The 56339-nt window shown below is 74.5% G+C and carries 54 protein-coding genes and 1 tRNA gene (2 of these 55 running past the window's edge); 30 read left to right on the top strand and 25 right to left on the bottom strand.

Annotated features, from left to right (window positions below; genetic code table 11):
• The 7 genes from LPU61_RS14530 to LPU61_RS14500 all read left to right on the top strand — a co-directional run.
• A protein-coding gene (locus tag LPU61_RS14530) for an extracellular solute-binding protein (protein WP_043966949.1) crosses the window boundary here: on the top strand, positions 1–84 show its 3' end. It extends 963 nt beyond the left edge of the window; only the last 84 of its 1047 coding nucleotides appear in the window; its start codon lies off the left edge, out of view; it ends in the stop codon at positions 82–84.
• A gap of 70 nt (positions 85–154) precedes the next feature.
• Positions 155–1228, top strand: coding sequence for an ABC transporter ATP-binding protein (locus LPU61_RS14525; RefSeq protein WP_043966951.1), 1074 nt, complete (start codon positions 155–157; stop codon positions 1226–1228).
• Positions 1225–3018: an iron ABC transporter permease gene (locus LPU61_RS14520; RefSeq protein WP_229405167.1), complete on the top strand. Its 1794-nt coding sequence runs from the start codon at positions 1225–1227 to the stop codon at positions 3016–3018. Before LPU61_RS14525 ends, LPU61_RS14520 begins: the two co-directional genes overlap by 4 nt.
• Positions 3006–3944 (top strand): creatininase family protein, encoded by a 939-nt coding sequence (locus tag LPU61_RS14515; RefSeq protein WP_229405166.1) that lies wholly within the window; start codon positions 3006–3008, stop codon positions 3942–3944. Before LPU61_RS14520 ends, LPU61_RS14515 begins: the two co-directional genes overlap by 13 nt.
• Positions 3941–4903 (top strand): amidohydrolase family protein, encoded by a 963-nt coding sequence (locus LPU61_RS14510; RefSeq protein WP_077938861.1) that lies wholly within the window; start codon positions 3941–3943, stop codon positions 4901–4903. The genes LPU61_RS14515 and LPU61_RS14510 overlap by 4 nt, the downstream gene beginning before the upstream one ends.
• A gap of 73 nt (positions 4904–4976) precedes the next feature.
• Positions 4977–6434, top strand: coding sequence for an argininosuccinate lyase (locus tag LPU61_RS14505; protein ID WP_229405165.1), 1458 nt, complete (start codon positions 4977–4979; stop codon positions 6432–6434).
• Positions 6435–6468: 34 nt separating this feature from the next.
• The gene (locus LPU61_RS14500; protein WP_229405164.1) at positions 6469–7434 is read left to right on the top strand and encodes an ROK family protein; all 966 of its coding nucleotides are present in this window, start codon (positions 6469–6471) and stop codon (positions 7432–7434) included.
• Here LPU61_RS14500 and LPU61_RS14495 read toward each other — a convergent pair.
• From LPU61_RS14495 to LPU61_RS14485, 3 genes are all read right to left on the bottom strand, one after another.
• Positions 7427–8053 carry a lipoprotein gene (locus tag LPU61_RS14495; protein WP_229405163.1) on the bottom strand — a complete coding sequence of 209 codons (627 nt, stop codon included), beginning with the start codon at positions 8051–8053 and terminating at the stop codon, positions 7427–7429. The genes LPU61_RS14500 and LPU61_RS14495 overlap by 8 nt on opposite strands.
• Positions 8054–8194: 141 nt before the next feature.
• Positions 8195–8911, bottom strand: a complete 717-nt coding sequence (locus LPU61_RS14490) for a bifunctional 2-polyprenyl-6-hydroxyphenol methylase/3-demethylubiquinol 3-O-methyltransferase UbiG (RefSeq protein WP_229405162.1) — start codon at positions 8909–8911, stop codon at positions 8195–8197.
• A gap of 593 nt (positions 8912–9504) precedes the next feature.
• Positions 9505–9822, bottom strand: coding sequence for a hypothetical protein (locus LPU61_RS14485; RefSeq protein ID WP_052503884.1), 318 nt, complete (start codon positions 9820–9822; stop codon positions 9505–9507).
• Between the two features lie 207 nt (positions 9823–10029).
• Here LPU61_RS14485 and LPU61_RS14480 point away from each other — a divergent pair, with 207 nt between their 5' ends.
• The 3 genes from LPU61_RS14480 (at position 10030) to LPU61_RS14470 (ending at position 11324) form a co-directional block, all read left to right on the top strand.
• The gene (locus tag LPU61_RS14480; protein WP_229405161.1) at positions 10030–10803 is read left to right on the top strand and encodes a helix-turn-helix transcriptional regulator; all 774 of its coding nucleotides are present in this window, start codon (positions 10030–10032) and stop codon (positions 10801–10803) included.
• Positions 10800–10991, top strand: coding sequence for a DUF397 domain-containing protein (locus LPU61_RS14475; protein ID WP_043966964.1), 192 nt, complete (start codon positions 10800–10802; stop codon positions 10989–10991). Before LPU61_RS14480 ends, LPU61_RS14475 begins: the two co-directional genes overlap by 4 nt.
• Before the next feature lie 114 nt (positions 10992–11105).
• On the top strand, positions 11106–11324 hold the full coding sequence (locus tag LPU61_RS14470; protein WP_077938872.1) for a hypothetical protein: 219 nt from the start codon (positions 11106–11108) through the stop codon (positions 11322–11324).
• 75 nt (positions 11325–11399) lie between these two features.
• On the opposite strand, the gene LPU61_RS14465 is transcribed toward LPU61_RS14470, so the two are convergent.
• The 8 genes from LPU61_RS14465 to LPU61_RS14430 all read right to left on the bottom strand — a co-directional run bounded on the left by LPU61_RS14465 (position 11400) and on the right by LPU61_RS14430 (position 20495).
• Positions 11400–12968 (bottom strand): amidohydrolase family protein, encoded by a 1569-nt coding sequence (locus tag LPU61_RS14465; RefSeq protein ID WP_229405160.1) that lies wholly within the window; start codon positions 12966–12968, stop codon positions 11400–11402.
• A gap of 470 nt (positions 12969–13438) precedes the next feature.
• Positions 13439–14665, bottom strand: a complete 1227-nt coding sequence (gene fabF, locus LPU61_RS14460; RefSeq protein WP_043966965.1) for a beta-ketoacyl-ACP synthase II — start codon at positions 14663–14665, stop codon at positions 13439–13441.
• Position 14666: 1 nt separating this feature from the next.
• Complete coding sequence (locus tag LPU61_RS14455) at positions 14667–14906, bottom strand: acyl carrier protein (protein ID WP_007072348.1); 240 nt, start codon at positions 14904–14906, stop codon at positions 14667–14669.
• An 86-nt stretch (positions 14907–14992) separates the two neighbouring features.
• On the bottom strand, positions 14993–15937 hold the full coding sequence (locus tag LPU61_RS14450; RefSeq protein WP_043966966.1) for a beta-ketoacyl-ACP synthase III: 945 nt from the start codon (positions 15935–15937) through the stop codon (positions 14993–14995).
• On the bottom strand, positions 15934–17100 hold the full coding sequence (locus LPU61_RS14445) for an acyltransferase domain-containing protein (protein WP_229405159.1): 1167 nt from the start codon (positions 17098–17100) through the stop codon (positions 15934–15936). Before LPU61_RS14445 ends, LPU61_RS14450 begins: the two co-directional genes overlap by 4 nt.
• 101 nt (positions 17101–17201) lie before the next feature.
• Positions 17202–18437 (bottom strand): CdaR family transcriptional regulator, encoded by a 1236-nt coding sequence (locus LPU61_RS14440; protein ID WP_043966968.1) that lies wholly within the window; start codon positions 18435–18437, stop codon positions 17202–17204.
• A gap of 64 nt (positions 18438–18501) precedes the next feature.
• Positions 18502–19179 (bottom strand): response regulator transcription factor, encoded by a 678-nt coding sequence (locus LPU61_RS14435; protein ID WP_229405297.1) that lies wholly within the window; start codon positions 19177–19179, stop codon positions 18502–18504.
• An 89-nt stretch (positions 19180–19268) separates the two neighbouring features.
• Positions 19269–20495, bottom strand: a complete 1227-nt coding sequence (locus LPU61_RS14430) for a sensor histidine kinase (protein ID WP_229405158.1) — start codon at positions 20493–20495, stop codon at positions 19269–19271.
• 180 nt (positions 20496–20675) lie between these two features.
• On the opposite strand from LPU61_RS14430, the gene LPU61_RS14425 reads away from it, so the two are divergent.
• The gene (locus LPU61_RS14425) at positions 20676–21215 is read left to right on the top strand and encodes a hypothetical protein (RefSeq protein WP_229405157.1); all 540 of its coding nucleotides are present in this window, start codon (positions 20676–20678) and stop codon (positions 21213–21215) included.
• Positions 21216–21320: 105 nt separating this feature from the next.
• A complete protein-coding gene (locus LPU61_RS14420; RefSeq protein ID WP_229405156.1) occupies positions 21321–21671 on the top strand; it encodes a hypothetical protein in 351 nt (116 codons plus the stop codon).
• A gap of 83 nt (positions 21672–21754) precedes the next feature.
• Here the strand turns inward: LPU61_RS14420 and LPU61_RS14415 are convergent, their stop codons facing one another.
• The gene (locus LPU61_RS14415; RefSeq protein WP_043966973.1) at positions 21755–22510 is read right to left on the bottom strand and encodes a hypothetical protein; all 756 of its coding nucleotides are present in this window, start codon (positions 22508–22510) and stop codon (positions 21755–21757) included.
• Positions 22511–22758: 248 nt separating this feature from the next.
• Between LPU61_RS14415 and LPU61_RS14410 the strand changes: the two genes are divergently transcribed.
• A complete protein-coding gene (locus LPU61_RS14410) occupies positions 22759–23373 on the top strand; it encodes a copper resistance CopC family protein (RefSeq protein ID WP_229405155.1) in 615 nt (204 codons plus the stop codon).
• Between the two features lie 90 nt (positions 23374–23463).
• Here LPU61_RS14410 and gltX read toward each other — a convergent pair whose 3' ends face one another.
• From gltX to LPU61_RS14395, 3 genes are read right to left on the bottom strand one after another with little or no spacing between them, the layout of a single operon-like run.
• Positions 23464–24873, bottom strand: coding sequence for a glutamate--tRNA ligase (gene gltX, locus LPU61_RS14405; RefSeq protein ID WP_255700104.1), 1410 nt, complete (start codon positions 24871–24873; stop codon positions 23464–23466).
• Between the two features lie 59 nt (positions 24874–24932).
• Positions 24933–26210: an MFS transporter gene (locus tag LPU61_RS14400; protein WP_229405154.1), complete on the bottom strand. Its 1278-nt coding sequence runs from the start codon at positions 26208–26210 to the stop codon at positions 24933–24935.
• A gap of 4 nt (positions 26211–26214) precedes the next feature.
• The gene (locus tag LPU61_RS14395; RefSeq protein ID WP_229405153.1) at positions 26215–27630 is read right to left on the bottom strand and encodes a GH1 family beta-glucosidase; all 1416 of its coding nucleotides are present in this window, start codon (positions 27628–27630) and stop codon (positions 26215–26217) included.
• 252 nt (positions 27631–27882) lie between these two features.
• On the opposite strand from LPU61_RS14395, the gene LPU61_RS14390 reads away from it, so the two are divergent.
• The gene (locus LPU61_RS14390) at positions 27883–28329 is read left to right on the top strand and encodes an SRPBCC family protein (protein WP_043966977.1); all 447 of its coding nucleotides are present in this window, start codon (positions 27883–27885) and stop codon (positions 28327–28329) included.
• Positions 28330–28673: 344 nt separating this feature from the next.
• Here LPU61_RS14390 and aceE read toward each other — a convergent pair whose 3' ends face one another.
• A complete protein-coding gene (aceE, locus tag LPU61_RS14385) occupies positions 28674–31418 on the bottom strand; it encodes a pyruvate dehydrogenase (acetyl-transferring), homodimeric type (RefSeq protein ID WP_043966978.1) in 2745 nt (914 codons plus the stop codon).
• Between the two features lie 157 nt (positions 31419–31575).
• On the opposite strand from aceE, the gene LPU61_RS14380 reads away from it, so the two are divergent.
• Positions 31576–31896, top strand: a complete 321-nt coding sequence (locus tag LPU61_RS14380) for a hypothetical protein (RefSeq protein WP_199486231.1) — start codon at positions 31576–31578, stop codon at positions 31894–31896.
• A 92-nt stretch (positions 31897–31988) separates the two neighbouring features.
• Positions 31989–32393: a secondary thiamine-phosphate synthase enzyme YjbQ gene (locus LPU61_RS14375; RefSeq protein ID WP_176734070.1), complete on the top strand. Its 405-nt coding sequence runs from the start codon at positions 31989–31991 to the stop codon at positions 32391–32393.
• Positions 32394–32440: 47 nt separating this feature from the next.
• On the opposite strand, the gene LPU61_RS14370 is transcribed toward LPU61_RS14375, so the two are convergent.
• Positions 32441–34093 (bottom strand): alkaline phosphatase, encoded by a 1653-nt coding sequence (locus LPU61_RS14370; RefSeq protein ID WP_229405152.1) that lies wholly within the window; start codon positions 34091–34093, stop codon positions 32441–32443.
• A 223-nt stretch (positions 34094–34316) separates the two neighbouring features.
• On the opposite strand from LPU61_RS14370, the gene LPU61_RS14365 reads away from it, so the two are divergent.
• The 5 genes from LPU61_RS14365 (at position 34317) to LPU61_RS14345 (ending at position 38709) form a co-directional block, all read left to right on the top strand.
• Positions 34317–34799 carry a MarR family winged helix-turn-helix transcriptional regulator gene (locus tag LPU61_RS14365; protein ID WP_043966981.1) on the top strand — a complete coding sequence of 161 codons (483 nt, stop codon included), beginning with the start codon at positions 34317–34319 and terminating at the stop codon, positions 34797–34799.
• 79 nt (positions 34800–34878) lie between these two features.
• Positions 34879–37437: a transketolase C-terminal domain-containing protein gene (locus LPU61_RS14360; RefSeq protein ID WP_229405151.1), complete on the top strand. Its 2559-nt coding sequence runs from the start codon at positions 34879–34881 to the stop codon at positions 37435–37437.
• A gap of 112 nt (positions 37438–37549) precedes the next feature.
• Positions 37550–37987, top strand: coding sequence for a DUF3052 domain-containing protein (locus LPU61_RS14355; RefSeq protein ID WP_043966983.1), 438 nt, complete (start codon positions 37550–37552; stop codon positions 37985–37987).
• Positions 37988–38087: 100 nt separating this feature from the next.
• Positions 38088–38555, top strand: coding sequence for a peroxiredoxin (locus LPU61_RS14350; RefSeq protein ID WP_007072327.1), 468 nt, complete (start codon positions 38088–38090; stop codon positions 38553–38555).
• Between the two features lie 82 nt (positions 38556–38637).
• Positions 38638–38709 (top strand) — tRNA-Val (locus tag LPU61_RS14345).
• Positions 38710–38860: 151 nt separating this feature from the next.
• Here LPU61_RS14345 and LPU61_RS14340 read toward each other — a convergent pair.
• The 4 genes from LPU61_RS14340 to LPU61_RS14325 all read right to left on the bottom strand — a co-directional run bounded on the left by LPU61_RS14340 (position 38861) and on the right by LPU61_RS14325 (position 42524).
• Positions 38861–40060 (bottom strand): pectate lyase, encoded by a 1200-nt coding sequence (locus tag LPU61_RS14340; RefSeq protein ID WP_229405150.1) that lies wholly within the window; start codon positions 40058–40060, stop codon positions 38861–38863.
• A gap of 574 nt (positions 40061–40634) precedes the next feature.
• A complete protein-coding gene (locus LPU61_RS14335; protein ID WP_229405149.1) occupies positions 40635–41090 on the bottom strand; it encodes a hypothetical protein in 456 nt (151 codons plus the stop codon).
• Positions 41091–41172: 82 nt separating this feature from the next.
• A complete protein-coding gene (locus LPU61_RS14330) occupies positions 41173–41505 on the bottom strand; it encodes a DUF6204 family protein (protein WP_077938892.1) in 333 nt (110 codons plus the stop codon).
• A 146-nt stretch (positions 41506–41651) separates the two neighbouring features.
• A complete protein-coding gene (locus LPU61_RS14325) occupies positions 41652–42524 on the bottom strand; it encodes a hypothetical protein (RefSeq protein ID WP_229405148.1) in 873 nt (290 codons plus the stop codon).
• Positions 42525–42711: 187 nt separating this feature from the next.
• On the opposite strand from LPU61_RS14325, the gene LPU61_RS14320 reads away from it, so the two are divergent.
• Entirely contained in the window at positions 42712–43509 is a 798-nt protein-coding gene (locus tag LPU61_RS14320; RefSeq protein ID WP_043966992.1) for an alpha/beta fold hydrolase, read from the top strand.
• Here LPU61_RS14320 and LPU61_RS14315 read toward each other — a convergent pair.
• Positions 43481–44149 (bottom strand): dihydrofolate reductase family protein, encoded by a 669-nt coding sequence (locus LPU61_RS14315; protein ID WP_229405147.1) that lies wholly within the window; start codon positions 44147–44149, stop codon positions 43481–43483. The genes LPU61_RS14320 and LPU61_RS14315 overlap by 29 nt on opposite strands.
• A gap of 66 nt (positions 44150–44215) precedes the next feature.
• Here LPU61_RS14315 and LPU61_RS31595 point away from each other — a divergent pair, with 66 nt between their 5' ends.
• From LPU61_RS31595 to LPU61_RS14295, 3 genes are all read left to right on the top strand, one after another.
• Positions 44216–44815, top strand: a complete 600-nt coding sequence (locus LPU61_RS31595; RefSeq protein ID WP_043969270.1) for a TetR/AcrR family transcriptional regulator — start codon at positions 44216–44218, stop codon at positions 44813–44815.
• A 32-nt stretch (positions 44816–44847) separates the two neighbouring features.
• Positions 44848–45336, top strand: a complete 489-nt coding sequence (locus tag LPU61_RS14300) for a GNAT family N-acetyltransferase (RefSeq protein WP_229405146.1) — start codon at positions 44848–44850, stop codon at positions 45334–45336.
• 151 nt (positions 45337–45487) lie between these two features.
• Complete coding sequence (locus LPU61_RS14295) at positions 45488–46639, top strand: polysaccharide pyruvyl transferase family protein (protein ID WP_043966996.1); 1152 nt, start codon at positions 45488–45490, stop codon at positions 46637–46639.
• Between the two features lie 69 nt (positions 46640–46708).
• Here LPU61_RS14295 and LPU61_RS14290 read toward each other — a convergent pair whose 3' ends face one another.
• Positions 46709–46915 (bottom strand): hypothetical protein, encoded by a 207-nt coding sequence (locus LPU61_RS14290; protein WP_043966998.1) that lies wholly within the window; start codon positions 46913–46915, stop codon positions 46709–46711.
• 159 nt (positions 46916–47074) lie between these two features.
• On the opposite strand from LPU61_RS14290, the gene LPU61_RS14285 reads away from it, so the two are divergent.
• On the top strand, positions 47075–47596 hold the full coding sequence (locus tag LPU61_RS14285) for a DinB family protein (RefSeq protein WP_043967000.1): 522 nt from the start codon (positions 47075–47077) through the stop codon (positions 47594–47596).
• Between the two features lie 145 nt (positions 47597–47741).
• On the opposite strand, the gene LPU61_RS14280 is transcribed toward LPU61_RS14285, so the two are convergent.
• Positions 47742–48614, bottom strand: a complete 873-nt coding sequence (locus tag LPU61_RS14280; protein ID WP_229405145.1) for a carbohydrate kinase family protein — start codon at positions 48612–48614, stop codon at positions 47742–47744.
• Positions 48615–48704: 90 nt separating this feature from the next.
• On the opposite strand from LPU61_RS14280, the gene LPU61_RS14275 reads away from it, so the two are divergent.
• Together LPU61_RS14275 and LPU61_RS14270 are read left to right on the top strand one after the other, a co-directional pair.
• Positions 48705–52004 (top strand): DEAD/DEAH box helicase, encoded by a 3300-nt coding sequence (locus LPU61_RS14275; RefSeq protein WP_229405144.1) that lies wholly within the window; start codon positions 48705–48707, stop codon positions 52002–52004.
• Entirely contained in the window at positions 52001–53038 is a 1038-nt protein-coding gene (locus LPU61_RS14270; protein ID WP_082106524.1) for an SWIM zinc finger family protein, read from the top strand. The genes LPU61_RS14275 and LPU61_RS14270 overlap by 4 nt, the downstream gene beginning before the upstream one ends.
• On the opposite strand, the gene LPU61_RS14265 is transcribed toward LPU61_RS14270, so the two are convergent.
• Entirely contained in the window at positions 53007–53264 is a 258-nt protein-coding gene (locus LPU61_RS14265; protein WP_043967006.1) for a DUF3040 domain-containing protein, read from the bottom strand. The genes LPU61_RS14270 and LPU61_RS14265 overlap by 32 nt on opposite strands.
• Before the next feature lie 438 nt (positions 53265–53702).
• Between LPU61_RS14265 and LPU61_RS14260 the strand changes: the two genes are divergently transcribed.
• Both LPU61_RS14260 and LPU61_RS14255 read left to right on the top strand, forming a co-directional pair.
• Positions 53703–55817: a DUF1800 family protein gene (locus LPU61_RS14260; protein WP_229405143.1), complete on the top strand. Its 2115-nt coding sequence runs from the start codon at positions 53703–53705 to the stop codon at positions 55815–55817.
• 32 nt (positions 55818–55849) lie between these two features.
• Positions 55850–56339 carry the 5' end (the start) of a DUF1501 domain-containing protein gene (locus LPU61_RS14255; protein ID WP_229405142.1) on the top strand. 890 nt of this gene lie beyond the right edge of the window, so 490 of the gene's 1380 nt are visible here — the first part of the coding sequence; the start codon lies at positions 55850–55852; the stop codon falls past the right edge of the window.

Genomic DNA, 56339 nt, shown 5'->3' with positions numbered 1-56339 from the left:
CTGGACGTCAACTGGGACGTGATCGGCAAGAACGAGACCGAGTGGATCAACCACTGGAACAGCCAGATCAAGAACAAGGGCTGACCACGGCGGCACCCGGGGCGGGCGCGGCGCGCCCGCCCCGGATTCCATCAGCCAAACAGGAGAGGACGCCATGATCGATGTCACGCTGGAGTCGGTGAGCAAGCGCTTCGCGCGCGGCGGCGACACCGCCGCCGTGGCCGACGTCGACATCACCATCGCCGCCGGGGAGTTCTTCACCCTGCTCGGCCCGAGCGGCTGCGGCAAGACCACCACCCTGCGCATGGTGGCCGGGTTCTACTTCCCCACCTCCGGCCGGATCCGGTTCGGCACGGAGGACGTCACCCGGCGTCCGCCGAACAAGCGCGACACCGGCATGGTGTTCCAGAACTACGCGCTCTTCCCGCACCTGTCCGTCGCGCAGAACGTGGCGTACGGGCTGAAGATCCGCAAGGTCGGCCGCGTCGAGTCGAAGCGGCGCGTCGAGGAGGCCCTCGGCCAGGTGCACCTCGCCGGGTACGGCGACCGGCGCATCGACGAGCTCTCCGGCGGCCAGCAGCAGCGGGTGGCCCTGGCCCGCGCCCTGGTGATCCGGCCGAAGACGCTGCTGCTCGACGAGCCGCTGTCCAACCTCGACGCGAAGCTGCGCGAGGAGACCCGCACGGAGATCCGCCGCATCCAGCAGGAGGCCGGCACCACCGGCATCTACGTCACCCACGACCAGGCCGAGGCGATGGCCATGTCGGACCGGATCGCGGTCATGCAGGCGGGCCGGGTGCAGCAGATCGGCGCGCCGCAGGAGATCTACCACCGCCCGGCGACGAGCTTCGTGGCCCGGTTCATCGGGCGTAGCAACGTGCTCACCCTGCCCGTACAGGGCGCCACGGAACGGACCGTGACGGTGGGGCTGCCCGGCGGCGGCGAGATCGACGTGCCGGCCCCGGCCGACCACGGCCTGCGCCAGGGCGAGACCGCCCAGGTGTCGGTGCGCCCCGAGCACATCGGCCTCACCTCCACCACCGAGGCGGGCGCGCTGCCCGGCCGCGTCGCCGAGCTGGAGTTCACCGGGATGGCCACCAACCTGGTCGTCGACACCGCCGGGGAGCGCATGCAGGTGGCCGCCGTCGACGTGCCGGCCGGCATCGCCGTCGGCGACCAGGTGGGGCTGCGGCTCAACCGGGACCGGATGTGGGTGGTGCGTCCGTGACCACCATCCCCGCCACCCCGAGCCCGGCCACCGTCGCCCCGGTCACGAAGGAGCCGACGCCGCCGCCGGGCCCGCGCCGCCGGCTGGCCGCCCGGTTCGCCGGGGGCACCGGTTCCCGCTGGTTCCCGTACGTGCTGGTCTTCCCGCTCGCGCTGGTCCTCTTCGGGTACGTCGTGCAGCCCATGTTCGCCACCTTCGCCGAGAGCGTCGGCGTGGACGGGGTGGAGAACTACGGCAGCTTCCTCACCGGCGGCGGGGTGGCCCGGTCGTCGCTGGTCACCTCTCTGATCATCTCGGCGGCCAGCGTGCTGCTCTGCGGGATCGTCGGCGTGGCGATGGCGTTCCTGCTCAAGCGCTTCTCGTTCCCCGGCCGCAAGCTGATCGAGGCGATCATCCTGGTGCCGGCGGCCCTGCCGCCGCTGATCGGGGCGATCTCGTTCCAGCTCCTCTACAGCGAGACCGGCATCCTGCCGCGCGGCCTGCAGCAGCTCTTCGGCGCGGAGAACCCGGTGCTGCCGTTCAGCGGCATCGCCGGGGTGCTGGTGGTGCACACGTTCACCATGTACCCGTACTTCTACCTGTCCGCCTCCGCCGCCCTCGGCGGGATGGACCCGTCGGTGGAGGAGGCCGCGTACAACCTGGGGGCGTCCCGGGTGCGGGTGTGGCGCACGGTGCTGCTGCCGATGCTCACCCCGGCGCTGGTGTCGGCGTCGCTGCTGGTGTTCATGACGTCGCTGGCGTCGTACACCGCCCCGCTGTTGTTCGGGGTGGACCAGACGATGACCATGCAGATCTACATCAACCGCACCAACGGCGACCTGCCGATGGCGTCGACGTACGCCTCCGTGCTCGGCGTCGTCTCGGTGCTGTTCCTGCTCGGCATGCGCTGGTACGAGGGGCGGCGCAGCTACCGCTCCCAGTCCAAGGGCGTCGCCGCCCACCGGCGGGAGATCACCAACCCGCTCGGCCGGTGGCTCGCCCTGGCCGCGTCCCTGCTGGCCACGGCCGTGCTGCTCGCGCCGGTGGCGACGATCGCCCTGGTGGCGTTCTCCCGGGACGGCTCGTGGACCACCGAGGTGATCCCGGCGCAGTACACGACGCAGAACTTCGTCACGATCTTCGCGGAGCCGAGGGCGTTCCAGCCGATCCTCAACTCGCTCAAGATGAGCCTCATCGCCACCGTGGCCTGCGTCGTGGTCGGCGTGCTCATCGCGTACGCGGTGCGCCGGCTGGACTTCCGCGGCCGGGGCCTGCTGGACGTGGCGGTCATGCTGGCCTGGGCGCTGCCCGGCACGGTGGTGGCGATCAACCTCATCTCGGCGTTCAGCACCGGCAACGCGTTCAGCTTCGGGCAGGTGCTCATCGGCACCTTCTGGATCATGCCGCTGGCGTACTTCGTGCGGTTCCTGCCGCTGGTGTTCCGCTCCAGCTCGGCCGCCCTGGCGCAGCTCGACCCGGCGCTGGAGGAGGCCGCCCGCAACCTCGGGGCGTCCTGGTGGCGGGCGTTCGGCACGGTCACCCTGCGGCTGATGCTGCCGGGCGTGCTGGCCGGCGCGCTGCTCGCCTTCGTGCACGGGGTCGGCGAGTTCGTCGCCTCGGTGCTCATCTACACCTCGGAGACCGCGCCCATCTCCGTGGAGATCAACAACCGGATGTACTCGTTCGAGGTCGGCACCGCCGCCGCGTACGGCATGCTCCAGGTGGTTTTGATCTTCGTGGTGATGGTGGTCTCCGGCCGCCTGGAGGGCGGCCGACGCTCGACCCGGGAGGCGGCGCGATGGACGGCGTGACGACACCGGCCGGCGACCACGTGGCCGCCTGGCTCGCCCACGGCGGGCTGGTCCCGGTCGCCCGGGTCCCCGGCGGGGAGCTGGCGGCGGTCGCCGCCGCGGCCGACTTCGCGGTGCTGCCGGTCGGCGCGGTCGAGTGGCACGGCCCGCACCTGCCGCTGGGCACCGACCTGATCCTCGCCGAGGGCTTCGCCACCGAGAGCGCGCAGGCCTCCGCAGACGGCGCGGCCTCGTCCGGCGGCGGGACCCCGGACGAGGCCGCGCCCCCGGCGACGGGCCCGCGCGGGGTGCTCTTCCCCGCCGTGGCGTACGCCGCCTGCCCCGGCCAGACCCGGCCGTGGCCCGGCACCGTGGCGATCCGGCCGGAGATCGCCGTCGGCTACCTCGCCGACGTCATCGAGGGCATCGTGGCGGCCGGCTTCCCCCGGCTGCTGATCGTCAACGGGCACGACGCCAACATGTCCACCGTCCGGGCCGCCATGGAGTGGGTGTCCGGGCGGCGCACGGCGAGCCTGCTGCTGGTCAACTGGTTCCAGCTCGTCACCCCCGCCGAGACCACCGAGCTGTACGGGCCGCAGGTCTCCCGCGGCCACGGCGGCGCGTACGAGACGTCCGGGGTGCTCGGGTTCGACCCCGGCGCGGTCCGGCTCGGCGCGGTCGACGACCTCCCGCCGAAGCCGAAGCTGCCGGTGACCCACCCGTACGTGCTGGTGGAGTCCCGGCCCGACCCGTGGCAGGGCTGGTCCGGGCACGTGTCGCTGGCCGACGAGCCCGCCGGCCGGCGGGTGCGCGAGTTGGCCGGGGCGCGGCTGCGCGAGGTCGTCGCCGCCTGGGTGGCCGCCGCCCCGCCCGCCCCGCCCACCGCCGACCCGCTGCCGGACCCGCCGCCCGGCGTCGACCCGCTGCCGGCCGGGGAGGGATCGTGACCGTCGACCGGGGACTCGACATCGTCGACTTCCACCTGCACTTCCGCATCGCCGCCGACCCGACGATCCAGGCGTGCGAGCACGCCGCCGGAATGCACCCCGGCGGGGAGCACGAGCGGGCCGTCCGCGCCGCCGGCTCCGCCCCGTACGCGGCGAAGTGGCGGCGGGCGTGGGCCTTCGCCGACCCGGAGCCCCCGGCGCAGCGCTGGGAGGACGAGGCGGACCGGTGGGCCGAGGAGCTGCGCCGGGTCAACGTGCGGCGGGCCGTGTTCGTGACCGGCGGCGGCAACGACACCGTCGCCGACGTCGTCGACCGCCACCCCGACCTGCTGCTCGGCCTCGCCCACCACGACCCGTACTCTCCGGGGGCCGCCGCCGAGCTGGAACGCGCCGTCACCGAACGCGGCCTGCGCGGGCTGAAGCTGTTCGCCCCGCTGCTGCGCGGCCCCCTCGACCACGCCGACCTCGACCCGCTGTGGGCCACCGCCCAGCGCCTCGGCGTGCCCGTGCTGATCCACATCGGGCACTACGGCAGCGCGGGCGGGCTGAGCTTCGGCCGGCACGGCGGCCCCGACGAGCTGGCCCGGATGGCTCGGCGCTTCCCCGAGCTGGCCGTCGTGGTGCCGCACTTCGGCGTCCAGCACGTGCAGGACCTGCTCTTCGCCGCCTGGGGCTGCCCGAACATCCACGTCGACACGTCCGGCTCCAACCAGTGGGTGCGCTGGATGCCCTACAAGCTGACGCTGGAGGACCTGTTCCGGCGCTGCTACGAGACCATCGGCCCGCACCGCATCGTCTACGGCAGCGACTCGTCGTGGTTCCCGCGCGGCTACGTCACCCGCTACCTCGACGACCAGCTCCGCGTCTGCCACGAGCTGGGCCTGCCCGACGACCACCTGCGTGCGATCTTCGCCGGCAACGCCGAGCGCCTGCTCGGCCTGGACACCACGACCGGCTGACGTCCCGGGCGCGACGAGCGGCGTCGCGCCCGACCCACGTCCCGCCCGGCCCCGGAAGGAAGCAGAGACCCTGATGAGCACACCCGCGCTGACCACCTACCAGCGGCACCACCTGCGGCCCACGTACGACCACCACGTCGGGCGGCTCTTCCCGGCGATGGTGCGGGCCAGCCAGGCGCACGTGGTGATGCTGACCGAGCAGGGGCTGATCCCCGCCGAGCGGGGCGCCCGGCTGCTGCGCGGGCTGGCGGAGCTGCGCGCCGACACCGACCCCGCGCCGCCGTTCGACGGCACCTTCGAGGACACGTACTACCTGCTGGAGAAGCGGCTGGCCGCCGCGTGCGGCGTGCCGGCGTCCGAGCTGGACGTGCAGATGGCCCGCAGCCGCAACGACCTCGACGCCGGGGTGTTCCGGATGCTGCTGCGCGACCAGCTCGTCGGCGTCCTCGACCGGGTGCTCGCCACCGGGGCCACCGCCCTGGCCGCCGCCGACCGGTACGCCGACGTGGTGATCACCGGCTACACCCACCGCCGGCCCGCCCAGCCCACCACCATCGGCCATGCCCTCGCCGGGTACGCCGAGGCCCTCGCGGGCGAGGCCGTCGCCTACGCCGACCTGATCGACGCGCTCAACGTCTCGCCGCTGGGCTCCTGCGCGTTCGCCGGCACCGACCTGGACATCGACCCGGCCCGGGTGGCGGAGCTGCTCGGCTTCGCCGGCCTGGTCACCAACTCGTACGAGGCGGTGGCCGGCGCGGACCACCTGGTCCGGGTCGGCACGCTCAACGCCCAGGCCCTCGCCACCGGGGCGCGGCTGGCCCGCACCCTGATGGACTGGCTGAGCTGGCGCTGGGTGACCACCCCCGGCGACTTCACCCAGGGCAGCAGCATCATGCCGCAGAAGCGCAACCCGGTGGTGCTGGAGCACCTCGTCTCGTACGCCGGCGCGACCGCCGCCGACGCCGCGAGCGTGCTCAACAACGTCGGCGCGGCCTGGTGGGAGGACTCCAACAACGCCACCACCGACGTGCAGGTGCGGCTCTGGGAGAGCAACGACCGCACCGACCGGTTCTTCGCCCTGCTCGGCGGCTTCCTCGCCGAGATCGAGCCGCTGGAGCCGCCGTCGGCCGGGGAGATCGTCGCCTCCGGGGCCACCACCACCGCCGCCGCGGACGCGCTGACCCGGCACGGCGTGCCGTTCCGGGCCGCCCACTCGGTGGTCGGCCGGCTGGTCCGCGCCGGTGCCCCCGACACGTGGACCGCCGAGGGCGTCCGCGCGGCGGCGCAGGGCGTCACCGACCGGCTCGACGACGACGCGATCGCCGACCTGCTCGCCGCCGCCGTCCGCCCCGAGCTGGTGCTCGACCGGGCGCAGGTCGACGGCCCCGGCCGGTGCGCCGTCCGCAACCAGGTGGCGGCGCTGCGCGGCCACTTCGACACCGTCGCCGGCCGGCTCGCCGCCGTACGGGCCCGGCTCGCCGCCGCCGACGCGGCACTCGACGCCGTCGCCGCCGAACGGGCCGCCCGGTGAGCGCGCGCGCCACCACGACCGAGGGGACCGGCCCGTGAACCTGCGGCTCGACGGTCCCGCCACCCCATCTTCCCCGCTGACCGGCGACGCGGAGGTGACCGGCGATGCGCAGGTGACCGGCGACGACGGCGTGCTGCTCGGCATCGACTTCGGCGGCACCAAGATGGCCGTCGGGGTCGCCGACGCGGCGGGCCGGCTGCTGGCCCGCGAGCGGGTGCCCACGTACGCCGAACGGGGTGCCCCGCAGGCCCTGGACCGCGCCCTGGAGCTGGCCGCGAAGCTGGTGGGGCAGGCCGGCGGGCCGCTCGCGGCGGCGGGCGTCGCCTCGCCCGGGGTGGTCCGGCCCGACGGCATCGACCTGGCCCCGAACGTGCCCGGCTGGGACCGGCTGCGGCTGGCCGACGCGGTGCGCGACCGGCTCGGCGCGCCCGTCGTCGCCGTCGACAACGACCTCAACGCCGCCGCCCTGGCCGAGCTGCGGCTCGGCGCGCTCCGCGACGCCGACCCCGGCCTGGTCGTCGGCATCGGCACCGGCGTCGCGGCGGCGCTCACCGTGCGCGGTGCCGTGCTGCCCGGCCACCACGGGGCGGCCGGCGAGATCGGGTACGCCGTGGCCGGCGGCCCCTGGCCCGGCACCATGCTGGAGCTGGACTTCTCCGGCCGGGCGCTGGACCGGCTCGCCGCCGACCTCGGCGTGCCCGGGGCCGCCGCCGGGCTGGCCGCCGCCGCCGCCTCGCCCGGCCCGGCCCGGGACGCGCTGACCGCCCGCGTCGACGAGCTGGCCCGCCACCTGGTCACCTGCTGCCTGCTGGTCGACCCGCAGCGGGTGGTGCTGGTCGGCGGGGTGGCCGGCAGCGACCTGATCCGTGGCCTGCTCGTCGAGCGGCTCGCCGCCGTGCTGCCGTACCGGCCGGAGGTGGTGCTCTCCGGCTTCGCCGACGACGCCGCGCTGCTCGGCGCGGTCCTGCTGGCCGGGGAGGCGGTCCCGGCGGTCAGTTGACCTGGAACGTCCGCGTCGCGAGCTGGTAGGCCGGGAACATGTCCTCGAACTCGTCGGTGTCCATCCCGCCGAGGGTCAGCAGCACCGGCCCGCCGGCCGGGGTGTCCGCCACCAGCGCCCGCTGCCGGTTCGGGCCGCTGAACTCGCTGCGCTGCAGGAACGTCGCCTCGACCAGGTCCAGCGGGCCGCGCCGCACCCGCCGGTACTCGATCTCGCTGACCCGGCCGTAGTCGGCGAGGAACCCCTCCAGCGTGGCGCGGCCGTCCCCGGTGGACCCGTCGGCCGCCCACACCCGCAGGAAGCCCACGCTGCCGGCGGGCTTGGCGTCGACCTCGCAGCGCAGCCGGGCCCCGCCCAGCGTGATCGTGGCCTCCTCCGCCACCGCCTCGGGCGTCCACCCGGTCGGCAGCGAGAACGTGACCGGCAGCTCGCAGGGGCTGCCCGGCACGCCGACGGTGAGGGCGGCCTCGGCGGGGGCCACCTCGTCGTACCAGGGCGGGCCCGTCACCACCGGGGACGGGCCGGGGCTTGTTGCCGCCCGCGTCCCCTCGTCGGCGCAGCCCGCCGCCGACACCGTGCAGAGGACGGCCAGCAGGGCCGCCCCGATCCGTCGCAACACCGCTCGCACATCCCCCGTGGTCGTCCACACCGCCCGGTCCACCCCGGACGGGCCGATGGATGGTAACGGTGGGTGGCCAGGTTGGTCGGTGGCGGGGCGGTGCGCGTGACGGTCAGTCGTCGGCGGGGCCCGGCGGAGCGGTCAGTCGGTGGCGGGTCGGTGGGCGCGCAGCATCAGCGACACCCCCGGCAGCGCCCGCACCGGCAGGTGCCGCTCGGCGGTGACGACGGCGCGCAGCCCGAGGTTGACCAGCGGGTTCAGCTCGTCCAGGTCGCTGCCGGTGGACCTGCGCCGCCGCCAGGCCGCGACCGGCCGCAGCAGCACGTTCCAGCTCCACAGCTCGTCGACCACCAGCCCGGCCTTCTCCACCACGGCCCGCAGCGACGCCCGGTCGTAGCGGCGGACGTGACCGACCGCAACGTCGTGCGCCGACCACAGCGCCATGTCGGCCGGCACGGCGATCAGCGCCACGCCCCCGGGGCGCAGCGTGCGGCGGATCTCGGCGGCGGCCAGGTGGTCCTCGTCGAAGTGCTCCAGGATGTCGAACGCGGTGACCAGGCCCAGGCTCGCCGACGGCAGCGGCAGGTGCCGGGCGTCGGCCCGGATCACGTCGAGGCCGCGTTCCCGGGCGACCCCGGCGCCCTCCGCGCTGTATTCCAGCGCCACGGGCTGCCAGCCGTGCGCCCGCAGCACCCGGGTGTTGCCGCCGCCGGCCGCGCCGACGTCGAGCGCCCGCCCGGGGACGTGGCCGGCGGCGGCCAGCCGGCGCAGCGCCCGGGCCAGCAGGACCCGCCGCTCCCGGTACCACCAGTGGGTGTCCTCCAGCGCGGCGAGCTTGCGGATCTCGGTCGCTTCCACGGCATGCTCCTAGCGCGATCTCGGCGAACCTCACCCTAGACGAGTACTCCCGAACCCAGCAGCCAACGCCCCGCCCTGCCCCGGCGCTGCCCCGCCCTCCCGCCCCGGCGGTTCTGGCCCGGCTCAACCGCCTCGCCGCGCGGCTGCCCGTACACCTGGGGTTCGCCGACGCGACGACGCCGCAGTTCGTCCCGGAGCGTGGCGGCATCGACGCCGTGCTGGCCGGGCTGCTTGGCGTGCTGGCCGGGCTGCTTGGCGTGCTGGCCGGGCTGCTGCCGTGCTGGCCGGGCTGCTCGGCGTGCTGGCTGTCGCGGCACGCGACGGCACCCGGGGCCGGCGGAAGATGCCACGTCGACCACGCGCACCTGACCGAGCCGAAGGCGGGGATTCCATAGATCTTGGAGAGTTTTGGCCCCTGGAGGGGCCATTTCGCTCCAAGATCTCCCATTCTCGCCCGCGATCTTGCAGTTGCGGCCCCCCGGCAGGGCGCATTGTTCCTTTTTCGGGCCGTGACTGCTAAGCGCGCCGACCGGCATCGCCTCAACCACGCTCTACACGCCATCACCACTCATCACCGAACCCCTTGGCAACCCTCACTCGCGGATCGGCGCGACCGGGGTGGGCGGCGCGGGGGTGGGGGTGGGACGGCGGGCCCAGCGGAGGAAGCGGCGGAACAGCTCGCTGGGCCGCGGCGGGTCGTCCGGGTGCAGCGCCCGGAGGTCCTCGTTGGCGTCGAACATCCGCCAGGCCAGGAACAGGCACAGCCCGACGCGGTCGCCGGCGTAGGCGGCCAGCAGGTCGTCGCGGGCCTGTGGGCAGGGCCACGGGGCCAGGCACGCCCGGCACAGCCACAGCGGGCGCAGGGGTGGGTGCGGCCGGCGTCGGTCGCCGTCGCGTCGGTGCTCTGCCACGCGCCTGCCTCCTCGTCGGTTGTGGGGGAGGGCCGCCCCGCAAGGGGGGTGCGGGGCGGCCCGCGCTGGCCCGGCCGCCGGGCATCGCCTCCACCAGCCGGACCGCGTGGTTCCACCCTGGACCGGGGCGGGCCGGACAAACAGGACCATCGGGGGTACGGTGCACAGCGTGATCGATGCGGAACCATCAGTGAGGAGTGGTGAGGAGTGAGCGCGTATCTCGCTCTCGTGCTGAAGCACGAGCGGGGCAAGCGGGGGCTGACCCAGGACCAGGTCGCCGAGGCGGTGCACGTCTCCGGCTCGTTGATCGCGATGTTCGAGACGGGGCGGCGCGTCCCGCAGCCCGACACGGCCCGCCGGCTCGACGAGCTGCTGGGCACCGGCGACCTGATCGCCCGGATGGCCGTCGAGGCACGCCGGGACGCCCAGCCCGGCTGGTTCCGCCCGTGGGCGGAGGTGGAGCGGGAGGCCACCTCGCTGCGCTGCTTCCAGGCGACGATCGTGCCGGGGCTGCTCCAGACCGAGGCGTACGCCCGCGCGGCCCTCGCCAGCGGCCTGTTCGTGCCCGAGAAGGTGGAGGAGCACGTCGCCTTCCGGATGGAGCGGCAGGCGCTGCTCGACCGCAAGGAGCCGCCGCTGACCACGTTCGTCATCGACGAGGCGGCGCTGCACCGGGGCGAGCCGGCGGTGCTCAAGGAGCAGCTCCTGCACCTCGCCGAGGTCGGGCTGCGGCCCCGGGTGCTGGTGCACGTCGTGCCCTGCGACGCCGGTCCCTACCTCGGCCAGTCCGGCCCGTTCACGCTCGCCGAGGCGGCCGGCGGCGAGCACCTGGCGTTCCTGGAGGATCAGTTGGAGGGGCGGGTGCTGGCCGACCCGAAGCGGGTTTCCACGCTGGCGCGGGCGTGGGAAGCTGTCCGTGCGGTCGCCCTGCCGCGCGACCGGTCGAGAGACCTGATCCTGAAGCAGGTGAACGAGCTGTGAGCACCCACCACCCCCGCTGGCGCACCGCCACCCGCAGCAACACCAACGGCGGCGAGTGCGTCGAGGTCGCCGACAACCTGCCGGGCGTCGTGCTGGTGCGCGACTCCAAGGCCCGCGACGCCGGCACCCTCGCCTTCGCCCCGTCGGCCTGGCGGGCCTTCGTCGCCGACCTCCGCACCCCCGCCTAGCCGCACCCGATTCCCCTTCCTCCGGCAGTGCCGCCCGGGCGCGACGCGTGCACCGCCGTTGCCGTAGCCGAATTCGGATGCGCGGTGGCGGCGAGGGGTGCGAGGGTGCCGGGCGTGGCAGAGGCGCAGGGATTCGCGTACGCCGAACGGGCGGACGGCACGGTGGTGATCACGCACCATGGGCGGGTCGCCGGGACGCTGCGGGGCGGCCGGGCGGCGCAGTTCCTCGCCGAGGTCGACGACGACCCGCAACTGGTGATGGCCAGGTGGACGGGCAACTACCGCCGGGGCAACGAACGGCAGGCGCGCCGACACCCCCGCAACCGCACCTAGCGCTCCCGACCGCGCCCGGATGTGGAGCCGGTGCCGCCGTGCACCCGGTTGCGGTCGGGTGCACGGCGGCGGGGGTCAGAACCGGGGCGGGGTGGGGCTGGCCGGGGTGAGGACGCCGCCGGCCCGCGTACGGACGGCGTGCGCCGCAGCCGCCGCGTTGCGCACGATCGTGCCGGCGTCGTGGCTGACCATCTCCCGGTTCCGCTTGACGATCCGGCCGTCGATCAGCACGGTGTCGATGTTGGCCGGGGTGGCCGACCGCACCACGGTCGACTCCAGGTCGCCGATCGGGGCGATGTTCAGGTCGTCCGCCCGGATCAGGACGATGTCGGCCCGCTTGCCGGGGGTGATCGACCCGGTCACCGTCTGCAGGCCGAGCGCCTTCGCGCCGTTGATCGTGGCCATCTCGATCGCCTGCCGGAACACCACCGGCGGCAGCGCTGCGGTGTCCGTGCCCACCCACGGGATGCCCAGGTTCCAGGCCACGTTCATCGACTCGAACATGTTGATCGGGGCGAGCGAGCTGGCGTCGAACGACAGCGAGACGGTGACCCCCGCGGCCAGCATCCGCAGCAACTGCCCGTGGAACCCGCCGGCCGTGCCGAGGCGCAGTTCCGAGTGGACGGAGAAGCTGACCGGCGCGTTCGTCCGCACCATCGCCTGCCGGTCCGCCTCGTCGAACGGCAGCGCGTGGCAGAGCAGGAAGTCCGGCCCGAGGAAGCCCATCTTCTCCAGGTCGGCGGCGTGCACCGCCGTGGTCGGCCCCTGCCCGGAGTGCACCGAGATCGGCAGCTTCCGCTTGCTGACCTCCGCCATCTCCGCCAGGAACGTCGGCAGCTGGCCGGGCCCGCGCAGGTTCACCCCGAGGTGCACCAGGCCGTCGAACGGCGACTTCTTGCCGAACCACGTGGCCGCGACCCGGTCGATGTCCGCGAAGTCGATCGGCTGGGTGGCCGGCTGGCCGTCCCGGTGGCCGTACGAGTAGCGCGCCCGCACGAGGCCGTCGGCGTGGGCGTGCAGCTCCGCGTCGGCGTACTCCGGCCCGCGTACGTTGTGCGACCAGTTGTTGACGGTGGTGATGCCCGCGCTCGCGCACTCGACGAGGCCGAGCAGCACGCTGTGGTAGAAATCGTCCGGCTGATACGCGGCGACGGTGGCCGACTTCGCCGCGAAGTACTCGAATCCGGTGGAGACGAAATTGCGGCCGAGAGCGCTCCACATGTGATAGTGGGTCTCCACGAAGCCGGGCATCGCAATCATTTTCGACGCGTCGATGACCCGCGCGCCGCGCGCCTTCAGGTTCGGGCCGACCTGGACGATGCGCCCGTCGCGCACCTCGATGTCGGCCTTGGCCTGGTTGCCGATGGTCGGGTCGACGGAGACCAGCGCCGCGCCCTTGATCAGGTAATGTCCGCGTTCCGGGCGTCGGCCGGGCTTCCCGCTGGGGGTGTGTGGGCCGGGGGAGGAGGCGGCGGCCGGAGCGCCGAACGCGAGCGGGGCGATGGCGGCGGCACCAGCGGCGGCGAGCAGCGCGCGGCGGCCGACCGAATGCGCGGGAACGGGCCGTCCGCAGTCGTCGACAATTGTCGCTGTGTGGTCGTCGCCGCTTTCCGGCGTCGACAGTGGATCAGCTGTGGGGGGCATGCGGGAAAGCTAGGGAGCACCGATTTCCCGCACATTGCCGACTGGCTAGCATCGCGTGAACCCGCTGGTCGCGACCGCATGCCGGGAAGACCGCCGCCGACCGGCACGCAGCGGCGCGACGCTGCTGCCGACCGTCACGCCGCGGGTGGGCCTGGGTGCCGCCGGTGCGGGCGTGGGCACCGGTGTGGGCGCCGGTGTGGGCGCCGGTGTGGTGCGAGCGTGGTGCGGGCGTGGGCGCGGGTGCCCAGCCGGATCCGGGAGGTCACCGTGGCGGCCATGATCGACTTCATGTCGGCGACATGGCGGTGTCACGGTGGCTCGGATGCCGCCATGTCGCCGACATGAAGTCGATCTTGCCACCTCGAAACGCTGCGGGCCGCCGCCAGGCCCGCCACGTCAAGACGGGTGCGGGCGTTAAGAAGGGCCCCCTGCTATGCGGAACGCGTTGACAGGGGGCCCTTCCTTGCGCCTCAGGGGCGGGTGAAGACCAGTGCCACGTTGTGGCCGCCGAAGCCGAACGCGTTGTTCAGCGCGGCGGGGATCTCCAGGTGCCGTGCCTTGTGCGCGGCCACGTCCATGTCCAGCCCGGCGTCCGGGTCGTCCAGGTTGATCGTCGGCGGCACGACGCCGTCGCGGATCGACAGGATGGTGGCGATGGACTCCAGCGCGCCGGCCGCGCCGAGCAGGTGACCGGTCATCGACTTGGTGGCGGTGAGCACCGGGTGGTCGCCGAGCGCGGCGCGCAGCGCGCCGATCTCCAGCATGTCGCCGACCGGCGTCGAGGTGGCGTGCGCGTTGACGTGCACGATGTCCTCACGGGCGATGTCGGCGTCCGCGATGGCCTTCTTGATCGCGCGGATCGCGCCCTCGCCCTCCGCGTGCGGCTGCACGATGTCGTACGCGTCGGAGGTGATCCCCGCGCCGGCCAGCCGCGCGTACACCCGGGCGCCCCGGGCGGCGGCGTGCTCGGCGCGTTCCAGGACCAGCACGCCCGCGCCCTCGCCGAGGACGAAGCCGTCGCGGCCGGTGTCCCACGGGCGGGAGGCCCGCTCGGGCTCGTCGTTGCGGGTGGACATGGCCCGCATCGAGGCGAACCCGGCGATCGGCAGCGCGTGGATGACCGCCTCGGTGCCGCCGGCCACCACCACGTCGGCCCGGCCGGAGCGGATGATGTCCAGCCCGAGGGCGATGGCCTCCGCGCCGGTGGCGCAGGCGCTCGCCACCGTGTGCACGCCGGCCTTCGCGCCCAGCTCCAGCCCCACCCAGGCGGCGGGGCCGTTCGGCATCAGCATCGGGATGGTGTGCGGGGACACCCGGCGGGGGCCGGACGCCTCCAGGATGTCGTCCTGGGCGAGCAGGGTGGTGGCCCCGCCGATGCCGGAGCCGACGCTGACGGCCAGCCGCTCCCCATCCAGCCCGGAGTCGGCGAGGCCCGCGTCCGCCCACGCCTGCCGGGCGGCGATGATCGCGATGGCCTCGGAGCGGTCGAGCCGGCGCATCTTCACCCTGTCCAGCACCTCGGACGGGTCGACGGCGAGCTGCGCGGCGATGCGCACCGGGAGCTGCGCCGCCCACTCCTGGGTGAGCGGACCCACCCCGGAGCGGCCGGCGAGCATGGCGTCCCAGGTCGACGCGACGTCCCCGCCCAACGGGGTGGTCGCGCCGAGCCCTGTGACGACGACGTCGGAACGACTCATGTCAGGACTGCGCCTCGATGTAGCTGACGGCGTCGCCCACGGTCTTCAGGTTCTGCACCTCGTTGTCGGGGATCTTGACGCCGAACTTCTCCTCGGCGGCGACCACGACCTCCACCATCGAGAGCGAGTCGACGTCGAGGTCGTCGGTGAAGGACTTGCCCTCGGCCACGTCGTCCGGGTTCACCCCGGCAACCTCTTCGAGGATCTCGGCGAGGCCGGCGGTGATCTCGTCACGGGTCATGGTTGGTGCGTTCCTCTCCTGGGTGTGGAATCGCCGGCGGCGCGCGCCGCGCGGCGTGCGAACGGCCCCGCTGGGGGCCGGACGTCTCAGGGGCAGCGGACGACCTGACCGGCGTAGGTCAGGCCGCCGCCGAAGCCGAAGAGCAGCACCGGGGCGCCCGAGGGCACCTCCCGCCGCTCGATGAGCTTGGACAGGGCCAGCGGCACGCTCGCCGCCGAGGTGTTGCCGGACTCGACGATGTCCTTCGCGATGATCGCGTCGGGAATGCCGAGCCGCTTGGCGATGCCGTCGATGATCCGGGAGTTGGCCTGGTGCGGCACGAACGCGGCCAGCTCGGACGGGGCGACCCCGGCCCGCTCGCAGGCCTGCAGGGCCAGCGGGGCCAGCGCCGTGGTGGCCCAGCGGAAGACCGTCTGGCCCTCCTGCTTCACGTACGGCCGCCAGCCCTCGATGCGTACGGCGTCGCTCTTGTCCGGCACCGAGCCCCAGACGACCGGGCCGACCCCGGCCGGCTCGCCCTCGGCGGTGGCGGTGACCACCGCGGCACCGGCGCCGTCGCCGAAGATGATGCAGGTGGAGCGGTCGGTCCAGTCGGTGAAGTCGGAGAGCTTCTCCGCGCCGATGACGATCGCGTTGCGCGACGCCCCGGCCCGGATCGCGTGGTCGACGGTGCCCAGCGCGTACGCGAAGCCCGAGCACGCGGTGTTGATGTCGTACGCGCCGGGCGCGGTGATGCCGAGCTTGGCGGCGACCCGGCAGGCGACGTTCGGGCTGCGGTCGATGGAGGTGCAGGTGGCGACGACGACGAGGTCGATGTCGGCGGCGGTGAGGCCGGAGTTGGCCAGCGCCTTTCCGGCGGCGGCCGCCGCCATGTCGGACACCGTCTCGTCGCCGGCGATGCGGCGGCTGGCGATGCCGACGCGGTCCCTGATCCACTCGTCGTTGGTCTCGACGAACTGCGCGATGTCGTCGTTGGTGACGATCCGGGAGGGCTGGTAGTGCCCCAGGGCGAGAATCCGGCTACCTGTCATGAGTGACCCCCGATCCGGGCGAGCGGTTGACCCGGGGCGACCGGGGCGTCGTGGTGGGCGAGCCACTCGGTGAGCGGGCCGCCGTCGTGCGCGGTCACCTCGACCGGGCCCCGCCCGGTGACGACGTGGCCGATGACCTGGCCGATCTTCAGCGCCTGGCCCTCGGTCAGGCCCTGGGCGGGCTGGAAGACGCCCGGCGCGGGGGCCGTCACGACCCGGAACCGGGCGGTCGGCGCGGGGCGGGCGGCCGAGCCGTGCCGGGCGATCAGGTCGCGGGCGGCGGGCAGGTCGTCCGGCGTCTTCAGGGTGACGATCTCGGGCAGCGAGTCGGCGAGCTCCCGCTTGATCAGGCCGGCGAGGGTGCCGGCCGGCGGCAGCTCGACCACCCCGGTCACGCCGAGGTCGGCCAGAGTGCGCATGCACAGGTCCCACCGCACCGGCGAGGTGACCTGGCGGACCAGCCGCTGCACCAGCTCCCGGCCGTGGTCGACGGCGGTGCCGTCGAGGTTGGACAGCAGGATCCGGGCCGGGCGGGCCGGGGTGATCCCGGCGGCCACGCCGGCCAGGGCGGCCTCGGCGGGGGCCATGTAGGGGGTGTGGAACGCGCCGGCCACCTTCAGCCGGACGACCCGGGCCTTCGTGGGCGGCTCGGCGACGAGAGCGTCGATGCCGGTGGTCGACCCGGCGGCCACGATCTGGCCGGCGCCGTTGCGGTTGGCCGCGTGCAGCCCGTGCCTGTCGAGGGCGGCGAGCACCTCGTCGGTGTCGCCGCCGAGCACGGCGGCCATGCCGGTCGGCTCGATCGCGCAGGCGGCGGCCATCTCCCGGCCGCGCACCCCGGCGAGGGTGATCGCGGTCTCGGCCGGCAGGACCCCGGCCAGCGCCGCCGCGCCCAGCTCGCCGACGCTGTGCCCGGCCGTGAGGGTGACGTCGTGCATCGGCAGGTGCTCGGCGGCGAGCAGGGCCGCGGCGACCAGCAGCGGCTGGGTCCGGGCGGTGTCCTGGATCTCCTCCGCGCCGGCCGTGGTGCCCAGGTGGACTAGGTCGACGCCGGCCAGCGCCGACCACCAGCGCAGCCGTGCCTCGGCGCCGGTCAGGTCGAGCCACGGTGTCAGGAAGCCGGGTTTCTGGGAACCCTGTCCCGGTGAGAGTACGGCGAGCACGCCTATGACTCTTCCGGATACTCGCCAGTCACGGTGTTACCGGCCGCAACCAAACCGCACTAGAACCTTTGGAGGAACCCTACAGAAATAGGTGACCGTGATCATCTCTTTGCGGAGGTTTGCCGGTTTGGTGGCGTTATGGGCGGAGGTGTCACGACGGGCACCACCGGGTCGAGCCGCCCCACGGTCAGCGCCACCTGCAACGCGAACGCGTCCCGGGGGGTCAGCGGCGACAGCCCCGTCACGTCGGCGATCCGCCGCAGCCGGTAGCGCACCGTGTTGGGGTGCACGAACAGCGCCCGCGCCGCGCTCTCCAGCGTGCCGCCGGCCGCGAAGAAGGCGTCCAGGGTCTCCAGCAACTCGCCGCCCGCCCGGGCCAGCGTCGCGTACACGTCGTGGCGCAGCCGGCGGCGGGCCTCGGCGTCCCCGGCGAGGGCCCGCTCGGGCAGCAGGTCACCGGCCGGCACCGGGCGCGGCGCGGTCGGCCAGGCGGGAGCCGCCCGGTAGCCGGCGAGCGCGGCCCGGGCCGAGTCGGTCGCCTCGTCGAGGCTCGGCACCGCCGGCCCGACCACCACCGGCCCCTCCCCGAACGCGGGCAGCAGCTTCCCCGTCGCCGCCATCGGGTCGGCCGCGCCGCCGAGCACGATCACCAGCCGGTCGCCGTGCACCCCGCCGATCACCTCGACGCCGACGCGCCGGGCCAGCCGGTGGACGGTGTGCAGCACGGCGGCCACCTCGCCGCCCGGGGACCGGCCCACCGCCACCGCCACCGGCGGCGCGTCCGACCAGCCCAGCGCCGCGCCCCGGCTGGCCAGCACGTCCGGGGAGTCACCGCGCAGCAGCGCGTCGACCAGCAGGGCCTGCAGCCGGGCGTCCCAGGAGCCGCGCGACTCGGCGGCCCGCGCGTAGACCCGGGCGGCGGCGAAGGCGATCTCGCGGGAGAAGCGCAGCACCGCCTCCCGCAGCTGCTGCTCCTCGCCCTCGGCGGCGAGGGTGCCCACCTGCTCCTCGACCACGTCGATCGTCACCTTGATCAACGCCACGGTCTGCTGGAGGCTGATCGAGCGGGCCAGGGCCAGCGGGGCGGTGGCGAAGACCTCGTCGGAGACCTCCTGGGTGCTGTCCGCCGTGCCGCCGCCGTCGCGCAGCCACTGCACCAGCGACCGCGCGCCGGCCTGGGCCACCAGCATCACCCAGGACCGCTGGTCGGCCGGCAGCGCCCGGAACCAGGGCAGCGTCTCGTCCATCCGGGCCACGCTGGCGGTGGCCAGGGCCCCCGCCGCCCGCTCGATGCGGCGCAGCGTGGCCGACAGCTCGATCCCGCCCGGCTCGCTCACCCCACCAGCCTTGCAGAGAAGGTGGGGCCCCCTGTCGACGCCCCCGCGGAGAGGGGCACCCCGCTCACCCCGCACCGCCCGACGGCGGCAGCGGGGGCGGCGCGGGCAGGGACAGCTCCTGGGCCACGATCGCGGCCTGCACGCGGCTGCGCAGGTCGAGCTTCGCCAGCACCCGGCTGACGTGGGTCTTCGCGGTGCTCTCCGCCATCGCCAGCCGGTCGGCGAGCTGCTGGTTGGACAGGCCCAGCCCGAGACAGGCCAGCACGTCGCGTTCCCGCGCGGTGAGCGTGGCGACCGCGGCCCGCGTGGCGGCGGGCGCCACCGGCGCGGTGGCGGCGAACGCGCTGATCAGCCGCCGGGTCACCGCCGGGGCGATGATCCCCTCGCCCCGGGCCACCGTGCGCACGGCGGCGACCAGGGCGTCGGCGTCGGTGTCCTTGAGCAGGAAGCCGGCCGCCCCGGCGCGCAGCGCGCCGAAGACGTACTCGTCGAGGTCGAAGGTGGTCAGCACGAGCACGTCGGCGAGCCGGCCGGCGACGATCTCCCGGGTGGCCGAGATGCCGTCGAGCCGGGGCATCCGGACGTCCAGCACGGCGACGTCCGGGCGCAGTTCGGCGCAGAGCCGCACCGCCGCCTCGCCGTCGGCGCCCTCGCCGACCACCTCGACGCCGGGCGCGGCGGCCAGGATCAGCGCCAGTCCGGCCCGCACTGCCGGCTGGTCGTCGGCGAGCACCACCCGCACCGGCCCCGCCGCGTCGCCCCGCCCGTCGGCACCCACCGGCCCCGCCGGGTCCGTCCCGTCCGCGGCCCGCCCGGGGGCGGCCCGGCCGGTCACGCCGGCTCCCCGGTGGGCAGCCGCGCCCGGACCCGCCACCGCCCGTCCGCCGGGCCCGCCGTGAAGCCGCCGCCCAGCAGCACCGCGCGCTCGCGCATCCCGACCAGCCCGGCGCCCGCGCCGGGCGCCGCCGCGCCGCCCGCCCGCAGCGGGTTCGCCACGGTCACCACCACCTCCGTCGGCCCGTACGTCACGACCAGCTCCGCCTCGCCCGCGCCGTGCTTGAGCGCGTTGGTCAGCGACTCCTGCACGATCCGGTACGCCGCCAGGTCCACCCCCACCGGCAGCGGACGCGCCCCGCCGGTCACCTCGGTCCGCACGGCCAGCCCGGCGGCGCGCATCCGGCCCACGAGGCGGTCCAGCTCGGCGAGGCGTACCCGGGTCGCCTCCTCGGCCGGATCCACGGCGTCGCCCGGCGCGGGCCCGACGCCCGCCGTGGGTTCCCGCAGCAGCCCGATGAGCTGCCGCATCTCCGCCAGGCCCTGCACGCTGTTCTCCCGGATGACCCGCAGCGACGAGGCCACCTGCTCCCGGTCCAGCCCGGGGACGGAGAGCGCGGCGGTGGCGTGGATGGCCACCGCGCCGAGGTGGTTGGCGACCACGTCGTGCAGCTCCCGGGCCATCCGGGAGCGCTCGGCGCGGACCGCCTCGCGCCGGTCCAACTCGGCCAGCCGGGCGGTCTGCTCGGCCCGGGCCCGTTCCTCGGCGGCCCGCGCCCGCTCGGCCGCCGCCTGGTCCCGGTACTGCCGCACGCTGATCCCGGTCAGCACCGGCACGACGCCGACCAGCACCACCGGCACGCCCAGCGCGACCCCGCGCCAGTGGCCGAACACCAGCACCCCGCCGACGGCGGCGAGCAGGCTCAGCGCCACGGTGCCCCGCAGCAGCCAGCGCCACAGCCGGGGCGGGCCGTACACGCAGGAGTCGTAGAGCACCTGGGTGTAGATCAGCGCGGTGCCGAGGGTGGTGCCGAGCGCGACGTCGACGCCGAGCGCCACCGTGCCGAGGGCCAGCCCCGTGCGGGTGGCCACCCGCCGCAGGGCCACCGCCGCCGACACGGCCACCAGCGACGGCAGGAAGGCCGCCGTGGGCACGCCGGGTCGCGGGGTGATCGCCAGGTGCGTGCCGAGGCCGAGCAGCGCCAGCCCGCCCGCGAGGGCCACGCCGGCCAGCGCCACGTCCCGGCCCGCGGTGCCGGGCCGGGGCCAGGGCGGCAGTCGCATCCTCCGATCCCACCACACCCGCCGCCGCGCCGGCTCCGACCAGGGCACGAGGCCGCGTCCCCCGAAGGAGGTACGCCCCGACGCGGTCCATCGTTCGGCGTACCCGGATCTCGTCGCCCGGGTCGAGGGCGGGGCGCACGGCGGGCGGCACGCTGGACCCACGGACAGGGGGAGGTCGTCGTGCTGGTCGCGGTCATCGTCGGATGCGAGATCGGGTTCTGGATGCTGCTCGTGGCGGGGCTCGTGGCCCGTTACCCGCTGCGCCGCCCCCGCCTCGGCGCAGCACTGCTGGTCTGCGTACCCCTGGTCGACCTGGTGCTGCTCGCGGCGGCCGCGCTGGACCTGCGGCGCGGGGCCACCGCGGACGCCACCCACGGCCTGGCCGCCGCCTACCTCGGGTTCTCGGTGGCCTTCGGCCACTCGCTGATCCGCTGGGCCGACCAGCGCTTCGCCCACCGGTTCGCCGGCGGCCCGCCGCCGGTCCGGCCGCCGCGCTACGGCTGGGCCCGCGCCCGTCACGAGTGGCGGGAGTGGGTCAAGGGCCTGCTCGGCTGGGCCGTGGCCTGCGCGTTGCTCGTGGCGGCGATCGCCTTCGTCGGTGACGCCGAACGCACCCGGGCCCTGTGGGACTTCGCCCGCACCCTCACCATCGCCCTCGTGATCTGGCTCGTCGCGTTCCCGGTCTGGGAGACGATCTTCCCGCGCCGCCCCCGCCGCTGAGGTGGGGTACGCGCCGCACGGCGCGTCCGCCCGCCCCAGTACGGTGACAGGGCACGCGGGCCAGGGGCCGGCCGGCGGGCGAGGAAGAGCGTGAGGAGACCGCCGATGGCGCACGGGGAGGCCGAGCCGGGCTGCGCCCAGGGGGAGTCCTGCCGGCCGGGCCACCACGAGCCGGCGGCGAAGCATCCCCGCCGGCTCACCGGGACGACCCATCCTGCCGAGCCGACCTGCGGCCGGGCCGCGGAGCCGACCTGCGGCCGGGGCGCCGCGCCGGCCGACGAGGACGCCCCGGTGCCCCGCCAGCGCGCCGCCGAGCCGCCCGCCGACGACGAGTCCGGCCGGGCCGCTGCCTGCCGCAGCGACCTGCCCGGCTGGGCCGGCGCGCACCGGCACGGCCCGGTCCGCCCCCGGCACCGGGCCCTACGCCGGGAGCGCCCGCCGCGCCGCTGGTGCTGAAGCCGCGCCGCCGGTGCTTGAGGCCGTGCCGCTGGTGCTGAGCGCACGGGGGCCCCGCGCCGAGCGGCACGGGGCCGGGCCCGTCAGCGGGTACGGCGGCGGATCAGCAGCGCGATCCCGGCCAGCCCGAGGGTGATCACCAGCATCACCCCGACGTTGAGCAGCAGCAGCCGCTGCAACTCGTCGAGCGCCTCGTCGATGTCGCCGGCCGGGTTCAGCGAATCGTCGGGCAGCACCCGCTCGCCGCCCCCGACGCCGCCGCTGACCGTGTCGACCTGCCGCTCCAGCGGCACCCCGACCGTCCGCAGCGTCTCGGACATGCTGAGCCGGCCGAGGAACCAGCCGGCCTTCTCCTTGCGGGCCGGGTCCGGCTGCTTTGCCGGCCGGTAGACCCGGGGGCCGCCCTTGGCCAGCGGGTAGAGGTCGTACGTCTGGGTGGCGATCTCCCCGACCAGCACCACCACCGTGTACTTCGGACCCAGGTCGGCAGGCTTCGGCCCGCTGGCCGCCCCGGTGGGGCCCAGCCAGCTCACCTGGTCGACGACCGCGACCACCTCGACGGGGTGGGCGGTGGCCCGCAGCCGCAGCGGCTCGGCCAGCCCCTCGCCGGTGATGTCCACCCCGGCCGGGAGGGTCTTCTTCGGCACCTTGCGGGCCAGCGCCGCGCTGGCGGCGGCGGCCGCGTCGGCCAGCGCCGCGCCCGTCGTCGCCGGACCCGTCGTCGCCGGACCCGTGGCCGTGCCGGCCGCCCGGACCGGCCCCGCCAGCGCCGTCGCCAGCGCCGTCGCCAGCAGCGCTCCCGCTGCCGCCCGGCTCAGCCGCCTCACCTGTCGGACCATCGCCGCCTCCTCGCCCCGTTCGATTTGGATGGCTTCGCTGCAGGTCACGCGTTGGTCGGTCGCTGGCGGTGACCATGCCCACAGGGCGGGGCGCCCACCTGAAAGACTGCGCAGAACGTCGATCGGTTGCAGCTGTTGGATCGGGAATTGGAACTATCTGCGATCTCAGCTCGACTAACCAATCGGCCGTAGATCAGCGGGCGGATAGTACCTTTACGGAGGTGTACATGGGGGGCAGGTTCCCACGCGTGGCGCGTACCTGGTTGGCCGTGCTCGGCGTGGCGCTCGGTGTGTCGCTCGTGCTCCCGGCCGCGCCGGCCGCCGCGCACAACTCACTGAGCGGCAGCAACCCGGCCAACGGCGCGCGGATCGCCACCGCGCCGGAGCTGATCGAGCTCCGGTTCCTGGCGAAACCGAACCCGGGTACGACGAAGATCACAGTCACCGGGCCGGACAATGTGGCCGCCCTCGACGGGGAGCCGACCTTCTCCGGAACGCGGGTGCGGATCCCGTTCGCGCCCGGCAAGGCCGGCCTATACATCGTCGGCTACCAGCTCGGATCCGCCGACGGCCACCCGATCAAGGGCGAGGTGCGGTTCACCCTCACCACCGGCACCCCGGCCGAGTCCCCGTCGCCGTCGGCCGCCGCGCCGGAGCCCGTCCCGCCGTCGGATGCCCCGTCCGCCGCCGCGCCGTCGTCGGCCGCCGCGACCCCGGAGGGTGCCGGCAGCGCCGTGCCGGCCGCCAGCGAGTCGACCGACGGGGGCCCGCCCGGCTGGCTCTGGGCGCTGGGCGGCGGCGTGCTGCTGGTGGCCGCCGCTGCCGGCGGGTTCGCCGTGCGCCGCCGCCGCGCCGGCACCTGACCGACCCCAGGCAGGACGCGTAGGGGCCCGCCGGTCCACCGGCGGGCCCCTACGTTCGCGTACCCGATCAGGCAGGCGTCGCGTACCCGATCAGGGCAGGCGCAGGCGGGCGGCGCGCAACCGGGCGAGGGTGCGCTCGCGGCCCAGCACCTCCAGCGACTCGAACAGCGGCAGCCCGACGGTGCGGCCGGTGACCGCCACCCGGACGGGCGCCTGGGCCTTGCCGAGCTTGAGGCCGCGCTCCGCGCCGACCGCCTCCAGCGTCGCCTTCAGCGACTCGGCGTCCCACGACGCGAGCCCCTCGTACGCGGCGACCGTCGCGTCGAGCAGCTCGGCCGCGCCCTCCTTCATCGCCTTCGCCCACGCGGCCTCCTCGATGCTCGGCGAGGCCAGGAAGAGGAAGTCGACGTTGGGCACGATCTCGCTGAGCACCGCGATGCGGGTCTGCGCCAGCGGGGCCACGGCGGCGAACGCGGCCTCGTCGAACTCCTCCGGCTGCCACGGCGGCGGCGCGATGGTGTCGGTGCCGGTCAGCCACGGCCGGCACGCGGCCACGAACTCGTCGACCGGCAGCGCCCGGATGTAGTCGCCGTTGAACGCGCGCAGCTTCTTCTCGTCGAAGAACGCGGGGGAGGGGTTGACCTCCTCCAGCCGGAACTCGTCCTCGATCACCGACCAGGGCACGATCTCCCGGTCGCCCGACGGGGCCCAGCCCAGCAGCATCAGGTAGTTGCGCATCGCGTCGGCGAGGTAGCCCTCGTCCCGGTACGCCTCCAGGGCGACCTTGTCCCGCCGCTTGGACAGCTTCTGCCGCTTCTCGTTGACCACCACGGGCACGTGCGCCCAGACCGGCGGCTTGACGCCCAGCGCGTCCCACAGGAGCTGCTGCTTCGGCGTGTTGGGCAGGTGCTCCTCGGCCCGGATCACGTGGGTGATCCCCATGGTCATGTCGTCGACCACGTTGGCCAGCAGGAACACCGGCGACCCGTCGCCCCGGGCGATGACGAAGTCCTCGATCAGCTTGTTCTCGAACGTCGGCTCGCCCCGGATCAGGTCGACGACCACGGTCGCGCCGGTGTCCGGGGTGCGGAACCGCAGCGCGCGCCCCTCGCCGGCCGCCAGGCCCCGGTCGCGGCAGAAGCCGTCGTAGCCGGAGTACTGCGAGCCGGTGCGCGCCTGCACGGCCTCGCGGGTGCAGTCGCAGTAGTACGCCCGGCCGCTCTCGTGCAGCCGCTGCGCGGCGGCCCGGTGCTCGGCGGCGTACGAGGACTGGAAGTAGGGGCCCTCGTAGCTGCCCCGGGCGATGCCGATCCAGTCCAGCGCCGACAGGATGCCCTCGGTCCACTCCGGCCTGTTGCGGGCCGCGTCGGTGTCCTCGACGCGGAGCACGAACACCCCGCCCTGCTGCCTGGCGAAGATCCAGTTCTGCAGGGCCGAGCGGGCGCCGCCGACGTGGAACATTCCGGTCGGGGAGGGGGCGAAGCGTACACGTACCGTCACGTCTCCCAGCCTACGGCCGCCGGCCAGCGGTTAACGGAGGGGCCCCTTGATCTCCACCGTCACGCCACGCCACGGATCTTGACGACGAGCGCGCTGCCGAGCAGGGTGACCGCCGCGGTGGCCGCGTACAGGGTGGGGTAGCCGCCCAGGTGCACCACGATCGGGGCGGACAGCGCCGGGCCGAGCACCTGCGGCGCGGAGTTCGCGATGTTGATCACCCCGAGGTCCTTGGCCCGGTCGGTGGCCGCCGGCAGCACCTCGGTGATCAGCGCCGCGTCCACCGACAGGTAGACGCCGTAGCCCGCGCCGAGCAGCACCGCCGCGACCATCGCCATCGGCCAGACCGGCGCGACGGCCAGCAGCAGCGCGGCCACGGCCATCACCAGCCCGGAGGTGATCACGAAGACCTTGCGCCGGCCCGAGCGGTCGGAGAGCCGGCCGGAGACCACGGCGGTGAGGATCATCCCGAGCGTGTAGAGCAGGATCAGCACCAGCAGCCCGCCCTCGGGGTCGGGATAGCGCACCCCGTCGGCGAGGAAGTACAGCAGGTACAGCGTGCCCAGCGCGTTGCCGAGCTGCACCAGGAACCGGGTGAGCCAGGCCCAGGCGAAGTCCGGGTGCCGGCGCGGGCTGATCCACATCGAGGCGAGCAGCGCGCCCACCCGCAGCGGCGGCCGGTGCGCCCGGGGCAGCGGGTCGTCGGCGGTGAGCAGCGCGAACGGCAGCGACAGCAGCAGCACGGCCAGCGCGATCGTGGCGTACCCGGCGGCGTTGCCGGTCACCACCGCCGTCACCAGCACCGCGCCGAGCACCAGGCCCAGCGACTGCGGGATGCCCACCCAGCCGGAGGCGCCGCCGCGCTGCAGCACCGGCACCCGGTCGGGGATGCCGGCGGTGAGGCTGGCCAGCATCGCGTTGAAGCAGACCTGGGCGGCCACCCAGCCGACCGCGACCCCGGCGATGGTGTCCTGCCGGGCCAGCAGCACCAGGGCGAGCGCGCCGAGCACCGCGCCGCCGGCCGTCCAGACGTGCCGGCGGCCCAGCTCCCGGCCGCCCACCCGCAGGCAGGTGCGGTCCGACAGCGCCCCGGCGAGCGGGTTGGCCAGCACCGCGGCGAGCGCGCCGAGGCCGGTGACCACGGCGAACATGGCCTCCTTGTCGCCCGGGGCGATCCGCTCGATCTGCTGGGGCAGCAGCACCTGGATCGGGGTGAAGAAGGCCATCCACACCCCGAGGTTCGCCGCGAAGATCAGCGCGATCCAGCTCCGCCGCACCGGGACGGTCGGCTCGGCGAGCGCGGCGGGCAGCGACGCCGGTGTCGGGTCGACGGTGGTCACGGCGCTACTCCGCGTCGGATGTGACGCGGCGGGAGGCGGGCGCGGCGGCGCCGGGTGCCGTGGAGGCCGCGCCGGGCGCCGCGTCCGCGCCGGGCCGCGTCACGGCGTCGCGCAGCCAGGCGTACGACGACTTGGGCGTGCGCGCCCCGGTGCCGAAGTCGACGTGCACGAGGCCGAAGCGCTTGGTGAAGCCCTCCGCCCACTCCCAGTTGTCCAGCAGCGACCAGACGAAGTAGCCCGTGACGTCCACGCCGTCGTCGATCGCGGCCCGCAGGGCGCGCAGGTGGGCGTCGAGGTAGGCGATCCGGTCCGGGTCGTGGACCCGGCCCTCGGCATCGGGTACGTCGTCGTAGGCGCAGCCGTTCTCGGTGACCTGGATCGGGGGCAGCCGGTCGCCGTAGCGGTCGCGTAGGCCGGTGAGCAGCTCGCGCAGCCCGTCGGGGGCCACCGGCCAGCCGAACGCCGTGCGCGGGTACCCGGCGAGTTCCACCAGCTCGAACGGCAGCGGCGAGCCGGGCTCGGGCGCGCGTACCCCCGAGGGGTTGTAGTAGTTGACGCCGAGCACGTCGAGCGGCGTGGCGATCACGGCCAGGTCGTCGCCGCGCACGAGCCCCGGGTCGAGGTCGAGCAGGTCGGGGTAGCCGAGGCCGAGCAGCGGGTCGGTGAACAGCCGGTTGTGCAGCGCGTCGTACGCCGCGGCGGCGGCCCGGTCGGCGTCGGTGTCGCCGGCCGGGCGCACGGGCGAGTAGTTGTTGGCGATGGCGACCGGGCTGCCGGTGCGGGCGCGCAGCGCGGCGACGGCCAGCCCGTGCCCGAGGAGCTGGTGGTGGGCCGCCGGGAACGCGTCGAACAGCAGCGTCTGGCCGGGGGCGTGCTCGCCGGTGCCGTAGCCGAGGCTCATGTGGATGAACGGCTCGTTGAGGGTGATCCACAGCTTCACCCGGTCGCCGAGCCGGGCGGCGACCAGGTCGGCGTACTCGGCGAACCGGGCGGCGGTGTCCCGGTGCAGCCAGCCGCCGGCGTCCTGGAGGGGCTGCGGCAGGTCCCAGTGGTAGAGCGTGGCGACCGGGTCGATCCCGGCGGCGGCCAGGTCGTCGACGAGCCGGTCGTAGAAGTCGAGGCCGGCGGCGTTGGCGGGACCGGTGCCGCCCGGCTGGACCCGGGGCCAGGCCACCGAGAACCGGTACGCCGACACCCCGAGCCCGGCCATCAGCGCGACGTCCTCGGCGTGCCGGTGCCAGTGGTCGCAGGCGACGTCGCCGGTGCTGCCGTCGGCGATCAGCCCGGGGGTGTGCGCGAACGTGTCCCAGATGGAGGGCCCCCGGCCGGCGGCGGTCGCCCCGCCCTCGATCTGGTACGCGGAGGTGGAGACTCCCCAGCGGAATCCGGCCGGGAACTCGGGCAGCGGCTCGGTGGTCATGCGCTCTCCAGGCGGCAGGGGCCGGCGCGTCCGCGGGCGCGGGACGCGCGACGTCCCACGATGCCGGCCGGGCAGCCGGCGAACGTGAAACGTGTTCGGACTCTAGGCCGCGGCGGGAGTTTGCGCCATAGGCCGCCGGCGATCGGGGCGCAAGGGTTTTCGGCGTGTCTTTTCCAAAGTTGTCCGGTTGCGTCCGATTTAGCGCATAGAGTGCCGAATATCGCGGATGTCCTCAGTGGGGGAAAGAACAGAATGATCCTCGTGGAACGCAGTGCGCACGTGATGGCGCCGGTGGAAGCGGTCTGGGAAGTCGTGCAGCGGGCCGAGCAGTTGCCGGCCTGGCTGGCGGGAGTTCGCGCGGCGGAGGTCCTCTCGGGGGAGGGCTTCGGCCGGCGACAACTGGTCCAGGCCGGGCGCGGGTCGGCGCACGAGGCCGAGGTGATCGCCTTCCAGGAGCCGACCCTGATCGGCTGGCGGGAGCGCGCCAAGGGCGCCGGTGCCCGGGCCGAGGCCCGCACCGAGATCTACGTCCAGCTCACCGCAGACGAGGAGGAGGGCGGGACCATCGTGCGGCTCATCGTCGTACGCTGGCCCGCCGGCCCGGTCAAGGCCGCCCTCCTCCGGCTCGGGCTGCGGCGGGTCGGCGCCGACCTGGAGGACTCGCTGGCCCGGCTGACCGACCTGGCCGCCGTCGGCTGAGCGGGGCACGTCTCACAGCGCCATCCGCGACGGCGGTGGCCCGGCGCGTCCCCACCAGGAACGCCCCGGACCACCGCCGTCACACTGCCCACCCACCCTCTCCCCACCCCGCTCCGTCCTGCCCCGCCCCGCCCCGCCCCCGCCCCCGCCCGGTCCCGCCCCCCGCCCCCGCCCCGGTGATCAAGAGAAAAGTGTCAAAGTTGATCTTCCCGGTGACGCAAACCTCTTGATCACCGAGGCGAGGGCGGGGCGAGGGCGGGGCGAGGGCGGTGGGGTGGGGTGGGGGTTGGTGTGGCGAGGGGCCCGGCGCGGTTGCGCGCCGGGCCCCTCCGTCGTGCCTGTGGCTAGCTGTCGCCGCCCGTCTCGCCGACCGGGGCCGCGTTGACGTCGTCGATGGCGTACTTCTTCGCCGCCTCGGCCGGCACCTGCGCCGGCACCGCGCCACGCAGGGCGAGCTGCCGCAGCGTCGCGACCGTCACCGACTCGGCGTCGACGTGGAAGTGCCGGCGCAGCGCGTGCCGGGTGTCGGACATGCCGAACCCGTCGGTGCCGAGCGAGGTGTAGTCGCCCGGTACCCAGCGGGCGATCAGGTCCGGTACGGCGCGCATCCAGTCGCTGACCGCGACCTTCGGCCCGTCGGCGTCGGCCAGCTTCTGCTGGATGTACGGCACCCGCTGCTCCGCGCCCGGGTGGAGCAGGTTGTGCTCCTCGCACTCCACCGCGTCGCGGCGCAGCTCCGTCCAGGAGGTCACCGACCACACGTCGGCGGCCACCCCCCAGTCCTGGGCGAGCAGCTGCTGCGCCTTGAGCGCCCACTGCATGCCCGTGCCGGAGGCCAGGATGTTGGCCCGCGGGCCGTCGCCGTCGACCTTCGGGGCGGGGGAGTAGCGGTAGATGCCCTTGAGCAGCCCCTCGACGTCCACGTCGGCCGGCTCGGCCGGCTGGTGGATCGGCTCGTTGTAGACGGTCAGGTAGTAGAAGATGTTCTCCGGCTGCTCGCCGTACATCCGGTGCAGGCCGTTCTCCATGATGTGCGCCAGCTCGAACGCGAACGCCGCGTCGTAGGCCACCACCGCCGGGTTGGTGGCGGCGAGCAGCAGCGAGTGGCCGTCCTCGTGCTGGAGGCCCTCGCCGTTGAGCGTGGTGCGGCCGGCGGTCGCGCCGAGCACGAAGCCCCGCGCCATCTGGTCGGCCGCCGCCCAGAACCCGTCGCCGGTGCGCTGGAAGCCGAACATCGAGTAGAAGATGTACAGCGGGATCATCGGCTCGCCGTGCGTGGCGTACGCGGTGCCGGCGGCGGTGAACGAGGCCACCGAGCCCGCCTCGTTGATCCCCTCGTGCAGGATCTGCCCGGTCGTCGACTCCTTGTACGACAGGAACAGCTCCCGGTCGACCGAGGTGTAGCGCTGGCCGTGCGGCGAGTAGATCTTCTGCGTCGGGAACAGCGAGTCCATGCCGAAGGTGCGGGCCTCGTCCGGGATGATCGGCACCCAGCGCTTGCCGAACTCCTTGTCCTTCATGATGTCCTTGAGCAGGCGGACGAAGGCCATCGTGGTGGCCACCTTCTGCTTGCCCGAGCCCCGCTTGACGTCGGAGAACCGCTCGCTGCCCGGGATCGCCAGCGTCCGGCCGGCGGTCCGCCGCGACGGGAGGTAGCCGCCGAGCTGCTCCCGGCGCTCCCGCAGGTAGGCGATCTCCTCGGACTTCTCGCCCGGGGTGAAGTACGGCGGGAGGTAGGGGTTCTCCTCCAGCGTCTTGTCCGAGATGTCCAGGTAGAGCCGGTCGCGGAAGAGCTTCAGGTCGTCCAGCGTCAGCTTCTTCATCTGGTGCGTGGCGTTGCGGCCCTCGAAGTGCGAGCCGAGCGTCCAGCCCTTGATCGTCTTGGCCAGGATGACCGTCGGCTGGCCGGTGTGCTCCATCGCCGCCTTGTAGGCCGCGTAGAGCTTGCGGTAGTCGTGCCCGCCCCGCTTGAGGTTCCAGATCTCGTCGTCGGTGAGCCCCTCGACCATCTTGCGGGTGCGCGCGTCGCGGCCGAAGAAGTGCTCCCGCACGTACGCCCCGGACTCCGCCTTGTAGGTCTGGTAGTCACCGTCGGGCGTGCTGTTCATCAGGTTGACCAGCGCGCCGTCGGTGTCGGCGGCGAGCAGCGGGTCCCACTCGCGGCCCCAGACCACCTTGATGACGTTCCAGCCGGCGCCCCGGAAGAACGCCTCCAGCTCCTGCATGATCTTGCCGTTGCCCCGGACCGGCCCGTCGAGCCGCTGCAGGTTGCAGTTGATCACGAAGGTGAGGTTGTCCAGCTCCTCGCGGGCGGCCACGCCGATCGCGCCGAGCGACTCGACCTCGTCCATCTCGCCGTCGCCGAGGAACGCCCACACGTGCTGCTGCGAGGTGTCCTTGATGCCCCGGTGGTGCAGGTACCGGTTGAACCGGGCCTGGTAGATCGCGTTCAGCGGGCCGAGGCCCATCGAGACGGTCGGGAACTCCCAGAAGTCCGGCATCAGCCGCGGGTGCGGGTACGACGGCAGCCCGCCGCCCGGGTGGGACAGCTCCTGGCGGAACCCGTCGAGCTGGTTCTCGCTCAGCCGCCCCTCCAGGAACGCCCGCGCGTACATGCCCGGCGAGGCGTGACCCTGGTAGAAGATGTGGTCGCCGCCGCCCGGGTGGTCCTTGCCCCGGAAGAAGTGGTTGAAGCCCACCTCGTAGAGCGACGCGGAGCTGGCGAACGTCGAGATGTGCCCGCCGACGCCGATCTCGGGGCGCTGCGCGCGGTGCACCAGCATCGCCGCGTTCCACCGGATGTACGCCCGGATCCGCCGCTCGATGTGCTCGTCACCCGGGAACCACGGCTCGCGCTCCGGCGGGATGGTGTTGATGTAGTCGGTGGTGGTCAGCGACGGCACCCCGACCTGGCGCTCCCGCGCGCGCTCCAGCAGGCGCAGCATCACGTACCGGGCGCGTTTGGTTCCGCGCTCGTCGATGACACCGTCCAGCGACTCGACCCATTCGCCGGTCTCTTCGGGGTCGATGTCCGGAAGCTGGCTCGGCAGACCGGCGGTGATCACCGGGCGCTTGCGTTCCGTGGCCACAGGCGTTCCCTCGGTTGTGTGTGGGATAGGTCTCTAGACGTTCATCCTGCCTTCTACCGACGGTTTTCGTCACGTCTGCCTCCCCCAGACGCGACGCTCAACACAGGTACCCGCCGGTAACTTATGGCTGCTTGCGGCCGTCTCCTACCGTCGACCCATGACGATGCTGCGAGCCGTGGCGAGCGCACTCGTGCTGGCCGGAGCGCTCACCCTGCTGCTGTCGGTGCTCGGCCTCGCCGGCGGCCGACTCGACACCGCCCCCGTGGGGCTGCTCGGCCTGGCCCTGCTCGCCGCGGGCCTGGTGCTGCTCAACCGCACCGGCGGCCGGAGCGCCCGCTACGGCTACGCCACCACCACCGGCGACCCCGCCGCCTCGTACGGCTCCGGCGCGTACGGCGCGGGCGCGGGCCAGCCCGGTGCCGACTTCCACGCCGGCGACGCCGGCACCGGCTGGTCCGGCGACCCGGGTCCCGGCTGAGGCAGGTCCGGCCGGCTCCCGGCTGACGGAAGCCCGGCCGCGACCCGGGTCCCGGCTGACAGGCCCCGGGTTCCGGCGGCAGAATGCGCCGTATGCGCACCGAGGTGATCACCGTCCAGACCGGCTCCCGACCGACCGTCCGGGACATCACCGCCGAGGCGGAACGGTTCGTCTCCGGCGCCGGCGACGGCCTGCTGCACGTCTTCGTGCCGCACGCCACCGCCGGCCTCGCCGTCATCGAGACCGGTGCCGGCTCCGACGACGACCTGCTCCGGGCGCTGGACGACCTGCTGCCCACCGACGACCGCTGGCGGCACCGGCACGGCTCGCCCGGCCACGGGCGCGACCACGTGCTGCCCGGCCTCGTCCCCCCGTACGCGACCCTGCCGGTGATCGACGGGCGGCTCGCGCTCGGCACCTGGCAGTCCATCTGCCTGGTCGACACCAACGGCGACAACCCCACCCGCAAGGTCCGCTTCTCGTTCCTGCCCGGCTGACCGCCCGCCGGCCGCTGACCGCCCGCCGGCCCGCGCCGGCCGCCCGGTCAGGGCCGCAGGGTCTCCGCCTCCACCGTCTGCCGGCCCAGGTCCGCCCCGGCCCCGGGGGCGGTGCGCGCGGCCGGTGCCGGCGGCCGGTCGTACGTCTGGTGCAGGCCCGGCACCCGGTCCTCGATCACGAACGTCGCCCGGGTGTACGCCGGGGCGTCCGGCCGGCTCACGTACGGCACCACGTCGAAGTCGGCCGCCAGCTGCGCCGGGGTGATCGTCGTGCGGACGTACCCCCGGAGGTTGTTCTGGAAGCGCAGGTGCGGGTTGAACGCGAACCACGGGTGGGAGCCCGTCGGCGAGTCCGCGCCGTCGCCGGTCGACGTGACCGAGGAGCAGACCAGCTCGCTGCCGACCGTGCGCGACGTGGGGTCGGCGTAGTCGAGCTTCAGGTCGCTGGCCCAGTGGGCGTGCACGTCGCCGGTGAGCACCACCGGGTTGCGCACCCCGGCGGCCAGCCAGCCCCGGGTGATCCGGTCGCGGGAGGCCACGTACCCGTCCCAGGCGTCCATGCTGGTGACCGTGAGCGGCCCCGAGTTGTTGTCCCGCTGCGCGAAGAAGACCTGCTGGCCCAGAATGTCCCAGCGCGCGTCGGAGCGGCGGAACCCGTCGAGCAGCCACGCCTCCTGCTCCGCCCCCGTGATCGACCGGGCGGGGTCGGCCGCCGCGGCGCACTCCTTGTATCCGTCGCCGCACGCCTGGTCGTCGCGGTACTGCCGGGTGTCGAGCATGTGGAACGTGGCCAGTCGGCCCCAGCGCACCCGCCGGTACAACTGCATGTCGATGCCGCGCGGCAGCGAGGTGCGCCGCAGCGGCATGTTCTCGTAGTACGCCTGGAACGCCGCCGCCCGCCGGGCGAGGAAGTCCGGGTCCGGGGCCTCCGGCACCTCGTCGGCCCAGTTGTTCTCCACCTCGTGGTCGTCGAAGACCACCACCCAGGGGGCCACCGCGTGCGCCGCCTGCAGGTCGGTGTCGGTCTTGTACTGGGCGTGCCGCTGCCGGTAGTTCGCCAGCGTCCGGGTCTCCGGGCCCTCGTGGTCGCGCGGGTTCCCGCCCGGCACCGTGTACGTGCCCTTCTCGTACTCGTACTGGTAGTCGCCCAGGTGCAGGATCAGCTCCGGCTCGGTCTCGGCCAGCCGCCGGTACGCGGTGAAGTACCCGTGCTCGTACTGCGAGCAGGAGACGAAGCCCATGGCCAGGGCCGACGGCAGGGTTCCCGGCGCCGGCGCGGTGCGGGTGCGCCCGACCGGGGACGCGTACCCCTCGGCCCGGAACCGGTAGAAGTACTCCCGGCCCGGCAGCAGCCCGCCCAGCTCCACGTGCACGCTGTGCGCCGCCTCGGGTCGGGCCTGCGCCACCCCGCGCCGCACCACGTGCCGCAGCCCCTCGTCGGCGGCGACCTCCCAGGTCACCGCCACCGGCCGCGCCGGCATGCCGCCCAGGCCGTCCTCCGCGAGGGGCTGCGGGGCCAGCCGCGTCCACAGCACGAAACCCTCGTGGTCCGGGTCGCCGGAGGCCACCCCGAGGGTGAACGGGTCCTGCCGCAGCGGGCGGGCCGCCGCCGCGCCGGCCGCCACGGGCAGCCCGGCCACCGCGCCGGCCGCGCCGACCGCCGCGCCGGAGAGCAGGATCGTACGTCGGGACAGTGTCACGGTTTCCTCCCCAGAGTCCGTGTTGTTCGACTCCGGGGAGCGTTGCGCCCGCCGATGGCCGTCAGGTGAAAGGAAGGGCCCCTTGCCATCGCCTTTTGTCGAACAAGGGACCCCTGCAAACACCCGCCGGGCGGCCGGGCGGCTAGGCGGGTGGACGGGTGGTCGGTCGGGCGGCCAAACTGATGGAGGTGTTCAACAGTTGCGCTGGGCGTACGATTGCGGCATGGCGCAGCGCATCCCCACCGAGGCGGGGCCTTCCGCGGGTGGCCGCGCCGACCTGGCCGGTGCCGCCGTACGCCGGATCATGCACGTGGCCTCGGCCATCCGGCACCGGCAGGAGGCCGGGGTGGCCGGGCTGGGCCTGACCCCGGCCGTCGCCCGGGCGCTGCACGTGCTGGACCCGGACCGCCCGCTGCCGGCCCGCACCCTGGCCGACCAGTTGCGCTGCGACCGTTCCAACGTCACCACCCTGGTCGACAAGCTGGAGCAGGCGGGCCTCGTGGAGCGCCGGGCCGACCCGACCGACCGGCGGCAGAAGACCCTCGTGGTCACCGAGGCGGGCCGGCGGATGCGCGACCGCGTCGAGCGGGTGATGTCGGACTCCCGACTCCTCGCCGGGCTCACCGACGCCGAGCTGGCCACCCTGCACGAGCTGATGTGGAAGGTCGCCGACGGCGACTGCCCAGGGGAGCGCGCCTCGCGGTGACGCGCCGCCGGGCCCGGCGGCGACGGTGACCCGCCCCGGGCGGACGTGTCTGAGTGGGCGACCGGCCGCCGCGTCGGTAATGCTGTCGGACGTGACCACCCCGCAAGATCTCGACGACCGGTTCCGGGAGGCCCTCGCCGGGCTCGCCGCCGCGCCCCGGCGACGTGACCCGGCCGAGCGGGTCCACGACGGCGCGCCGCTGACCGGGGCGCAACTGCTGGACCTCTTCGACGCCCAGGTCACCAGCCGGCAGCTTGACCTCGCCGGGCGGTGGCTGCGCAGCTTCGGCGAGGGCTTCTACACCATCGGTTCCGCCGGCCACGAGGGCAACGCCGCGGTCGCCGCCGCGCTGCGTCCCGGGGACCCGGCCCTGTTGCACTACCGTTCGGGCGCGTTCTACTGCCTCCGCGCCGCCCAGGCCGCCGGGGAGGTCGCCTTCCCCGGGCCGGAGGGGGAGACCGACGCGCCGACGCCCGGGGCGCAGGCCACGCCGGCCGAGGCGGAACCCGCGCGGCCCGAGGCGGCACCCACGCCGTCCGACGCGGAGGAACCGCCGCCCGAGACCGAGGTCGGGGCCGGGGCCGGGGCGGAGACGGGGGTCGAGGCCGCGGTCGGTGCGGCCGGCGGGCCGGCGGCGGGCCGCGACGGTGCGGCCGGGCGGGAGGACGCGTACGCCGGTGCCGCCCGGGACGTGCTGCGCGGGATGGTCGCCTCGGCCCGGGAGCCGATCGCCGGGGGCCGGCACAAGGTCTTCGGCCGGGCCGACCTCGCGATCGTCCCGACCACCTCCACCATCGCCTCGCACCTGCCCAGGGCGGTCGGCGCGGGGCTGGCCCTGGAACGGCTGCGTCGCCGCGACCCGGCCGGGCGGCGGGCCGGTGCGGACCCGCTCGGCGACGTCGGGCAGCCGCCCCGCTCGCCGTGGCCGCCGGACGCCATCGTGGTCTGCTCGTTCGGCGACGCCTCGGTCAACCACGCCAGCGCCACCGCCGCGTTCAACACCGCCGGCTGGTACGACCACACCGGCCTGCGCATCCCGGTGCTCTTCGTCTGTGAGGACAACGGGCTCGGCATCAGCGTCCGGTCCCCGAAGGGCTGGGTGGAGGCGACCCTGCGGTCCAAGCCGGGCATCCGCTACTTCTCCGCCGACGGCACCGACCCCGTGCAGGCGTACGAGGCGGCCGTTGAGGCGGCCGGCTGGGTGCGCCGGCACCGGCGGCCGGCCGTGCTGCACCTGAGCACCGTACGGCTGATGGGGCACGCCGGCGCGGACGCCGAGGCCGCGTACCGCAGCTCCGGCGAGATCGCCGCGGACCTGGACCGGGACCCGCTGCTGGCCACCGCCCGGCTGCTCGTGGCGGCGGGCGTCGCCACGGCCGACGAGCTGCTGGCCCGCTACGACGAGCGCGGCTGGCAGGTACGCCGCATCGCCGAGGAGGTGCTCGGCGAACCGAAACTCGCCTCCGCGGCCGAGGTGGTCGCCGAGACCGCGCCCCGCCGCCCGGCCCGGGTGGCCCGCGCCGTCGCGGACGCGGCGACCCGGGCCGGCGGGCCCGGCGCGGCGGCCCGCGCGGACGTGTTCGGCGGCCGGCTGCCCGAGGCGGCCGGCCCGCTCACCCTGGCGCAGAGCATCAACGCCGCCCTCGCCGACGGCATGCTCGACCACCCCGGGATGGTCGTCTTCGGCGAGGACGTCGCCGCCAGGGGCGGGGTGTACGGGGTGACGAAGGGGCTGCGCGACCGGTACGGCGCGGCCCGGGTCTTCGACACGCTGCTCGACGAGACGTCGATCCTCGGGCTCGGCCTGGGCGCCGGGCTGGCCGGGCTGCTGCCGGTGCCGGAGATCCAGTACCTGGCGTACCTGCACAACGCCGAGGACCAGCTGCGCGGCGAGGCGGCGACGATGCGGTTCTTCTCCTCGGGGGCGTTCCGCAACCCGATGGTGGTGCGGGTGCCGGGGCTGGCGTACCAGGAGGGCTTCGGCGGGCACTTCCACAACGACAACTCCCTGGCCGTGCTGCGGGACGTGCCCGGGCTGGTGATCGCGGTGCCGGCGCGGCCGGACGACGCCGCCGCGATGGTGCGTACCTGCCTGGCGAGCGCGGCCGTCGACGGCAGCGTCTGCGTGCTGGTGGAGCCGATCGCGCTCTACCACACCCGCGACCTCTACACGGAGGGCGACGGCGAATGGCTGGCCGACTACGCCGGGCCCGGCGCGTGGGCCGCCGGCCACGCGCCGGTCGGCCGGGCCCGGGTGTACGGCGTCGGCTCCGCCGAGGACGTCACGATCGTCACTTTCGGTAACGGGGTGCCGATGTCGCTGCGCGCCGCCGCCACCCTCGCCGACGAGGGGATCGGCAGCCGCGTCGTCGACCTGCGCTGGATCGCCCCGCTGCCGGTCGCGGACATCGTCCGGGAGGCGTCGGTGACCGGCCGGGTGCTGGTCGTGGACGAGACCCGCCGCTCCGGCGGGGTCGGCGAGGGGGTGCTCGCGGCGCTGGTCGACGGCGGGTACGTCGGTGCGGCGCGCCGGGTGGCCTCAGTTGACTCGTTTGTACCATTAGGTCCGGCGGCGCGTGAGGTGCTGGTCACCGAGGATGCCATCACCCAGGGTGCCCGTACGCTGCTGGCACGGTAAATTCCGTTCCACCCGGTGCGCCACTTGCGCGGGGGGCCGCGAGTGTGTGGACTTTGCCTGACGGCGTCGCCGCGACGCCGCGAGCAGGGACGAGATGAGGAGGCACGCGACAGTGAGCGCGACCGCTGGTCAGGCCGCCGACGGGGTACGCAGCCTGGCGGACCGGTTCGGTATCGAGCCGGGGATGGTCGTCATGGAGATGGGGTACGACGAGGACGTCGACCAGGATCTCCGGGACGCCCTGACCGACCGCTGTGGAGAGCTGGTCGACGAGGACACCGACGAGGTGGTCGACGCGGTGCTGGTCTGGTACCGCGACGGCGACGGTGACCTCTTCGAGCTGCTCGTCGACGCCCTCGGCCCGCTGGCCGACAACGGCGTCGTGTGGCTGCTGACCCCCAAGGCCGGGCGGGAGGGCCACGTCGAGCCGAGCGAGATCGCGGAGTCCGCGCCCACCGCCGGCCTGCAACAGACGTCCACGGTCAACGCCGGCCGGGACTGGAGCGGTGCCCGCCTCGTGCTGCGCCGGGGCGCCAAGGCCAAGAAGTAGCCGAACCTGCCCCCGCCCGTGGGGCCGGCCACACTCGGTGGCCCCGGCCCTCGGGTGTGGCAGGCTGATGCCACCTCCAGAATCGACCCAAGGAGCTCGCATGCCGATCGAGGTTGGCGCCGAGGCGCCGGACTTCGTGCTCAAGGACCAGAACAACCAGGAGGTCCGGCTGTCGGACTTCCGTGGCAAGCGCACCGTGCTGCTGGTCTTCTACCCGCTCGCCTTCACCGGCATCTGCCAGGGCGAGCTGTGCGAGGTGCGGGACAACCTCAACGAGTACGTCAACGACGACGTCCAGGTGCTCACCGTGAGCGTGGACTCGGTCTACGCCCACAAGATCTGGGCCGAGAAGGAGGGCTACCAGTTCCCGCTGCTGGCCGACTTCTGGCCGCACGGCGCGGTCGCCCAGGCGTACGGCGTCTTCAACGACGTCGCGGGCATCGCCAACCGGGGCACGTTCGTGATCGACAAGGCCGGCGTCGTCCGGTTCGCCGAGATGAACATGCCGGGCGAGGCGCGCGACCAGCAGGGCTGGCGCAAGGCGCTGGCCGACGCCGTCGCCGCCTGATCCCACCACGGGCACACCGGCGCGGCGGGCCGGAGTCGGCAGGGTAAGCTTGCCGGACTCCGGCCCGCCGTGCGGGCGTTCGGGGCGCGTAGCTCAGTGGGAGAGCACTCGCCTTACAAGCGAGGGGTCGCAGGTTCGAAACCTGCCGCGCCCACCCATCACCACCAGCGCGGGAGCGCTTCCGAAGCTCAAGAACCCGGCCGCTGACAGGCCCGCACAGGGGTCTGTGGCGAGACAGACGACGGACACCGAAGGGGCACCCGCCGCCAGGCAGGTGCCCCTTCGCGAACGTGGGTGTCCAGTGACTACCGGAAGGTGACGTCACTCCTGTTGACCTTGCAGTTGGCGTCGTTCCAGCCCTCACCGAGGTAGCTGGGTTCGCTGCCCTTGGGCACACCCTTGTACTTGCCGCAGATGGTGGCCGAGCCGATGACGACCACGCGGGTGATCGTCGCGGTGTCGTTCCAGTTGCTGTTGATGCCGGCGAGCATGTCGATGTCGTCGACGAGGACGTTGTCGATTCGCACGTGGCGGGTGTACGAGGTGGAGCAGTTGCCGCAGCCGCGGTACAGCTTGCCGGACCCCTTGAGGTAGAAGCCGGAGATGTTGACCGTGCCGTTGCCGTTGTGCTGGAAGGTCTTGTCGCTGCCGCTGCGCGCGCCGCCACCGATGACGTAGGAGGTGCCGCCGTTGGTCTGCTTGAAGGTGGCGGCGTCCTCACCGATGTCGTTCCACCACACGTTGCGCAGCGTGCAGGTGCCCTCGCAGTGCACGCCGTCACCGGCGGGCGAACCGAGGATGACGTTCTGCAGCGTGCCGCCGTTGGCGATCTTGAACATCGGGTCCTGCGACTCGCCCTGCCCACCGTCACCGATGCAGCAGTAGGTCTTCATCCCGCCGTCGAAGGTGCCGGAGACGTTGACCGTGCCCGAGATGCTCACCGAACCGGCCGACGACGGCCACGCGCCGGTCGGTGCGCCGGGGTTGCTGGTCGGGCCGGACGTCGGACCGCTGGTGGGGCTGGTGGTCGGGGTCGACCCGCCGCTGGAGTACGTCTCGAACTCGGCGATCCGCGGGGCACCGGACGCGCTGGTGATGACGAAGGAGAGCTTCTTCAGCGACGTCGAGGAGAAGTTGATGGTGCTCGGGGCGCTGCTGCCGCTGGCCAGGACGGCGCCCGTGTCGTGGTTCGTGAGCTGCCAGCCGCTGATCGAGCCGCCGCCCGAGGCCTGCACGATGACGGCCGAGGACACCGTGGTGGCGCCGCCCCACTTGACCGAGATCGTGCCGGTCGAGCCGCTCGGCGACCAGAAGGTGCTGGTGTTGCCGTCGATGACGTTGCCATAGCTGGTGCCGCTGGCCTTGCTGGAGCCGTCGGCGCCTGCACCGATGCTCAGGTTCGTGGCGGCCGAGGCGTGGGGGACCTGCAGCGCCAGCGCGGCGACGGCCCCTGCGACCGCAGTGGCACCGCCGGCCAGCCACCGTGTAGCAACTTTGCGTCTCATCTGATCCGCCCTTCAATCATGAACACCCTGTTACGGAAAGCGCTTTCCAGTAACCATAGGGCTTTATCGATGGCGCGGCAAGGTTGCGATTGCCGATTCGCCAACGTCTGGCACCCGCGCCGGGTGACCTGCTGGGCGACGAGCTGTTGGCGCTGCTCATCGAGGGTTGGAAGTTCCTGTGCGCCGAAGCGGTCGGCCCTGTTGCTGTCGGCGGCAACGGTGGTAGCAGCAGGGCCGGACAGTGCGGCCCACCACTCTCGACGAGACGACGCTGATCTTCCGCCACGACGGCCCGCCGAAGCAGTGGGCCGGCGTCGACGCCGAGGTGCTGCTGGCCTGCGGCGGGGCCGGCCGCCCTACTACCGGCCGACCAACGAGGCCCTGGCGGGAGCCCTGCCGCACGCCCGCACCCTGGTGGTGCCGCGCGCGGGTCACGACGCGCTCAACCGTGCCCCGCGCCACCTGGTCGACGCGCTTGCCGAGTTCTTCACCGCCCCGGTGACCTCGGAGCGGGCGGGCTTATAAGGCGGGCGGGGTTCAGACAGGCCAGCCGTAGTTGTCTCAGCGAGGACGTTCAGGCCCAGCTGGCGTACGGGCGGTCCCGACGCGGACCGGCGATCGGCTCAGCAAGGTCACCAGCCGCAGCCACCAGGGTGATCGGGAATTCCGCATCCCACTGGCCGACGCCGACACACACGGTGCGATCGTCGAAGTGCCAGGCAGACAGGGATGGCACGAAGTTGGAAAGGACACCAGCCAGGGCCGACACTGCCTCGCCCCGCATCGAGCGTTCCAGGACCGGGCCCAGCTCGATCCGCTCCGGTGGCCCCCACACCTGAGCAAGCGACTCCGCCAGGACCAGGCACCCCCGATCGAAGTGATCCCATACCTCGTCGGTCTGGGAGCGATCCTCCCAGGATTCGGCACTGGTGCACAGGAACAGGATCTGGTAGCCCGGACCTGCCGTGTCGGCAACGGCAGTGTGAGGACCCGGTAGCGGTTGCTTCTCAAGTCCGAGCACCCGCTCCAAGCACCCAGCAAGATCCACATCAGGCACTCTATGCGTTGAGCTGAGACGATCCGAGGCGACCGGACTCCCGCTGTCGTCGGGGTCAGCGTCCCCGGGGGCGGACCTTGATGCTGTCGAGGTCCGTCGCCACCGACGTGAGGTCGCCGTGGTCGGCGCCCAGCCCCCGGACGGCGGCTGCGGCCAGCGCCTCCGCCCGGCCGGTCACCACCTCCGCTGCGTCCTCCGCCGTGGCCCGGACGACGCAGCGGAAGGTGAACCCGAGCAGGGAACGCTCGTAGGTCACCGTGCCCTCCTCCGTGAACCGCGCCGCGAACACGTCGTGCTCGTCGGCGCGGGCGAGCAGCGCGGCCCGTTGCCCGGCGTCGAGCGGCGCGAACCTGCCGCGCACGATGACCTGATACGCCTTGTCCGCCATTGTTGATGCTCCCCGGTTTGTGGACGAAGTCACGCGGCGACTCCACCCTCATCGTGCCGCGCCCCCGGCGTACGGCAAGCGGTTTACGCCCCGCCGCTGCGACGGCGCGGGCCGCCGGGGGTGACCGGCGGACCGCCGCGACCGGGTCAGTTGGCGCAGACCGCGTACGCGCGCACCTTCCAGTTGCTGCTGAAGCCGTTCTCGTCCTCCATGGCCCGGACGGTGACCGTGGTCGAGGAGGTGGCCCGCATCTCGGTCAGGCGCACCTGGCCGTCGCCGCCGACGATCTCGCCGCCCACCCCGTGCACGCGGGTGCCGGGCGGGCAGGTGGCGACCACCGACTGGACGGCGGCGGAGCTGTAGGAGCTGTCGTCGACGACGCGCTGCTCGCCGGGGAGCGGGTCGGCGCAGATGGCGGTGGCGTCGAGCCACCAGGTGCCGGCGAAGCCGGTGTCGTCCTCGGCGCCGGCGACCACGACGCTGCTCTGCTGGATGCGCAGGTCCTCCAGGATCACCTCGCTGTTCCCCGCCCCGACGACCGCGCCGCCGACCCCGATGGCGTGCTTGCCGGCGGGGCAGGACTTCTCGAACCAGTTGGACGTGCCGAGGCTGGGGGCGGAGCTGCCGGAGACGGTGACCAGGCCGCTGGGGGCCGGGGCGCACACCGCGCTGGCGGTGACCGCCCAGTCGCCGGCGACGCCGTTGCCGTCCTCGCGGCCGGTCACCGAGAACGCGCCCCCGCCGACCAGCGGACGCATGATGTCCATGCCGACCTGCCCGAGGCCGGAGCCGGTGATCGCGCCGCCGCCCCCGATGACGGTGGTGCCCGCCGGACAGGTGGCGGCCTGCGACTTCGCGACGGAGTTGCTCGGGCCGGTGGTCGTCCTGATGCTCAGGCCGGGCACCGCCGCCACGGGCCCGGTGAGGGCCAGTTGGCCGAGCACGAGCGCGCTCAGGGTGGCCCCGCCCACGGCGGCCGTGCGACGCGTCCACCGGCTCCGGTTCAATCCTTCTCGCATGCTGTTCGACCTCTCAGAGAAGCTCGGCGGGCGATCCGGCCGAGGGTGTGTGTGCGTTGACACCGGTGGGAGAGCCGAGGGGGCGGGCCGCCAACAGAAAACTCCGGAGAAGTTTCCGGGCCGGAATGTCGTACCGCTGGGGTTGGATCGGAAGCGGGACGGTCGGACGGAGCCGGAGGTGCCCGGGGTGAGCTACGCGGAGGTCAACGGCCTGCGGCTGTGGCACGAGGTGCGCGGGTCGGGCCGCCCGCTGGTGCTGCTGCACGGGGGGTACGGCGCGGCGGAGTCGTTCGCCCCGCTCCTGCCGGCGTTCGCCGGCCGGCGGCGGGTGGTGACGGTCGACCTCCAGGGGCACGGCCGCACCGCCGACGTCGACCGTCCCCTGCGGTTCGAGTCGATGGCCGACGATGTCGCCGCGCTGATCCGCCACCTGGGCCTCGGCGAGGCCGACGTGCTGGGCTATTCGCTGGGCGGCGGGGTGGCGCTGCGCCTGGCGATCCAGCATCCCGCGCTGGTGCGCCGCCTCGTGGTGGTCTCCGCGCCGTGCCGCAGCGGGGGGTGGTATCCGGAGGTGCTGGCCGCGATGGCGGCCCAGGACGCGGCGACGGGGGAGCGGATGCGGGGCACCCCACCGCACGAGCTGTACGCCCGGATCGCCCCCCGCCCGCAGGACTGGCCGGCGCTGTGGGCGAAGACGGGGGAGCTGCTGCGCCGCGACTACGACTGGTCGGCGCAGGTCGCCGCCCTGGCCAACCCGACCCTGCTGGTCTTCGCCGACGCCGACTCGGTCCCGACCAGCCACGTGGCGGAGTTCTTCGGGCTGCTCGGCGGCGGCCACCGCGACGCCGGCTGGGACGGCAGCGACCGTCCCGCGTCGCGGCTGGCCGTCCTGCCGGGGCTGACCCACTACGAGATGCTCGACTCGCCCGCGCTGCCGGCCGCCGTGCTGCCGTTCCTCACCGCCCCGGCGCGCCCTCCGCAGTGACCCCCGCCGGGTCCGCTGCCGCCGGGTCCGCTGTGCCGGTCGACGCCGACGACGGGGCCGGCTCGGCGGCGTAGTGCAGGAGGACCAGGCCGCTGTCGAACGACTGCGTGCCGGTCAGGGTGAACCGGTGCGCCGCGAAGCCCCGGGCGGCCAGCGGGATGCCGCTGCCGGCCACGATCGGGTGCAGCTTGACGACGAGTTCGTCCACCTCGGGCAGGAGCTGCCCGGCGAGGTTCCCGCCGCCGCAGAGCCAGATGTCGCCCCCGGGCCGCCCCTTCAGCTCGCGGACGAAGGCCACCGGGTCGCCGGCGACGACCTCCAGCCCGGGGTCGGTCGACGGCGGCAGCGAACGGGAGAAGACGTACTGCCGCAGGTGGGCGTACGGGCTGGTGATGCCGACGCGCAGCGCCGGATCGTAGGTGGCACGCCCCATCAGCACCGCGTCGAAGCGCCCGGTGGGTCGGTCGATGCCGAGCTGCGGGTGGCTGAAGGTGGGGAAGGTCTGCGGCCATCCGGCGGTGAGGTGGGCGGCCACGTCCGGCTCCAGGGGGAAGAAGTCGTAGGACCCGTCGGGGGCGGCGATGAAGCCGTCGAGGGTGCTGGCCACGTAGTACACGAGCTTGCGCAAGGGGACTCCCATCAACCACTACTGCTGTCGTGGTTGGAACGTACTACACCTGTCGTGGTTGTTGCTAGGGTGTTCGGCATGGCCCGGAACCCCCAACGACGTGCCCTGCTCGCCGACGCCGGGCTGCGCGTGCTCGCCGCCGCCGGGGCGCGGGGCCTCACCCACCGCGCCGTCGACGCCGAGGCGGGCGTGCCCACCGGCACCGCCTCCAACTACTTCCCCACCCGCGAGGCGCTGCTCGGCGCGCTCGGCGAGCGGGTCTTCGAGCGGTACGCCCCCGACGAGGCCGTCCTCGCCCGGCTCGCCGCCCGCGACCCGTCGATCGACCTCACCACCGACTACGTCCGCTACATCGTCGAACGCACCACCCGCGAGCCGTACGTCACCCGGGCGCTGATCGAGCTGCGGCTGGAGGCGGCCCGCCACCCCGAGCTGGGCCGGGGCCTGGCCGAGGTGCTCCGCCGGGGGTACGCCGACGACGTCGCGTTCCACGCCGCCGCCGGGTTACCGGGTGGCGCGTTCGAGATCGCCCTGCTTCACTATGCGGTGGACGGGTTGCTGCTCGACCTGCTCACCACGTCGATCGACGCCGGCTTCGACGTGGACGAGGTGGTTTCCGCCCTGGTGTCCCGCCTCGTCGGCGGCGCCGCCCCGCGACCCGGGGTCGCCCGCGACTGACGGCGGCCCGCCCGAAGCGCCGAAGGAGTCGCGTGTCGCTCACCCTGGCCCCGATGACCGACGACCAGCTCGTCCGCCTGCGGGTCGGGCTCGAGCGGTCGTACGCCGAGAACCTCGCCGAGGCCCGGGGACTGTCGCCGGAGGCGGCCCGGGCCGAGGCGCTGGCCCAGATCGGCCGGCTGCTGCCCGACGGGGTGGCCAGCCCGGGCGTCCTGCTGCGGGTGGCCCTGGTCGAGGGCGAGGAGGTCGGCTGGATCTGGACCACCCTGCCCGGTGCCGACCTGCCCACGATGGCCTGGATCCACAACATCGAGGTGCATCCCGCCCACCGGGGGCAGGGGCACGCGCGGCGGATGATCCAGCTCGCCGAGGCCGAACTCGCCCGGCTCGGCGTCGACCGGCTCGGGCTGAACGTGTTCGGGCACAACACCGTGGCGATCCGGCTCTACGACAGCCTCGGCTTCCGGGTCACCGCACAGCAGATGGTCAAGCCGCTGCCGCCGCCGGCAGCGCTGGGCTGAACGCCGCCGATCCGCCGGGCTGACCGCGCCGCGACGCCGATCCGCCCCTGCCGCGATGCCGATCCGCCCCCGCCCGACATCGGGACGTGTGCCCCCGCAGGCAGCGGGAAACCCACCCGGAACGCGCATCCTGCGGGGAGGAGCGAGGCCAATGAGGGACCGCACCGCACCGACGATCGGCGTGCTGGGCTCGTACGGCGGTCGCAACCTCGGCGACGAGGCGATCCTGAGCGGCCTGCTGGCCGACCTGCGCTCACACGAGCCCGACGCACGGATCATCGTCTTCTCCCGCAATCCGGCGCACACCGCCCAGGCGCACCCCGACGTCGAGGCCGTGCCGTGGGAGGGGGTGAGCCGGGTCGACTCGGCCGAGGTGCTGGCCGAGCTGGACCTGCTGATCCTCGGCGGCGGCGGCATCCTGTACGACCGGGAGGCCCGCCGCTACCTGCGCGTCGTGCGGGTCGCCCAGGAGCGGGGGCTGCCCCTGCTCACGTACGCGGTCGGGGTGGGCCCGCTCAGCGACGGGGTGGACACCGGCATGGTGCGGGAGACCCTGGCCGGCGCCACCGAGGTCACCGTGCGGGACCAGGAGTCCCGGATGGTGCTGGAGGAGGCCGGGCTGCTCAACCCGATCACGGTGACCGCCGACCCCGCGTTCCTGCTGGAGCCGGAGGAGTTCCCCGCGCACCTGCTGCGCGAGGAGGGCGTGCCGAACGGCAAGCGGCTGGTGGGGCTCAGCGTGCGGGAGCCGGGCCGGGCCGCCGAGCGGCTCGACGTCGACGGCTACCACCGGCTGATCGCCCAGATCGCCGACTTCCTCATCCACCGGATCGACGCGCACGTGCTCTTCGTGCCGATGGAACGCGACGACATCCGGCACTCGCACGGCGTGATGTCGCACATGACGGCCGCCGACCGGGGCCGCATCCTGCACGGGGACTACTCGCCCCGGCAGGTGCTGGGGCTGATGCGGCACTTCGACCTCGCCGTCGGCATGCGACTGCACTTCCTGATCTTCTCGGCGATGGTCGGCACCCCGTTCCTGCCCCTGCCGTACGCCGGAAAGGTCTTCGACCTCGCCCAGCGGCTCGGCGTGCCCGCGCTGCGCGGCGTGGAACGCGAGGTCGAGGGGCCGCTGCTGGCCGAGGTCGACCGCCTGTGGGACGAGCGGCACGCGCGCGCCGCGGAGACCGCCCGCCGGGTGGCGGAGGTCTGCGAGCAGGCCCGGGGGACCTCCCAGGTCACCGGCGCGGTCCTGGAGAGCCTGCGGTCGCGGACCCTGACCCGCGCCGGGGCGGCCTGACCTGCGCCGGGTGGCGTGGAGCGCGTCGGGGCGGCCTGACCCCACCACCGCCGCGGTGGCGGTCGGCGGTCAGACGGCGGGCCCCCGCCAGCGGTAGAGCCACCCCTGATCCCCGCCGACGGTCGACTCCAACTCGTAGATCTCGGCCTCGGCCAGCCCGTGCCCGCCGAGGTGGTGGTGGGTCAGCGGCGGCCGGCCGTTGCTGTCCAGCTCCACCCTGACCGTCTGCCCGTCGGCGCTGCCGCCCGTCAGCGGGATCTCTGCCGTTGCTGCCATGGGCCCATCCTGCCCCGGCACCGGAGGCCCCGCAGGGCCGTCACCCGGAGATCTTGGTGATTTTCGGCCCCTCCGGGGGCCATTTTCTTCCAAGATCTACGCCCGGCGGGGCCGCCGCGCGGGGCAGCGCGACCAGAATCGGACAAGTAGGGTGCGGAGATGGCGGAGATCAAGATCGACCCGACCCTCGGCCCCGTGTTGGCGCGCACCGGCGACGAGCGCGCGGTGCTCGAATCCTTCCTCGACTTCCACCGGGGCATCGTGCTTCGCAAGGTGGCCGGGCTCTCCGACGCCGACGCGCGTCGCCGGCTGGTGCCCTCCCGCACCACCCTCGCCGGCCTGGTGAAGCACCTGACGCTGGTGGAGCGGAACTGGTTCCCGGCCCTGCTCGCCCCCGGGCCGGGCGACGTCCACGTCACCGGCGAGGCGGATGCGGTGGACAGCTTCACCCTCGACGGGTCCGACACCGTCGAGTCCCTGGTGGCCGGCTACGAGCGGGCGTGCGCCCGGTCCCGGGAGGTCGCGGCGCGCTTCGACCTCGACCACGTGGTGCCGCAGCCGCAGCTCGGCGAGGTCTCCCTGCGCTGGATCCTGACGCACATGATCGAGGAGACGGCCCGGCACGCCGGGCACGCCGACATCCTGCGCGAGCTGACCGACGGCTCCACCGGCGCGATCTGACCACGAACGGCCCCGGCGGCGAACCGGCCCCGCCCGCCCGGCCGCGTCCCTCCCGGCTCACCGGCCGGGATACGCCCCGCTCACCGGCCCGGTCGCGTCTCAGCGACCCGGCCCGACCCGCTCACCGGGGCTGCGGCCGCCCCGCTCACCGGGTCGGCAGCAGCCCCGGCGGGTACTCCATGCCGTCGTGGGCGCAGGCCGCGGCGGCCACCCGGGCCGCGTACGTCGCCGCGTCGGCCAGCCCCGCGCCGCGCAGCCGGGCCGCGAGCAGGCCGGCCGCGAAGGCGTCCCCGGCGCCGTTGGTGTCCACGACCGGGGCGGGCGCGGCGGCGGCCGGCACCCGCACGGGCGGGGCCCCGCCCGTGAACAGCTCCGCCCCGTCCGCGCCCCGGGTGACCGCCGTGGTCCGGGGAGCGAGGGCGGCGGCGAGCGCCCCGGCCCGGTCGCCCAGCCGCACCCCGCTGACGAAGACCAGGTCGGCGACCTCGGCGAACGGCCGGTGATAAGGGTTGTCGCCGTCCCAGTCGTGCAGGTCGGTGGAGAGGCCCACCCCGGCGGGCAGCCCGGCGCGCAGGCCGGGCAGCAGGGGCGGCACCCAGTCCATGATCGAGACGTGTACGTGCGCCGCGTCCCGGGCGAGCGCGGCCAACCGCTGCGGCGAGAACGGCGGCGGCCCCTGCCACGGGCGGGGGTCGTAGAGCGACATCCGCCGGCCGGCGGGGTCGACCAGGTTCACCGACCGGCGGGTGCCGCCGGGGTCGACGACCAGCTCGGCGTGCACCCCGGCCCGCTCCAGCGCCCGGCGCACCACCTCGCCGGCCGGGTCGGCACCGAGCACGTCGACGACCGCGACCCGCAGCCCCAGTGCGCGGGCGGCCAGCGCCACCCCCGCCCCGGTGTTGCCGATCCGCAGGTCGATCGGGGGCACGGTGAGCGAGTCGGCGGCCGGCAGGGGGAGCTGCGGCACATGTACCCGCAGATCCACCCCCAGCCCCCCGAGCACCAGAAGGTCGAACATCCCCCGACCGTAGCGGCCCGGCCCGGCCCGGTGCCCCGGTGGACCCGCCGGGCCCGGCTATCCTCGGGGGTCGTCGGCGGAGGGGGAGCGGTGCTGGTCGTCCACGGGGCGTGGCTGCCCGGCGCGGGGCTCGTCGTCTGGGCGGAGGACAGCGCCCTGCCCCCGCAGGCGCCCCGCCGGCCGGGCCGGGCCCCCCGCGAGCGCCCCCACCCGTTCGCCGCCGACCACGCGGCCCTCGCCGCCGCCCTGGCGAGCGCCGGGCCGCAGACCGGCACCCCCTCGGCCCGCCCGGCGAGCGCACCGTCGCAGAGCACGGGACCGCACGCCCCGGCCGCCGCCGAGCCCGGGTCGGTGCTGCTGCGCCTGCCCACCCGGGCCGGCTCGCCGGCCGACTCCCCGGAACTGGTCCGCCCGGCCGTCGCCGAACCGGTCCGGGGGCCGGTCACCCTCGCCGGCTGGCGCGCTTTTGCCCTCCGGTACGCCCCGGCGGACGCGCTCGCGCTGCTGCGCGCTGCCGGTGACCGGGCCGGGGTGCCCGGCGCGACGCTGCGGCACCTCGCGGAGCTGGCCGGGTTCGCCGTCGACCTGGTCCGCCGGGGCCGGGTCCTGCCCGGGGTGGCCGGAGCACCCGAGCCCCGACCGACCGCCTTCCGCCCACTCGACGGTGCCTCCGCCGCGCCGCGCGCCGCCGGCCCGGGTCGTGCCGGCGAGGTCGGGGCGCGGGCGGTGTGGCGGCCCTTGCTCACCGGCGCCGACGCCGCCTGGGCCCGGTCGCTCACCCTGGCCCTGCCCCCGGCCGGGCGGGCCGCTGCCGCCGACGTGCCGGCCGGGGAACTGGTCGCCGACGCCCTCGACGCGCTCACCGACGCCGCCGCGCGGGCGGCGCTGACCCGGACCGCGCTGACGCAGGGTGGCCGCCGAAGCGGCGCGGTGCCGGCCTGGCTGGCGGCGCTCACCGCGCCGGACGGCGGGTTCACCGCCGAGCGGGTCGCCCTCGACGCGCTCGCCGCCGAGCTGGACGACTGGCAGCGGGACGCGGCAGGCGGCGCGGTCCGGGCCAGCTTCCGCCTGGTGGAGCCGGCCGTCGACCCGATCGCCGACGCCCTGGTCGCCGCGCTGGACCCGACCGCCGCCACCGACACCGACGCCACCGCTGCGACCGCCACCGCCGACGCCACCGACGACTCCGGTGGTCCGGGCGGCGGCGCGGAGACCGGCTCCGCCGCCGCCGGCCGCTGGCGGGTGGAGTTCGGGCTCCAGGCCGCCGACGAGCCGGGCCTCGTCGTGGAAGCCGGGCACGTCTGGCGCTCCCCGCACGCCCCGTCCGGGCTCGCCGGCCGGCTCGACTCGCCCCAGGAGACCCTGCTCGCGGAGCTGGGCCGGGCCAGCCGGCTCTGGCCGGAGCTGGACACCGCCCTGCGTACGGCGACGCCGGAGGCGCTGGAGCTGGACGTCGAGGGCGCGCACCGGTTCCTGCGCGAGGGCGCGCCGGTGCTGCACGCCGCCGGGTTCGGGGTGCAGCTGCCCGGCTGGTGGCGGCGGCCGTCGGCGCGGCTGGGCGCGCGGTTGCAGGCGCGCAGCCGTACCGCCCCCGGCACGGTCGCCGCGGCGGACGGAGGGTTCGGCCTGGACGCCCTGGTCGACTACCGGTGGGAGGTGTCCCTCGGCGACGAGCCGATCTCCGCCGAGGAGCTGGCCGCGCTGGCGGAGCTGAAGACCCCGCTGGTGCGGCTGCGCGGGCGCTGGGTCGAGCTGGACCCGGGGCGGCTGGCCGCCGGCCTGCGGCTGCTGCGTTCGGCGGGCGAGCTGACGGTGGCCGACCTGCTGCGGCTCGGGCTGGCCGAGGCCGACTCGGCCGACGCGCTGCCGGTGCTGGAGGTCGTCGCCGACGGCGCGCTGGGCGACCTGCTCGCCGGGCAGGCCGAGCGCCGGCTCGTCCCGCTGGACCCGCCGCCGGCCTTCGCCGGGACGCTGCGGCCGTACCAGCGGCGCGGGCTGGCCTGGCTGGCGTTCCTCCAGTCGCTGGGCCTCGGCGGGGTGCTCGCCGACGACATGGGGCTGGGCAAGACGGTGCAGCTGCTCGCCCTGTTCGCCGGGGACCCGGCCGACGCCGGCCCGACCCTGCTGGTCTGTCCGATGTCGCTGGTCGGCAACTGGCAGCGGGAGGCCGCCCGGTTCGCCCCGAAGCTGCGCGTACACGTGCATCACGGTGCCGAGCGGGCGCGGGGCGACGACTTCGTCGCGGCCGTGCACGCGGCGGACCTGGTCCTCACCACCTATTCGGTGGCCGCCCGCGACGCCGTCGACCTCGCCGGGATCGACTGGCACCGGGTCGTCGTCGACGAGGCACAGGCGATCAAGAACGCCTCGACCCGGCAGGCGGAGGCCGTGCGGGCGCTGCCGGCCCGGCACCGGATCGCGGTCACCGGCACGCCGGTGGAGAACCGGCTCGCCGACCTGTGGTCCATCATGCAGTTCGCCAACCCCGGCCTGCTCGGCCCGGCCGCCAGCTTCCGCAAGGCGTACGCCGAACCGATCGAGCGGCACGGCGACGCCGAGGCCGCCGAGCGGCTGCGCCGGATGACCGGCCCGTTCGTGCTGCGCCGGCTCAAGACCGACTCCTCGATCATCTCCGACCTGCCCGAGAAGCTGGAGATGGAGGTGCTGTGCAACCTCACCGCCGAGCAGGCGGCGCTCTACCGGGCGGTGGTGGACGACATGATGGCCCGCATCGAGTCCACCGACGGCATCGAGCGGCGCGGCCTGGTGCTGGCGGCGATGACCCGGCTCAAGCAGGTCTGCAACCATCCCGCCCAGCTCCTGCGCGACGGCTCCGCCCTGCCCGACCGCTCCGGCAAGCTGGCCCGGCTGGAGGAGATCCTCGACGAGGTGCTCGCGGCGGGGGAGAAGGCCCTGCTGTTCACCCAGTACGCCGAGTTCGGCGGGATGCTGCGCGGCCACCTGTCGGCCCGGTTCGGCCGCGAGGTGCTCTTCCTGCACGGCGGGGTCGGCAAGGCCGACCGGGACGCGATGGTGACCCGGTTCCAGTCCGACGCGGGACCGCCGCTGTTCGTGCTCTCCCTCAAGGCAGGCGGCACCGGGCTCACCCTCACCGCCGCCAACCACGTCGTGCACGTCGACCGGTGGTGGAACCCGGCGGTGGAGGACCAGGCCACCGACCGGGCGTTCCGCATCGGCCAGCGGCGGCGGGTGCAGGTCCGCAAGTTCGTCTGCGCCGGCACGGTGGAGGAGAAGGTCGCCGCGATGATCGCGGAGAAGCGGAGCCTTGCCGCGTCCGTGGTGGGCACCGGGGAGCAGTGGGTCACCGAGCTGTCCACCGAGCGGCTGCGCGAGCTGTTCGCCCTGGAGGCGGGGGCGGTGGTCGAGTGACCGGCCCGTTCGCCGACTACGGCAGGCCCCGGCGGGTCGAGGGCGGGCTGCGCGCCCGCAGCACCCGGGGCGCGATCGGCCGGTCCTGGTGGTCCCGCCGCTTCCTGGAGGTGCTGGAGTCGTTCGCGCTGGGCACCCGGCTCACCCGTGGCCGGTCGTACGCGCGGGCGGGGCAGGTGCTCGACCTCGACGTCGCCCCCGGCGTGGTGACCGCGCGCGTGCAGGGCTCCCGCCCCCGGCCCTACCAGGTGCGCATCGCGGTGGAGCCGTTCCCGGCGGCGCGGTGGGAACAGGTGGAGGCGGCGCTGGCGGCGCAGGCGTTCTTCAGCGCGCGGCTGCTCGCCGGCGACCTGCCGGCCGAACTGGAGGAGCTGTTCGCGGCCACCGGCGTGCCGCTGTTCCCGGCCGGCGTCGGCGAGCTGGACCAGCACTGCTCCTGCCCCGACCACGCGGTGCCGTGCAAGCACCTGGCCGCGACGTTCTACCTGCTCGCGGAGGCGTTCGACGCGGACCCGTTCGAGCTGCTGCACTGGCGGGGCCGCCGTCGCGCCGACCTGCTGGACCGGCTGCGGACCCTGCGCGCCGCGACCACCGACCGGGGAGGCGACGACGGCGGCACCGTCGCGCCGGGGTCCACCGGCGACGGCCGGGACGCGGCTGCCACGCCGGGCGCACCGTCCACAGGCGACAGCCGGGGAGCGGTCGCCACGGCGGACGGCGACGGCCGGGCCGTACCGGCCGTCGGTGCCGCGCGGGCGCTCGCCCCGCTGCCCGCCGCGCCGCTCGCCGACGCGGTGGACCGGTTCTGGGTCCCGCCGGTGCCGCTGCCGGACCGGCCGCCGAGCCTGGCGACCGGGCCGGACCTGCTGCTGCGGCAGCTCGGCGCCCCGGCGGCCGCGCTCGGCGGCCCCGGCCTGACGGAACGGCTGGGCCGGGCGTACCGGGAGTTCGGCCGGTTCCGCCCGGAGGCCGACCGCCCGGAGGCCGACGACGACGGGGCGGCTACCACCAGCGGCGGCGGAACCGCCACATGACGGCGGCGTTGGCCAGCAGCACCGCCGCGAAGATCGCCCCGGCCGGTCGGCCGGCCAGGACGGTCGCCGCCGGCAGCGAGGCCCACAGCACGACGGTCAACAGCATCAGGTACCGGCCGCGACGGGCGCGGGCCCGATGGTCCAGGCGGGCGAAGAACTCCGGGTCGCTCTCCCGGAGCTGACGGGTGATCTGTTCGAACCTGCGCTGATCCTCTTTGCTGAGCATGGCGGTGCCTTCCCCTCACGCGTTCAGCGGTTCGGCGGCATACCCGCTGCGGTGGCGGCTCACGCGCTTCTGCTGCTGCTACTTTCGATGGGCGAGTGCGCCGCCGCCCGCCGGCACCTGAGAGCCCGGTTATCCCCGCCTTAAGTTTCCCTGTGGCAACCAACGGCGCGGCCGGCGGCCGGCCGGGGCGAAATGTCGCAGCGGGGGCCTGCGGGGTGCGCGTCCGCCCTGCTCGGGACACCCTCGGCGGCAGGGCCCGAACCGGACCGTGCGGCATCGGCGTTGAGCGCCGTCTTAAGTGCCCTCCCCGGCCCGCCCGCAGCGCCTTGAAGCGGCCTCCACCCGTCGTTAACTTCCCTGGCAACTCCTCAGGCAACAGTCGCCGCACCCGCCCCATCCCCGGGCTGGCCCCGGCGCTTGACGAAAACGGATTGGTACATGGCCGACCAGAACGTGCCACCGCGCCGACCGCGGGACGACCGCGCCTGGGACGGGCGACAGGACCCCAGCCCGGACGCCTACCGCGAGCACGGACCATCCACCGCCTACGGACCCACCGGCCACGAGCCGGGCCACCCCCCGTACCACCAGGCCCCGTACCCCGCCGGGCCGCAGCCGGGCCGCCCGCAGTCCGCGTACCCGACGGTCGCCGGCCCCGGCCACGACCCGGCCCGGCGCGGCCCGCGGTGGGTGGGACCCGACGGCCTCGGCGGGCCCACCGGCCCCGGCGGCCCCGGACTGCCCAACCTGGACGACGACGGCGACCCCGGCCGCCGGGTGGGCCGCCGCCGCGCCCTCGCCGCGATCGGCGGCACCGCCGCCGTGGTGGCCGGCGGCGCGGCCCTGGCCATGACCCCGCAGGTACGCGGCCTGTTCGACCTCGGCGGCGACGCCCCGATCGGCGACGCCACCGGCACCACCGTCACCGACGGCAGCTCCGTGCGCCCCGGCGGCCAGCAGCCCAGCACCGTGCGCACCTACACGGAGCAGAACGAGAGCTACATGGGCTCCCGGGCCGGCGCGGCGCTGAAGAGGAACACGCCCACCGGTGGCCGCACCTTCTCCGGCCCGGCAGCCGCCGCCGAGGCGACCGAGGTTACGGTCAAGACGGTGCTCGCCAAGGACCCGGTGCGGCACCTGGCCAGCCGGGCCACCTTCGGCGCGACCCCGAAGCTGCTGGCCGACATCAGGCGGATGGGCATCGACGCGTGGGTCCGCGAGCAGCTCGAACCCGAGAAGATCGCCCCCAGCGCGGCCGAGCTGAAGCTGTCGGAGCTGCCCACCCTCAAGCTCAGCCCGCAGCAGCTGCGCGACCAGCGTGACGCGCTCAACGAGCGCGGCGCGCAGCCGGAACGGGAGCTGGTCGACGCCACCATCGCCCGGCAGATCTGGTCGGAACGCCAGCTCTTCGAGGTGATGGTCGACTTCTGGAACGACTTCCTGCACGTCGCCGCCGACTTCGACGGCGGCGAGGTCTACCGGGCGTCCTTCGACGCCGACGTGGTGCGCCGGCACGCGCTGGGCAGCTACCCGGAGATGCTGGTCGCCGCGAACAAGCACCCCGCGCTGCTGCTCTACCTCAACCAGAACGACTCCCGCGCCGACGCGGTCAACGAGAACCTGGCCCGGGAGAACCTGGAGCTGTACTCCGTCGGCGTCGACGGCGGCTACACCGAGAAGGACGTGCGGCAGGCCGCCCTGCTCCAGACCGGCCGGGGCGTCAACGACGGCACGTACGTGTTCCGCCCCGAGCGGCACTACCTGGGCAAGGTGAAGATCCTCGGCTTCACCCACGCCAACAACTCCGACGACCCGAAGAAGGCCGACGCGGCCATCGACGCGTACATCGCGTACATCGCGCTGCACCCGTCGACCGCGAAGTACGTGGCGCAGAGCCTCGCCACCCGGTTCGTCTCGGACACCCCGCCGAAGTCCCTCGTGGACCGGCTCGCCAAGACGTACGCGGCGAACAAGGGCATGATCAAGCCGATGCTGATGACGCTGTTCAGCTCCTCGGAGTTCTGGGCGTCGGTCGGCCAGAAGGTGCGCCGCCCGATGGAGTACCTCGTCGCCACGTACCGCACCCTCGGCGTCTCCCCGCAGGCGTCGCCCGCGTTCGAGCAGCGCGACAGCCGGCGCACCGCGTTCGCCCAGGGGCTGCGGCAGGTCCAGGACAAGATGCGCGAGCTGGGCCAGTATCCGATGGGCCAGCCCACCCCGGACGGCTACCCCGACGTCTACGTCGCCTGGACCTCCGCCGGCACGATGGTCAACGGCTGGAACGAGGCCGGTGAGCTGATCGGCGGACGGCGCACCCAGTTCACCTACACCCCGCCGGAGAAGCTGGTCGCGAAGCCGCCGGCCACCGCCGGGGCGTACGTGGACGCGCTGGCCCAGCGCCTCGTGCACCAGAAGCTCAGCGCCCGCGAGCGGGAACTGATCCTCGACGTCGCCGGCGTCCCGGCGGGCACCCGGGTCGACGCCACGTTCGACGGTGCCGTCGCCGCCGTCGCGCGGGCGATCCTCGCGTCCCCCCAGCACCACCTGCGGTGAGGCACCCGATGGAGAAGCCGACGAGGCACCCGATGGAGAAGACCGTGCACCCGTTCCCCCTGCACCCCGAATGCCCCGACCTGCGCCGCCTGGCCGACGACCCGGCCGAGGCGCTGCTGCGGGCCGAGGCCGACATCGTCGCCGCCGAGAACGCCGCCGAGGCCGACCGCTACCGCCGGCTGGAGGCGCTGGAGGAGGCCCAGCAGGACGGCCGGGGCGTCACCCGGCGCACCTTCGTCGCCGGGGCCGCCGCCACCGCGACCGCCCTGGCCACCGCCCAGTTCGTCACCACCTCCGCGTCGTTCGCGGCGACGAAGACCGGCACCCTGATCCACGTCTTCCTCTACGGCGGGCTGGACGGGCTGAGCCTGGTCGCCCCGGCCGACGACCCGGTGCTCGCCAAGGCCCGCCCCGACCTGCTGCTCGGCGACGACTCCCTGGCCCTGGGCCGCGGCTTCAAGCTGACCAGCGCGTTCGCCCCGCTGGAGAAGTGGCTCAAGGCCGGTCAGCTCGGCTTCGTTC

Origin of the sequence: Micromonospora sp. NBRC 110038 (assembly GCF_020884815.1) — a bacterium.
In the GTDB taxonomy this organism is placed as follows: domain Bacteria; phylum Actinomycetota; class Actinomycetes; order Mycobacteriales; family Micromonosporaceae; genus Micromonospora; species Micromonospora haikouensis.
This window is presented reverse-complemented; position numbering and strand designations above follow the sequence as displayed.

Excerpts from the sequence above, each read along its gene's own strand:
- LPU61_RS14525 (WP_043966951.1), top strand. The coding sequence starts at position 155 with ATGATCGATGTCACGCTGGAGTCGGTGAGCAAGCGCTTCGCGCGCGGC.
- LPU61_RS14415 (WP_043966973.1), bottom strand. The coding sequence starts at position 22,510 with ATGGTCCGACAGGTGAGGCGGCTGAGCCGGGCGGCAGCGGGAGCGCTG.
- LPU61_RS14360 (WP_229405151.1), top strand. The coding sequence starts at position 34,879 with ATGCTGTCGGACGTGACCACCCCGCAAGATCTCGACGACCGGTTCCGG.
- LPU61_RS14450 (WP_043966966.1), bottom strand. The coding sequence starts at position 15,937 with ATGACAGGTAGCCGGATTCTCGCCCTGGGGCACTACCAGCCCTCCCGG.
- LPU61_RS14265 (WP_043967006.1), bottom strand. The coding sequence starts at position 53,264 with ATGCTCAGCAAAGAGGATCAGCGCAGGTTCGAACAGATCACCCGTCAG.
- fabF (WP_043966965.1), bottom strand. The coding sequence starts at position 14,665 with ATGAGTCGTTCCGACGTCGTCGTCACAGGGCTCGGCGCGACCACCCCG.
- LPU61_RS14430 (WP_229405158.1), bottom strand. The coding sequence starts at position 20,495 with ATGCGACTGCCGCCCTGGCCCCGGCCCGGCACCGCGGGCCGGGACGTG.
- LPU61_RS14465 (WP_229405160.1), bottom strand. The coding sequence starts at position 12,968 with ATGCCCCCCACAGCTGATCCACTGTCGACGCCGGAAAGCGGCGACGAC.
- LPU61_RS14325 (WP_229405148.1), bottom strand. The coding sequence starts at position 42,524 with ATGCGAGAAGGATTGAACCGGAGCCGGTGGACGCGTCGCACGGCCGCC.
- LPU61_RS14505 (WP_229405165.1), top strand. The coding sequence starts at position 4,977 with ATGAGCACACCCGCGCTGACCACCTACCAGCGGCACCACCTGCGGCCC.
- LPU61_RS14285 (WP_043967000.1), top strand. The coding sequence starts at position 47,075 with ATGGCGGAGATCAAGATCGACCCGACCCTCGGCCCCGTGTTGGCGCGC.
- LPU61_RS14455 (WP_007072348.1), bottom strand. The coding sequence starts at position 14,906 with ATGACCCGTGACGAGATCACCGCCGGCCTCGCCGAGATCCTCGAAGAG.
- LPU61_RS14395 (WP_229405153.1), bottom strand. The coding sequence starts at position 27,630 with ATGACCACCGAGCCGCTGCCCGAGTTCCCGGCCGGATTCCGCTGGGGA.
- LPU61_RS14295 (WP_043966996.1), top strand. The coding sequence starts at position 45,488 with ATGAGGGACCGCACCGCACCGACGATCGGCGTGCTGGGCTCGTACGGC.
- LPU61_RS14330 (WP_077938892.1), bottom strand. The coding sequence starts at position 41,505 with ATGGCGGACAAGGCGTATCAGGTCATCGTGCGCGGCAGGTTCGCGCCG.
- LPU61_RS14390 (WP_043966977.1), top strand. The coding sequence starts at position 27,883 with ATGATCCTCGTGGAACGCAGTGCGCACGTGATGGCGCCGGTGGAAGCG.
- LPU61_RS14260 (WP_229405143.1), top strand. The coding sequence starts at position 53,703 with ATGGCCGACCAGAACGTGCCACCGCGCCGACCGCGGGACGACCGCGCC.
- LPU61_RS14350 (WP_007072327.1), top strand. The coding sequence starts at position 38,088 with ATGCCGATCGAGGTTGGCGCCGAGGCGCCGGACTTCGTGCTCAAGGAC.
- LPU61_RS14365 (WP_043966981.1), top strand. The coding sequence starts at position 34,317 with ATGGCGCAGCGCATCCCCACCGAGGCGGGGCCTTCCGCGGGTGGCCGC.
- LPU61_RS14315 (WP_229405147.1), bottom strand. The coding sequence starts at position 44,149 with ATGGGAGTCCCCTTGCGCAAGCTCGTGTACTACGTGGCCAGCACCCTC.
- LPU61_RS14380 (WP_199486231.1), top strand. The coding sequence starts at position 31,576 with ATGACGATGCTGCGAGCCGTGGCGAGCGCACTCGTGCTGGCCGGAGCG.
- LPU61_RS31595 (WP_043969270.1), top strand. The coding sequence starts at position 44,216 with ATGGCCCGGAACCCCCAACGACGTGCCCTGCTCGCCGACGCCGGGCTG.
- LPU61_RS14340 (WP_229405150.1), bottom strand. The coding sequence starts at position 40,060 with ATGAGACGCAAAGTTGCTACACGGTGGCTGGCCGGCGGTGCCACTGCG.
- LPU61_RS14290 (WP_043966998.1), bottom strand. The coding sequence starts at position 46,915 with ATGGCAGCAACGGCAGAGATCCCGCTGACGGGCGGCAGCGCCGACGGG.
- LPU61_RS14515 (WP_229405166.1), top strand. The coding sequence starts at position 3,006 with ATGGACGGCGTGACGACACCGGCCGGCGACCACGTGGCCGCCTGGCTC.
- LPU61_RS14280 (WP_229405145.1), bottom strand. The coding sequence starts at position 48,614 with ATGTTCGACCTTCTGGTGCTCGGGGGGCTGGGGGTGGATCTGCGGGTA.
- LPU61_RS14375 (WP_176734070.1), top strand. The coding sequence starts at position 31,989 with ATGCGCACCGAGGTGATCACCGTCCAGACCGGCTCCCGACCGACCGTC.
- LPU61_RS14420 (WP_229405156.1), top strand. The coding sequence starts at position 21,321 with ATGGCGCACGGGGAGGCCGAGCCGGGCTGCGCCCAGGGGGAGTCCTGC.